Origin of the sequence: Sphingomonas sp. Root720, from assembly GCF_001428605.1 — a bacterium.
Classification (GTDB): domain Bacteria; phylum Pseudomonadota; class Alphaproteobacteria; order Sphingomonadales; family Sphingomonadaceae; genus Rhizorhabdus.
Window position 1 is genome coordinate 224,378 of the sequence record NZ_LMID01000014.1, and the last position, 56,286, is coordinate 280,663.

Consider the following 56,286-nt stretch of genomic DNA (forward strand, 5'->3'; position numbering starts at 1 on the left):
GCTTTGGCCAGTGCGGGGATCGCGGCACGCATTCCCAGGAATGCACCCGTCTGGTTGATCGCAACGACCCGGTTCCAGGCTTCGAGCGATGCATCGAGGGTACTGCCGGGTGCGACCACGCCGGCGGTGTTGGACAAGGTGGTCAAGGCGCCATAGCGCTCGACACTCGCTTCGATGGCCTGACTCCACTGCGCTTCGCTGGCTACATCCAGCGGACAAAAGAAGGCGTCTCCGCCCGACCTGCATATCCTGTCGGCAAGGGCCTCGCCGCCGCGCTGGTCGACATCCGCGATCACGACGCGCGCGCCTTCCGCCGCGAACAGCAGCGCCTGAGCCGCTCCGAGGCCGCTCGCGCCGCCGGTGATGAGGGCAATCTTGCCCTTTAGTCTGCTGCCCATGGATCACCTCTCGAAATGATTTTGATCCGTATGCTCCAGGCACTCCGGACATCACTTGCTAAGAATGATCTCGCAGGTCGAACAAGCCTTTTCGGTGTAATTCACTGCCCTGCGCCGCGCTTGCAAACCTTTCCATCCGTCTTCGCAAAGAATGTTCGTATCGGGTGGCGCATTGAATATTCGCTCGCTGTCCTAAAACATTGAGCAGCCATCGGCATGTGTTAGCAGCGATGAAATGCCGCCGCGAATAATTGTCGAAGTGTTTTCAAATAATTGTCCGTTCGGTCGAACGACGGCGTACCCACGGAGGGGGAACACGATGAATATCAGGCCAACCAGAAATCGATTCTTCTCGTTGCTTTGCTGCGGAGCCGCCATTGCGGGTCTTGCGGCTCCCGCTGCGGCAGAGCAGGCGGCTCCGCCGCTTTCCCCGGTCGCATCGAGTGGCGCCGAAACCATGGCGGCGGACAACGCCGAAATCGGCGAAATCGTGGTGACCGCCACCAAGCGTTCCGAATCGATCAACAAGGTCGGCGTCGCGATATCGGCTATCGACGGGCAGGCCATGCGTACGCAGGGTATTGCGAGCGTCGCCGATCTGACCCGCGTGGTACCCGGCCTGACCTTCGCCCGCTCGGCGTTCAACACGCCGGTGTTCACGCTGCGCGGCGTCGGCTATTTCGATTCCGCCCTGTCGGGCGCGCCGGCGGTCAGCGTCTACATGGATCAGGTGCCGTACAGCTTCACCGCGCTGACCTCGCTGGCGGTGGGCCTGGATGTCGAGCGCGTCGAGGTCCTCAAGGGACCGCAGGGCATCCTGTTCGGGCAGAATTCGACCGGCGGCGCGATCAACTATGTCGCCAACAAGCCCACCGACACCCTCAAGATGGGGCTCGACCTCGAATATGGCCGCTTCAATTCGATCGAGGCCGCCGGTTTCATCAGCGGCCCCGTCACCGACACGCTGCGCGGCCGCATCGCCGTAAAGATCAACCGCATGGACGGATGGCAGAAGAACTATTTTTCTCGTCCCGGCGATACGCTTGGCCGCCGCCGCGAATATGTCGGCCGTGCCATTCTCGATTGGCAGCCGACCGATCAGCTGAAGGTCGAACTCAACCTCAATGGCTGGCGCGATCGCGGCGAGCCGCAGGCCGGGCAATTTATCTTCTTCCGGCCCAACCTGCCGTGCGGACTGGCCTGCACCCCGCCCGAACTGGTCGCTACGCCGCTCGCCCCGAACAACGCGCGCGCCGCCGACTGGTCGACCACCATCAACGACGGCAGCAACCAGGATATCTCGCCGCGCAAGCATGAGGATATGTGGCAGGCATCGCTGCGAGCCGATTATGAATTGACCGACGATCTGACCGTCACCTCGATCAGCGCCTACGCGCATCTGAAGCGGAACAGCATCGCCGGCGACGATGGCGTGGCCATCAACAATTACGATATCGTCGCGAACATCGGCAAAATCGAAGACTATTCGCAGGAGCTGCGGCTCGCCAATGGCGCGTTCAATCGCCTGCGCTTCACCCTCGGTGCAAACTATCAATATGGCAAGGTCTTCGAACGCAACCTGCTCGCCTATACGCAGAGCACCGCCTCGTTGCTGCTGCATTTTTCGCGGGCAGGTGACTACAGTGATCAGCGGGTCGAGAATTATGCCTTCTTCGGCAATGTCGATTTCGATCTCCTCGACAAGCTCACGCTGAAGGCCGGCGCGCGCTATACCAACTCGGATCGCCACTTCGTCGGTTGCACCTACGACAATAATTACGACCCGCTGTGGGGCAACGACGCCCAGCGGGTGCTGTTCCAGGGCATCATCGCCGGCGCGCGAAGCAGCCTGGGGCTCACCGCACCCGTGCCGCCGCTCGTCCCCGGCCAGTGCACGCTGTTGAAGGCTCCCGAGATGGATGCGGCCGGCAACCCCATCCCCGCCCCCGACGCCTACACGCCGGGCGTCCTGAACACTCATCTGCGGGAGGACAATCTGTCGTGGCGCCTCGGCCTCGACTACAAGCCGACAGGCGACGGGCTGATCTACGGCAACGTCACCAAGGGCTACAAGTCGGGAGGCTTCCCCGCCATCTCTGCGTCGACCACCGCCCAGATCCAGCCGGTAACCCAGGAATCGGTGCTCGCCTATGAGGTGGGCTTCAAGCAGAAATTCCTCGATCGCAAATTGCTCGTGACCGGCGCGGCCTTCTACTACGACTATCGCAACAAGCAGCTGAAGAGCGGCTTTGCGGAGCCGGTCTTCGGTACGGTCTTCGCGCTGACCAACATCCCCAAATCGACGATCAAGGGCGCCGAGCTTACCGTTGCCGCCCAGCCCATCGAAGGCCTCAGCATCAACGGCTCGGTCACCTACCTCGATGGCAAGATCAAGCGCTTCACCGGCATCAACCTGTTCGGCGACACCGGCGATTTTTCCGGCGACAGGCTGCCTTACACGCCTAAGTGGAATGTCTCCGCCGGCGCCAATTATGCGGTGCCGATCAGCGCCGACCTGATGCTTAACCTCGGCGCGAACATGAACTACAACAGCCGGGCCCAGGCGGTAATCGGTCATGACCCCGTCTCGCTCGCGGTCGGGCGGATCAAGCCGTTCACCACGATGGACGCGCGTATCGGCATCGCCGCCGACGACGATCGCTGGTCGGTCCAGCTCTGGGTGAAGAACCTGACCAACGAATATTACTGGAACAACGTGGCGCTGCTTTACGACACCTCGGTCCGCTACGCCGCCATGCCGCGCACCTTCGGCATCCGTACGAGCGCTCGCTTCTAGGCGGCGCCAACCCTCTGGCCGGCTTCCTCAATCCTCTCCTGGCGAGGAAGCCGGTCAGACCGTTTCCGAGTAATTTTCACGCCGCCGCCGCAAAGACGCGTCCCCCGCCGCGGCGCACTATCTCCCCTCATTGCAGGCAGATAAGATGCTCGATCTCAAGGACAAGACAATCGCCGTAACCGGCAGCACATCGGGGATCGGCGCCGAAACCGCCCGCTATCTCCGGGGATTGGGGGCGCGCGTGATCGGCCTCGATATTCGCCCAGGCAGCAATGTCGACGCGTTCGTGCCGGTCGATCTCTCATCGCGCAAGTCGATTGGCGAGGCGGTTGCCGCGCTGCCCGAAAAGCTCTCCGGTCTGGCCAATGTCGCCGGCCTCCCCCCGACGCACCCCGCGACGCAGGTGATCAAGGTCAACCTGGTGGGGACGATGCATCTCACCAACAGCCTGCTTCCGCGACTGGCCGACAATGCCGCGATCGTGAACCTCTCGTCGATAGCCGCCTTCCACTGGCGACAGTCGGTGCCGCAGATCCGGGAGGCCCTCGATCTGAACTTCAAGGACGTCGAGGCCTTCGTCGGACGCCACAAGATCGAGGAGCAGCCGGGTCGTTCCTACTTCCTGACCAAGGAAGCGCTGCTGGTCTGGACCATCCGCCAGCGTCGCGCCTGGATTGATCGCGGCATCCGGATGAACTGCATATCGCCCGCCGCGGTTTCGACGCCGCTGCTCGATGCCTTCGAAACCGTGATGGGCGAACGCGCCCGGCGCGACGGCAATGTCGTCGAGCGCTCGGGTACGCCCGCCGACATCGCCCCCGTGATCGCCTTCCTGCTTTCAAGCGGCGCGGCCTGGTTCCGGGGCGCCAACCTGACAGCGGATGGCGGCGTCGCCGCCCACTATCTTGCACAGGAGAATGAGCTTTGACCGCAGCAGCCACCACCAATGTGACGAACCCGGGTACTCGGCTGGAGATCCAGATCGTCACCACGCGGGCCAGCAGCCTGCATACCAACCACGCCCTGATCAAGGGCGAGAAGTCGATGATCCTGGTCGATGCGCCCTTCTCCCGCGCCGATACGCATCGCCTGATCGGCGACCTTCTCGAAACCGGCAAGGAACTCGAGAAGATCATCATCACCCATGATCATCCCGATCACTTCTTCGGGCTCGATCTCCTGCTGGACACCTTTCCGAATGCGGTGGCGATCGCTCACGCCTCGGTGGTGGAGGACATCCTCATCGACGCGCCGCGCGGCCTCGATCGCTGGCGTGAGAAGATCGGCAAGCTCGCGCCGCGCTACATCGCCATTCCGCAGGTCTGGAACGACGACCATGTCATGCTCGAAGGTGAGCGCATCGAGCTGATCGGCCCCGTTCCCGGTGACGCCAACCGCATCGTCATGGTCTGGGTGCCCCAGCTCAAGACGCTGGTGGCGAGCGACGTACTCTTCAATGAAGTCCATCTCTGGGTCGGCGAGCATTTCGAGGAGCATCGCGCCGCCTGGCTGAAGGCGCTCGACCAGATCAAGACGCTCGATCCGGAAGTGATCGTGGCAGGGCATAAACGCCCGCACCTGCCCGACGATATCGGTTCCTGGGATTATACCCGCGACTATCTCCTCTCGTTCGAGAAACATCTGGCGCAGGCCAGCAATTCGGACGACCTCGCCCGCAGGATCGAACAGGATTATCCCGAGACCGTCGATGTCCTGGGTGGCTTCCTGCTCGGCAACTCCACCAAGGTGGCGATGCGCGAGATTCCGCCGGTCAACCAGCCGTGAGCAGCGACATGGTCCCTCCGGGCGCCTCGGTCCAGGACATCACCGGCATTCAGAAGGTCGTTGGCGACGTCTTCGAACGGAATTGGCACGAGACGCCGGTGGTCCATGTCGGCATCGGCGTCAACATGTCGGCCGCCGAACGCTTTCGGCAGGATTACGGCCGCCGGCATGCCATCCCGGTCTCGCTGATGAACGTCATCCAGAAGGCCTGCGCCGATGCCGCGCGCGACCATCCGTTGATGGCGGCGATGTTCCCCGGCGATGCGCGCGACCGCCTGATTGTGCCCCATGTCGATCGCATTGCGGTCCAGGGCCCGATCATGGTCGACGGCTCGGCATTCCCCCTGCTGATCCGCGATGCCAGTTCGAAGAGCCTCGCCGACATCGCCGGGGAAATGCGGGCGGAGGTCGCGCGCATCCGATCGGGTGCCGTGGGGCAGCAGGAATCGCTGGCCACCTTCAAGGCGATGTCCGAGACGCCCAATATCGGCATCTCCAACATCGGCATGATCGCACCGGTGAACATGTTCACCGCGATGAGCATCCTGCCGGCCGTCGCGCACTTCTTCGTCGCGGCCGCGATCGAGACGCCAATCGTCGATCGGAACGGCATCATCGTCGCGGCGCCGATGGCGAATTTCTCGCTGGCCTTTGACCATCGTGCGCTCTCGGCGGGTCCGGTCGCGGCCTATCTCGGACAGTTCAAGGACTTGATGGAACAGCCCGAACGGCTGGACCGGTAAACAGGCTGACAGACATGACCTATCGCAAACGAGTACTCATCAGCGGCGCCGGTCCGGTCGGGATGATCACCGCGCTGAGCCTCTGCCGGCGCGGCATCCCGGTGACCATCCTGGAGGCCGGCGCGACCGTCTGCCAGGATTTGCGCGCGACCTATTATCATGCGCCGTCGGTCGAAATGCTCGAAGGAATCGGTTATCTCGACAAGCTGCTCGAAGGCGGGACACGCGACGACAGCTTCCGCTTCACCGACAGCGGCCTTAACCGTTCGGTCACGATCGATCTCGGCATCCTGGCGAAGAAATATCGGACCGGCTTCTCTGTGTCGGCCGCGCAGAACTGGTTCACCCAGGTCGGCTATGAGCTGCTCGAGGATCAGGATTGCGACTTCCTGTTCAACCACAAGGTCGTCGATGTCCGGCAGGACGATGCGGGCGTCGACGTCACCGTCGATGTCGGCGGCGAGATCCGGCATTTCCAGGGCGACTGGCTGATCGGCTGCGACGGCGGCAACAGCCCCACCCGCATCCAACAGGACATCGGTTTCGGTGGCTACACCTTCCCCGACCGTTTTCTGCTGATCAACACCCGCCATGATTTCGAGCCCGAGCATGGCCGCCTCGATTACCGGGCCAACGGCCCCGACTGGCGGCTGGTCGTCCGCGTCCCTTATGGCCGCGGCAAGGACGACTGGCTGTACCGGATCGTCAGCCGCGTCGGCCCCGACGAAAGCCCGGAGGCTGTCCTCGCGCCCGCAATGCTGCAGGCGCGCCTCAACTCGGTCAAGCCGTCGGACCAGCCCTATGAGATCGCCAACGCGGCGATCTACAATGTCCATCAGCGCGTAGCGGACACCTATCGCAAGGGCAGGATCCTGCTCGCCGGCGACGCCGCCCATCTCAACAATCCGATCGGCGGCCAGGGGCTGAATTGCGGCGTCCACGACGCCTTCAACCTCGTCGAGAAGTTTGCCGCCGTCTGGCAGGACGGCGCGTCGTCCGACCTGCTCGACCTCTACGACCGCCAACGGCGCCAGACCAATTGGGAATGGGTGCAGCGGGTCTCGGTCGAGAACAAGGAGCGCAACGAGGAGACCGACCTCACCAAGCGCGCTGCCGCGATGGATCACCTCGAACGAGTGGCGGTAGACGACGAGGCGCGGCTCGCCTTCCTCTACCGCTGGAGCATGGGCGAGAGCCTCGATTACGCGGCCAACATCAGCTGACGGGCTGGCCGACCGCACATCATGATATTCGATAGGAGAAGGCTGGAATGGACAGGATGGAAGGCAAGATCGCGCTCATATCGGGTGCGGCGACCGGCCTGGGGGCGGCGCAGGCGCTGCGCTTCGCCCGCGAGGGCGCCAAAGTCATGATCGGCGACATCGACGAGGATCTGGCCCAGGAAACGCTCCGCGAGGTTGCCGCGGCCGGCGGCGACGCAAGCTTCGTCCTGCTCGACGCAACCGACCGCGACAGCTGGGGCCGCGCGGTCGCCGCGACCGTCGCCGCCTATGGCGGCCTGACGACGCTGTGCAACAATGTCGGCGTCACCCCGCTCGCGTCGATCGGCGACCAGACCATCGAAGGTTGGAACCGGGTGATCGCGATCAATCAGACGAGCGTCTTCCTCGGCCTGCAGGCCGCGCTCCCCGAGTTGGAGAAAGGCGTCAACGGTGCCGTCGTCAATATCGGATCGCTGACCGCGTTGCGTGGCATGCCCGGCACCCTGGGCTACACCGCGACCAAGGGGGCGATCGGCGCCATGACCCGCGTCGCCGCGCTCGAATGGGTCGACAAGGGTATCCGCGTCAACACGATCATCCCCGGCCCGATGCGCACCCGGACCCAGGCCGGCATCACCGAGGAGCAGGAACGCCTGCAGCGCGCCCGCATCCCGATGGGCGATCTCGGCAACCCGGTCGACGTCGCCAATGGCGCGCTGTTCCTGGCGTCAGACGAGGCCCGCTACATCACCGGCATCGAACTGGTCATCGACGGCGGCTGGGCCGCGTCGGCCTGAATGCTGCCCGGGGCGGCCGGCGCCGCCCTCTCAAGGAAGGATATGACGATGGCGATCGACCCCACCGAAGCCGCGATCCAGGCCCTGGCCGATATCGATCATGACGGCCCGATCTTCATGCTCAACCTGCTCCGCTTCCGCGAGGGCGGAATGGACGAGTTCGACGACTATGTCCGCCACTGCAAGGTGCACGGGCCACGCCACGGCGCCGAATTCGTCTATCTCGGCAAGGGCGGGCACGTCCTTGTCGGCGAGGAGGGGCAGATCTGGGATGCCGTCTGGCTGGTCCGCTACCCCAGCAAGGCGGGCTTCTTCGCGATCCTGCACGATCCCGAGTTCAAGGCCGGCTTCCACCTGCGCAGCGACACGCTCGTCGAAGCCGTCCTCCAGGTGACGACCCCCTGGAACATCTGACCGTTCCGCCCGCCAGAGACGAAATGATGTGCCTCCGGGAGACCGGAGATCGACGAGGAGATCGATCGTGGAAGTGAAACCGTTCAAAATCGACGTTCCCGACGCCGTGCTCGCGGATTTGCAGGATCGCCTCGATCGCTCCCGCCTGGCGGCGGACTTCGGCAACGATGACTGGCGCTACGGCTTCAACGGCGATTACCTGCGCGAACTGGTCGATCACTGGCGCACCGACTATGACTGGCGCGCGCACGAAAAGGCGATGAACGCCTTCCCCCATTTCCGCACCGAGATCGACGGCGTTCCGATCCACTTCATCCACGTCAAGGGCAAGGGCCCGAATCCCACGCCGCTGATCCTGACCCATGGCTGGCCTTGGACCTTCTGGGACTATCGCGAACTGATCGGCCCGCTGTCCGATCCTGCCGCATATGGCGGGGATCCGGCCGACGCGTTCGACATCGTCATCCCGTCGCTCCCTGGCTATGGCTTCTCCAGTCCGCTGGACAAGACCGGGATCAATTTCTGGCGCACCGCCGATCTCTGGGTGAAGCTGATGGAAGGTCTCGGCTATCCCCGCTTCGCCTCGCATGGCGAGGATTGGGGCGCCTTCATCACCGCGCAGCTCGGCCACAAATATGCCGATCGGCTGATCGGCGTACACCTCACCACGATGTTCCCGCTGGACATGTTCGCCGGCGGCGAGGTCGAGCCGCTGCATGGCGAGGGCGAGGAAAGCTGGGCCCAGAAGAATGCGGACTTCTTCACCCATGAGTCCGGCTATTTCCAGATCCAGGCGACCAAGCCCCAGACGCTTGCCTACGCGATGCAGGATTCGCCCGTGGGACTGTGCGCCTGGCTGGTCGAGAAGCGGCGCACCTGGGGCCATACGCGAGGGGAGATCGAAAGCCGCTTCTCCAAGGACGACATGCTGACGACGGTGATGCTCTATTGGGTCACCGACAGTTTCGGAACGTCCGCGCGCTATTATTACGAAGCGGTCCACAACCTCTGGGCGCCTTCGCACGATCGCCGGCCCGTCGTCGAGGCGCCCACCGGAATCGCCGTATTCCTCGAGGAGCTGGTGCTCCAACCCCGTCGGTGGGCCGAGCGCTATTATAATCTCAAGCAGTGGACCATCTATTCCGAAGGCGGCCATTTCGCCGCGTTCGAAGAGCCGGCGACGGTGGTCGAGGACATTCGGCGCTTCTTCCGGTCCCTGCCTCGCTGAACATCCGGCGCCGCGCGGGGCGACTCACCCCAGACGCCCGACCCGCGCCGCATTGACGAGCGCGTCCACCACGAACCGGATCTTCGGCATCAGGCTGCGCGTCGTCGGCCAGACCGCATAGAGCGATCCACGTGCCGGCGCGATATGATCGAGGATCGGTACCAGCTCGCCGGCCTCGATGCTCGGCCGGACCAGCGCCGCGGGCATGTGCAATATCCCGCAACCCGCCAGCGCAGCGGCCAGCATCGCATCGCCGTCGCCCATCTCGTGCGTGGCCGGCGGCAGGAACCGGATCTGCTCGCCCGCCTCGTTGAGGATGGCCCAGGTGTGCGGCGCCCCGGTCCGATGGCTGACGACACAGTCATGCGTCTTCAGTTCCTCGATCGTCCGTGGCGCCCCGCGACGGGCCAGATAGTCGGGAGACGCGCAGATGAAGAAGCGCTGCTCGATCAGCTTGCGCGATATCAGGCCCGTTGCGTCCTTCAGCTCGCCAAAGCGGATCACCAGGTCGACCCCTTCCTCGATGGGGTTGATGACCCAGTCGCGGAAGGTCGTCGACAGATGCAGGTCGGGGTGCGACTTGGCGATCTCGAGCAGCAGCGGCAGGATGATCTTGCGACCGTAGAGCGCAGGCATGTCGATGCGCAAACGCCCGCGCGGACTGACCGTCATCGCCGACAGCGCCATTTCGGCATCGGTGATCTCGTCCAGCGCCACCGCGCAACGCGCAAAGAAAGCCTCTCCGTCGGATGTGAGACTCAGCGAACGGGTGGTGCGATAGAACAGCTTCACGCCGAGCCGGTCCTCGAGGCGTGCGACGCTTTTTCCCACCGCCGACTTGGTCAGTCCGAGCCGGTTGGACGCTGTCGTGAAGCTCCCGCTCCGCGCGACTTCGACGAAAACGGCGACCCCGCCGAGCTGATCCCCCAACGACATTAGAGCCCCCAGTTCTACACAATTCGGAACAACGCGTGATTGGCGACCACAACACTACAATCTAGTTTGCAGGGCAACAAGACAGAGAAAACGCGGCGGGTCCGGATGATCATCTCAAACCTCTGGAGGGGTATTTAATGTCTAATCCTGAACTACTTGCCGCCTATTTCACGCTCGCGGGCGATATCTATCCCTACGGGCCCGAGCATGTCAGCCCGTTCGGCTTCAAGGCGCGGGTCGAGGCCGCCGCAAAGGCCGGCTACAAGGGCCTCGGTTTCTTCACCGACGATGTCTACGCGATCGCCGACTATATCGGCTTCACCGAGATGAAGCGGATCCTCGACGCCAACGACATTCGCCATGTCGAGCTGGAATTTCTGATCGACTGGTTCCTGGACGGCGAGCGCCGGGAGATGTCCGACAAGGTTCGCAGGCTGATGCTCGACGCCGCCGGCGCCCTCGGCGCCCGCGCGATCAAGATCGGCCCCGGCGTCGGCGCCGACATCAACAACCCGACCGAAGCCGAACTCACCCCGAACATCCCGCTGATGCAGGACGCGTTCGGCACCTTGTGCCGCGACGCCGCGGCGGTCGATACCTCCATCGCGATGGAATTGATGCCGTTCGGCAATGTCCGCACCGTCGATGTCGGCCTCGCCATCGTCGAAGGCGCGAACCAGCCCAATGGCGGGCTCGACATCGATGTCTGGCACGTCACCCGCGGCGGCAATGATTATGCGGATCTCGCCCGCATTCCGGCGCGCTACATGGTCTGCGTCGAGCTCAACGACGCGGCCGCCGAAGTCCAGGGCACCTTGTGGGAAGATACCGCGCATCATCGCCGCCTGTGCGGTGAGGGCGACTGGGACCTGCCGGGCTTCATCGCCAATGTGAAGAAGACCGGCTTCACCGGCCCCTGGGGGGTCGAGATCATTTCCCGCGTGCATCGCAAGCTGCCGCTCGCGGAAGCCGCCAACCGCTCGTTCAACACCGCATTTGCCCAATTCGCCGACTGATCCCCGTGGAACCACTCCGGCCGCCCCGGCCGGAGTGGTCAGGAGACCGAGATGCAATCCTTTATCTACAAGGGCATACCGACCCGGGTGGTCTTCGGATCCGGCACGTCGGCCGGCGTCGGCGACGAGATGGACCGGCTGTCGGTCGAGCGCGCCCTGCTGCTGTCCACACCGCAGCAACGCGGCGATGTCGAGCGGCTGGCATCCCGGCTGGGCGGGCGGGCGATCGCCATCTACGACAAGGCGACGATGCACACGCCAGTCAGCATCACCGACGAGGCGATGCAATATGTCGAGGGTGCCGGCATCGATGTGGTCGTGGCCCTGGGTGGCGGCTCGACGATCGGCCTGGCCAAGGCGATAGCCCTGCGGACCGACCTGCCGCAGATCGTCCTGCCCACCACCTACGCCGGCTCGGAAATGACGCCGATCCTGGGGCAGACCGAACATGGCCTCAAGACGACGATATCGACGCGGAAGGTGCAACCGGAAGTCGTCATCTACGACGTCGACCTGACGCTCTCGCTGCCGCCCGGCCTGTCGGGCACGTCGGGTATCAACGCCATCGCCCATGCGGTTGAGGCGCTCTATGCGCAAGACCGCAACCCGATCATCAGCCTGATCGCCGAGGAGGCCGTCCGGGCACTGGCGGGTGCCCTCCCCCGGATTGCCGCGGCCCCCGACGATCGCGAGGCGCGGTCCGATGCTCTCTATGGAGCGTGGCTGTGCGGTGTTTGCCTCGGTTCGACCGGCGTCGCGCTGCATCATAAGCTCTGCCACGTCCTCGGCGGCAGTTTCGATCTGCCCCATGCGGAAACCCACACCGCGATATTGCCGCATGTCGTGGCCTATAATGCCAGGGCCGCGCCCGACGCCATCGAGCGCCTTTCACGCGCGCTGGGCAGCGACGATCCCGCGCATGCGCTCTGGGTACTCGCTGGCCGCGTCGGCGCCAGCCGCGCGCTGCGCGACCTGGGCCTCGCTGAAACCGATGCTGCCCAGGCGGCCACGATGGCGCTCGAAAATGCCTACTGGAATCCCCGCTCCCTCGAAGCCGCCGCGATCCGACAGCTGATGCGGCGTGCCTGGGCCGGAGAGATGCCGGCAGGCGACCACAACCTCATCCTGGAGAAGGACGGCCAAGATGCTCAAGATTGACGAACAGACCATCACCGCCGCCGTCATCGAAGCGATGTCCGGCACGACCGACCCCCGGTTCAAGCAGATTATGACGTCGTTGATCACCCATCTGCACGGCTTCGTTCGCCAGATCGAGCCGACCGAGCAGGAATGGTTTCAGGCGATCGACTTCCTCACCGCGACGGGACAGATGTGCTCGGATATTCGACAGGAGTTCATCCTCCTGTCGGACACGCTGGGCGTCACCACATTGGTGGACGCGATCAACCATCGCTACCCCTCGGGCGCGACGCCCAATTCCGTGCTGGGGCCGTTCTTCTTCGAAGGGAGGGCGGAATTCCCGATGGGCGCCGACATCGCCGACGGCGTGGATGGCGCGCTGCTCTTCGTCGAAGGCCGCGTCCTGGACGTCAACGGCGCCCCCGTGGCGGATGCGACGATCGACGTGTGGCATTCGGACGCCGATGGCCATTACGACATGATGCTGCCCGACTTCCGGGACGGGCACACCACCATGCGGGGGCTGTTCCGGACCGGAACGGACGGCCACTTCCGGTTCCGCACGGTCATGCCGGCCTCCTACCCGATCCCCGATGACGGGCCTGTCGGAGCACTGATGCGGGGCACGGCGCGTTCCAATATGCGGCCCGGTCATATGCACTTCCTGATCGCGGCACCCGGCTTCGAGCGGCTGACCACGATGCTCTTCGTCGCGGGGGATCCGCATCTGGCGAGTGATCCGGTGTTCGGCGTCAAGCAGGAACTCATCGTCGATTACCGGCAGCAGGAATCGGGGCGGCTTCCCGATGCCTCACTGACCGACGCGCCGTTCCTGACCCTTTCGCATGATTTCACCCTCGCCACCGCACGCGAACATCGCGGCACGGCGGCCTGAACCAAACAAGTTGCGCTCCCGCGGCGATGCGGGTGACAGGAGTTGTGTTCATGACGACCCAGACGCTGGCGATCCCGGAGCAAACAGAGAAGGGCGGCGCAGTCGGAGCTGCTCCCTCCCTCGTCACCCAGCTGTCTGGCAGGGAACAGTCCATGCAGGTCCTGCGCATGCCGAGATTTACGCCGGGTCTGATGTCAGACATCTTCTATGAAGTCGAACAGGTCGGCGGAAAGGATTTCGGCGGCGTTTTCCTGAGGTCGGGCCTCGGCGACGCCGACATCGTCTATTCGTCGAGTTGGGGCAGTCCCGCACGGGTCGTCCGCACCGAACAAGCCATCCGCAAGTCCCGTGTCGATGTCGTCCTGATCGTGCTGGGTGTCGCCGGTGAAGCCGAATTGTCCCAGGATGGACGCTCCACCCTTCTGCGGCGCGGCTCGCTGGCGCTGATCGACAGCAACCGAACCTACGAGATCAAGGTCGCCAAGGCGTGGAAGGCGATCTGGCTGAAAATCCCGCGGCAGGCGCTGGAGGCGCGCCTCTTCACCTATCGCGACTGGCTGGGGCAGAGCCTGTCGACCAGCCACGGGCTTGGCTATATCGCGAGCCAGATGATCCACGCATGCTTGCGTGCCGCAAAGGTGCTCGAGGATGTCGAAGCCCGATTTCTTGCCAACAGCGTCCTTGACGTCATCGCCACAGCCTTCGCCAACGCGGCGAAGAGCGAATCGGAAGGCGCGCGCAGCCGGCACACTGAAACCATGCTTCAACGCGTGAACAAGTTCATCGAGACCAATATTCAGAACTCCGACCTCAGCCCCGCGCTGATCTCGAGATCCTGTGGCATCAGCGAACGCTATCTGCGGCAGCTTTTCGCAAGCAGGGGCACCACCATGACAACGGTGATCCGTTCGAAGCGCCTCGAAGAATGCCGTCGAAGACTCGGCGGCTTCGGAAACTGCTCACCATCGGTGACCGAGGTCGCGTTCAGCCTCGGTTTCGAGAATATCAGCAGCTTCAACCGAGCATTCAAGGCACGTTTCGGCGTCACACCACGACAAGTGAAGGGAACTTAACGGTAAGGGAATGTAGCCGTAGACGTTCCACATGATTGGTTTGGCGATGAAACAGTGCCACGGGCGCTGCGGATTATAGTAAATATGTTACGGAGACGGAACAAGCGCCAGCGGTAGTCGGCTCGGGGACTGAAAATGCTGGCCAGACTTGGCGGATCAGCTTCGGATCTATGCGCTCTATCTCACATGTTGCGCAACGCGACCGATCTCGGTTGGCTGACGACCGCCCGTCGCGCAGATTGACGCCTGCTTTCGCGACATTGAGGCACAGGCTACCTGAAAGAGGTATGCCGTCCGGCGCGACATCTTCGCGCGACATCTCTGCCGTTGACCGCATGGCATCATCACCTGGAGCGAACTTCCGCTCTTAGGCGCGACGAGCGAGAAGCCAGGCAGCCGACATTGAGCGCGAGGCTGTCGCGTGCAGGCAGCGTACAAACGGCAGCCTACCGGGGGTGGATTGCTAATTGCCGACAGTCCGGACTGTCCCCGATAGCCGACATTCTCCGCCGCCCGACCGTGGCGGCTCGTCCATTCAGCTTGTGTCTTTCCACACTCCGGATAATGCGGCGTCGATGAACCCCGACGACACCGCAGCCACGATCACCAAGGTCATCGAGAACGCCCCCGACTGGCTCCGCCAGGACCTGGCGTCGAAGGACGCCGGCCTGCGGACCCGAGCCGAGGAAACGCTGGCTGCGATGATCACTGCCGCGCTCCGGAAATAGCGCTAGCCCTTCACCCAAACCCAAGCATCTCGCGCTGCTGCTGCCATTCGATCGGCAGGCTCGTCATCCGCGCAAGCCGCTGCCGATTAAGCTGCGCCGGCTGTCGCCCCTCAAGGATCGCTGTGACGATGTCGGGCGCGAGGTAGGAGATGCGGAGCAGCACGCCGAAATAGTTCCTGCTCAGCCCTTGCTCGGCGGCGAGGTCGGCGATGCTCTTGTTGTCCGCGGCGGCGACCGCCTCACGGGCGATATGCGCCTTGGCGACCAGCTTGATCAGCGCCGGGTCCTTCGCTCCGACGGCGCGCTGCTCTGGCGGTAAAGCCAGTCGACTCTCATTGCCACGCCGGATGAGCGAGGCCGGCACCGACACCTGCATCGGCTGGCCCGCCGCCTCAATGAAGGCGATATCGATCCGGTCCGGATGAACCTCGATCCGCTCGATGGTCTCCGCAACCAGTTGGCGTTGCTCGGCGTGCGAAGCGAATGATGTCGAACCACCGCCCGCATCGAGCCGCTTGCGAAGCTGTGCGATGATGATCGCCTCCAGTTCGGCGGCTGGCACTCGGTGGCGACGCTCCTTCAATCGAGCATCGCGGTTGTCGCTGGCATAATAGCGATAGCGCTTGCCGGGCTTGGTGCTGTGAGAGGGCGGCATCCGTCGCCCGAAGCTGTCCCAGACCTTGCCTACCAGCAGGCTCGGTTCGCTGGCATGGACGCCATCGACATGGTTGTTCCGGTTCTGTGCGATCATAGCGCCGACCTGCGCGAACAGGTCGGCGTCGATGATCGCGTCATGCTCACCGGGATAGGCCTTGCCCTTGTGGACCATATCTCCGCGGTAGAGGCGGTTCTGCAGCATCAGGTGGAGGGCGCCGCGGCTGAAGGCGGCGTTGCCCCGCTCGACACCACTACGATCGATCCGTGGCCTGCTGCGGATTCCGCGCTCTTCGAGATCGATCGCCAGCGCCAGCACCGAACTCAGTTCCAGATAGCGCTCGAAGATCATGCGGACCGTGGCGGCATCTTCGGGGACGACCACCAGCTTGCGGTTCTCGACGGCATAGCCGAGTGGCGGAACGCCACCCATCCACATGCCGCGGGCCTTGGACGCCGCGATCTTGTCGCGGATGCGTTCGCTGGTGACCTCGCGTTCGAACTGGGCGAAGGAGAGCAGGACGTTGAGGGTAAGGCGCCCCATGCTGCTGGTGGTGTTGAAGGCCTGGGTGACGCTGACGAAAGAGGCTTGGCTCTGGTCGAGCACCTCGACGATCCGGGCGAAGTCGGCGAGGCTGCGGGTCAGCCGGTCGATCTTGTATACGACGATGCAGTCGACCTTGCCCGCCTTGATATCGGCGAGGAGCTGTTTGAGGGCAGGGCGGTCCATAGTGCCGCCCGACAGGCCGCCATCATCATAGGCGGTGGGCACGAGCTTCCAGCCCTCATGGCGCTGGCTGGCGATATAGGCCTCGCAGGCCTCGCGCTGAGCGTCGAGGCTGTTGAACTCCTGCTCCAAGCCCTTCTCGTCGGACTTGCGGGTGTAGACCGCGCAGCGGATCAGCTTGCCGTCACTGGGCCGCGGCATCAGGCTTCTCCTTCAGACCGAAGAAGCGCGGGCCTGACCAAGCTGCCCCGGTGATTTCACGGGCTATGGGGGTGAGCGAGCGATACTGGCGATCCTGGAACTGGAAGCCGTCCTCCAGCACCAGCACATGGTAGATGATGCCATGCCATTGCCGGACCAACTTCGTCCCCGGTTTCATCGAGCGATCCTTGCCCAGATCGATATCGCCGGTCTCGACGAGTTGCTTCGTCAGGCGCTTTAGCTCGCGGCGGGTGCCAGTGGTGAGGCCGCCGCGGACGCGCTCCTGCATCTGCCAGGCGATGGCCCGGCTGGCGAGATCGCGGCCGAGGCCGAGCGGCATGAGCTGGCCCTTATGATATTTGCGCCATTCGGTGCGGAGCTGGGCCTGCGACAACGTCGCAAGCCCGGCCAGTTGGTCGTCGATGCCGGCCATCAGCTGGCCAGCCGATAGCTGGTCTCGCCGGTGCGGCGGGTTTCCTTGAGAAGCTCCTGCTTCTTGCGAATCCCCGAGAGGAAGGAGCGGGTGCTATGCGGCTGCCAGTGGGTTGCCTCCATGATCTCCGTCAGCGTGGCGCCGCGGTTGCGCGAGAGCAGCTTGGTGACGGTCGCGGCTTTGGACGGTCGGGCAGGGATGGGGGCAGCGGGCGCGACTTCGGTGGGCTGCTGGGTATCGTCCATGGTGGTTCTCCTCGGGATCGCGTGATTGCGTCCCACCACCAAGAGCCCCGTCGGTCGGACCGATCAGGGCAGCGACCTTCATCAGGACCGCGATTCAGCAGCACTACCCATGCTCAGCTTTTGCTAGATGTCGAGTGCTTTCCCGACGACAAGCGAAACTACCTCTGAAATGGCGTGAGCATTCGCTAAGACCGCTTGTTGGATGCTCTCAGAATGCAAGTGCAATGGGCATCTGAACCGCGCCGGGTCTGCCGGAGGCGTTGGGTTGTGAGTCACGCTGCCATATCGAGATTGCTTGCGGCCGCATAATATAGATCTTCGGCTTCAGCAGGCGGGATGTTGCCAATGGGCTCCAGCAGCCGGCGATGGTTGAACCAGTCGACCCACTCGAGCGTGGCATACTCGACCGCTTCAAAGCTGCGCCACGGCCCGCGCCTGTGGATCACCTCGGCCTTGTAGAGACCGTTGATGGTCTCGGCCAAAGCGTTGTCGTAGCTATTGCCGACACTGCCGACCGATGGCTCGATACCGGCTTCGGCGAGGCGCTCGGTGTACTTGATGGACACGTACTGCGACCCGCGGTCGCTATGATGGATGAAGCCGTCCCGATGGGCCGGCCGGCGATCATGAAGCGCCTGTTCCAGGGCATCGAGGACGAAGCTGGCATGCGCCGTCCTGCTGGTCCGCCAGCCGACGATCCGCCTGGCGTAGGTGTCGATGATGAAGGCGACATAGACGAACCCGGGCCAGGTCGCGACGTAGGTGAAGTCCGACATCCACAGCATGTTCGGCGCTGGCGCGTAGAACCTGCTATTGACGTGATCGAGCGGGCACGGCGCGGCCTTGTCGCTGATGGTCGTGCGCACCGGCTTGCCTCGGATCACGCCTGCCAGGCCCATCTCACGCATCAGACGCGCGACTGTACAGCGAGCGACGGACACGCCCTCCCGCATCATCTGCCGCCACACCTTGCGCACGCCGTAGACCGCGAAGTTCTCGGCAAACACGCGCGCGACCTCGGGCTTCAGGGCGACATCCCGCTGCGCCCGCGCCGACAGGCGTGTCGGATCTTGTCGCTGCGCGACGCGCTCGTGATAGGTAGATGGGGCGATCGGCAGAACGCGGCAGATCGGCTCGACCCGATAGGCATCACGGTGATCGTCAATGAAGGCGATCATCGCCGGAACGGGCGGTCGAGCTCCGCCTGCGCAAAATATGCCGACGCCTTGCGCAGAATCTCGTTGGCCTGCCGCAACTCGCGGACTTCGCGCTCCAGCGCCTTCACCTTGTCAGCAACTTCGGTCGGGACACCAGCACGCTTGCCGCTATCCACCTCGGCCTTCTTCACCCACTCATGCAGCGTCTGCGGAACGCAGCCGACCTTCTCTGAGATCGAAACGATAGCAGCCCACGTGACGGATGATCCGCTTCGTGGTCCAGCGCCATCCGTACCGCGCGCCCGCGGACCTCAGGCGCAAATTTGTTCGTCGTCTTGCTCATACAGGCTCCACCTTCTCAGGAGTTGGAGCCTCCGGCAAACCCGGCGCGGTTCAATTGACGTAGAGGCGATCGGGTGCCTCCTTTTTGGTCAAAGTGCATCAGCCTTGCCCCCGATCGTTCGCTGACGACGCGCCGCAACCAGCGTATTCCGTAACAGGCAGGCGACCGTCATCGGCCCGACGCCGCCCGGCACCGGCGTAATCGCCGCCGCATGGCCGAGCTCTTCGAAGGCGGTGTCGCCGACCAGTCGGCTCTCCCTGCCCGGTTCGCCGACCCGGTTGATCCCGACGTCGATCACGACCGCCCCGGCCTTCACCCAGTGGCCGCGCACCAGACCGGGGCTGCCCGCCGCCACCACGACGATGTCGGCCGTGCGGACGATGTCGGGCAGGTTGCGGGTCAGGATATGCGTCACCGTGACCGTGCATTCGCGTTCGAGCAGCAGCATCGCCACCGGCTTGCCGACGATGTTCGACTTGCCGATCACCACCGCCTTCAAACCCCGGAAATCGTCGATCACCGTTCCGAGCAGCAGCATGCAGCCGAGCGGTGTGCAGGGCACCAGCCCTTCGGTACCGATCGACAGCCGCCCGACATTGACTGGATGGAAGCCGTCGACATCCTTCAGCGGGTCGATCGCATCGAGCACCAGATCGGCGCGGATATGTTTCGGGAGGGGCAGCTGTACGAGAATGCCGTGGACCTGCGAATCGCGGTTGAGCCGATCGATCAGCCCCAGCAGTTCATCCTCGCCGGTCTCCGCCGGAAGGCGGTGCTCGAAGGAGCGGATACCCGCCTTGCGCGTCTGGGCCAGCTTGCGGCCGACATAGACCATGCTGGCGGGATCCTCGCCGACCAGCACGACCGCCAGCCCCGGCACGACAGCTTGTGCGGCCAGCGCCTTCACGCCGACCGCGACTTCGGCCTGGATCGCCGCCGCAATGGCCTTTCCGTCGATGATGGCAGCCATCGGATCAGTCCGTGAAAACTACGGTCTTGGCGCCGTTGAGCAGCACCCGGTCGGCGAGGTGATGGCGCACGGCCCGGGCCAGGACCCGGCTTTCGATATCGCGGCCTTTGCGCACCAGCGCCTCGGGCGAATCCGCGTGGCTGATCTGCTCGACATCCTGCGCGATGATCGGTCCTTCATCGAGATCGGCGGTGACATAATGCGCGGTCGCACCGATCATCTTCACGCCCCGGGCATGCGCCTGGTGATAGGGCTTGGCGCCCTTGAAGCCTGGCAGGAAGCTGTGGTGGATGTTGATGCACCGTCCGGACAGGAAAGTGGCCAGATCGTCCGACAATATCTGCATGTAGCGGGCGAGGACGATCAGCTCGGCGCCGGTCTCGTCCACCACCGCCTTGATGCGGGCCTCCTGCTCGGCCTTGGTGTTGCGGGTAATCGGGAAATGGTGGAAGGGCACCCCGCCGAGATCGAGCCCTTCATAAGTCTCGCGCGGGTGGTTGGAGACGATGCCGACCACGTCCATCGGCATTTCGCCGATCCGCCAGCGATAGAGAAGATCGGCCAGGCAATGATCGAACTTGGAGACGAGCAGCAACACCTTGCGCGGCGCATCGGCGGGTCGGATCGACCAGGTCATGTCGTGCGCGTCGGCGAGCGTCCCGAAGCTTTCGATCAGCGCTGCGCCCCGATCCTCGGTCAGGGTGAACAGCACACGCATGAAGAAATTGCCGGTTTCCCCATCCTCGAACTGGGCGGCTTCGCGGATGTTGCCGCCGGCGTCGAACAGCAGGCCGGTCACCCGGCTGACAATACCCGGCTGATCGGGGCAGGACAAGGTAAGGACGTGCAGGATGTCGCTCATGGCAATCCCTCGAAGAAAATGACGGTGGGAACGGGAAAGGGTGCGGTCAGCCGAACTCGACGACCGCATCGCGGAACCAGCGATGGAGATAGTCGCGGATGCTGATGTCGAAGATCAGCCGATAGCCATCGAGGCCCGGCGGCCGATCGATGACGACGTTGACCTGCGCGAACAGGGTCATCGCCGTCTGTTCGGGGGTAGCCAGCACCCGATTCAGGTCGAGCGAACTCGCCTTGTTGATCAGGTCGGCGGCCCCAGGTCCGGTCACCTCGAAGACGCAGCGGCCGTCGCCCACCCCGACCGACAAGGCCGCCGCGGCATCGCGGGCCGCGGCTTCCAGGGCGGCATGGGGAGCGGTGTCGCCAAGGATCAGCCATTCGTCGAGGCCGATCCAGATCACCCGCACTGCGCCGTCGCTCGCACGATTGGGAACGGTCGTCAGCGGCGTTCCGATCAGCGTTCCGATCCGGGCGAGATCGTCTGCCGTGGGAAGCCGCAGCCGCAGGGTTGTGATCGGCCCGGGCGCGATTTCGCGAACCGTGACGGTTGATGCCGTCGCTTGAAAACCGTCAGCCATTGAGCCGCGCTCCTTCGGGATCATAGAGAGTCGGCTGGACGATGGTTGCGGACAGGCGCCGCCCCTGATGCTCCAAGGTCACGCTTTGGCCGATCCGGCCGGTGCCGCCATGAACCAGCGCCATGGCGACGCCCTTTCCGAAGGTCGGACTGAACACGCTGGAGGTGACGAAGCCGTCACTCTCCCGCTCCGCGCCGACGCCCTTCACGATATGGGCGCCGATCGGCAGCATGTCGCCGGCTTCGGTCCGCAGCCCCACCAGTTGCAGCCGTTTCGAATCCTTGTGGATATCGAGCATCAGTGATCGCTTGCCGGCGAAATCGCCCTTGCGTCGCAAGACATGGTCCCAGCCGATGTTGAGCGGCGTGGTGGTCCCGTCGGTGTCGGCACCGATGTGCAGATAGCCCTTTTCGAGGCGCAGCAGGTTCCAGGCATCGATGCCGATCGGGGCCACGCCATGGCGCTGACCGAGCCGCATCAGCATATCCCACAGCTCGATAGTACGCCCGGTGGGAACGTTAACCTCGTAGGAGGTCTCGCCGGTATAGCTGACCCGCATGACCCGCGCCTCAATGCCGCCGACCGTGCCGGTCTGGAAGCTCATATGCGGGAAGGCGTCGCCTGCCAGCGGGAAGCTCGTCCCTGCATCGGTCAGCAGGTCGCGGGCATTGGGGCCGGTCAGGGTGATCACCGACCAGCTCGTCGTCACCGGCGCGACGAGGACGTCATAGTCGACGAATTCGCACTGCAGCCATTCCTCCAGCCAGGCCGCGATACGATCGGCCCCCGCGCTCGATGCGCCGACCAGGAAATGATCTTCGCCCAGCCGCGCGCAGACGCCGTCGTCGATGACCACGCCAAGTTCGTTGAGCATCAGGCCGTAGCGAACCTTTCCGACCTTCAGGGTCGACATCGCGCTGGCATAGACAAAGTCGAGCAGCTTGCCGGCGTCGGGGCCGCGCACTTCGATCTTGCCGAGCGGCGACCCATCGAAGATGCCGACGCCGTCACGCACCCTCTTAGCCTCGCGCTGTTCCGCCTCGGAGCGGCTCTCGCCGGGTTGCGGATAGGCCGAAGGCCGGACCCAGCCATAATCCTCCATGATCGCGCCCAGCGCGACATGGCGATCGTGCAGCGCCAGGCGGCGCAGCGGCCGCAGCAGTTCGCCATGCGCGCGACCGGCGAAGGCGCCGAGCGCCATCGGCACGAAGGGGAAGCGGAAACGGGTCGTGCCGGTCTCGCCGATCCCTTGCCCGGTCAGCCCGGCCATGATCGCCAGCGCATTGACGTTCGATGTCTTGCCCTGGTCGGATGCCATGCCGAGCGTCGTGTAGCGCTTGAGATGCTCGACCGAGCGGAAGCTTTCCCGCGCGGCCAGCCCGATATCGTCGGCGCTGACGTCGTTCTGCATATCGACGAAAGCCTTGCCCGGCGCATCGACCTGCCAGCAGGCGGTGATGGCCGATGGCGCGTGGGCCTGGGTCGCTCTCGGCGCATTGCCGCCCTCCTGGCCCGCGGCATGTCCACTGATGAGGGCTTCCTGCAAAGTGCGCAGGCCGGCCGCCGCACCGACCGAACGCTCGTTCTGAACCGAGACATCGGGACGAAAGGCGGTCAGTTCCTCGTCGTAGGCGAGCCGGCCGCCCGATTGGGAGAAGAGATTCACATTCGGATTGCTCCCCCCGGACATCGCCAGCAGATCGCAGGCAAAGTGGACATGGCCGCCCTCCGCCGTGCGGATCGTCGCCCCCCGCAACGCCTTTGCCCCCTTAGTCGCCACGACCGCCGCCCCGCGCAAGAGGCATATGCCCAGAGTTTCGACCGACGCGGCAACCGTCGCGTCGACGGCGGCGCGGCTGTCGACGACCGCCGCGACCACGCCCCCCGCCTCATGGAAGGCGACAGCAGTGCGATAGGCTTCGTCATTGTTGGTGAAGATCAACGCACGGTCGCCGGCCCGCACGCCGTAGCGCGCGAGATAATGGCGGACCGAACCCGCCAGCATGACGCCCGGCCGGTCATTGCCGGGGAAGACCAGCGGCCGTTCGATCGCCCCAGTGGCGAGCACGACCCGGCCCGCGCGCACTTGCCACTGGCGATAGCGCGGCAAATGCGCGGGCGCCGCGGGATCGTCGCCCGACACCGTTTCCACCATCGTCAGCGCGTCATGATCGAAATAGCCGGTGACGGTGGTGTTGGGAAGGATGCGGACATGCGGCATCGCGCCGAGCGCCGCGGCCGTTTCCTCTGCCCAACGGTCGCCCGCCATGCCGTCGACTTCGCCGCCATCCCAGCGCAGACGGCCACCGAGCATATGATCCTGCTCGACAAGGATCACCCGTGCGCCACCGGCCGCCGCCGAACGCGCCGCGGCAAGCCCGGCCGGGCCGGAGCCGACCACCAGCACGTCGCAATGGGCGAAGCGTGTCTCGTACCGGTCGGGATCGGCGCTCTTCGGGGCCTTGCCCAGTCCTGCAGCCCGCCGGATGAAGCCTTCATAGACATGCCAGTGCGGCCACATGAAGGTCTTGTAGTAGAAGCCCGCCACCAGGAAGCGCGAGGCGAGATTGTTCACCCCCCCGATATCGAACCGGACACTGGGCCAGCAATTGACAGCCTTCGCTTTCAGCCCGTCGTGCAGCCGGATCTCCGTCGCGCGCAGATTGGGGGCGGTGCGGGCTCCGGTACCGAGCTGCATCAGCGCGTTGGGCTCCTCAGGCCCGAAACCGATGATCCCGCGCGGGCGGTGATATTTGAACGATCGGCCGACCAGTCGCACGCCGTTCGCCAGCAGGGCGGAGGCGAGCGTGTCGCCCGCATAACCGGCATAGTCGCGCCCTTCGAAGCGGAAGGACAGTGGCCGGCTGCGATCGATCCGTCCGCCGGTGGCGAGACGGAGGCGCTGGGCGCCGCCGCTCATCGTGCGCCTCCCTCGTCGGCGATGGCCGGCGGCTGTTCGACCATATGATAGACCGCGCGGATGCGGTGGGTCGCGGTATCGCGCGCGACGTTGAACCAGCGGCGACAGCCAGAGGCATGCAGCCAGCGTTCGAGATGTTCGCCACGCGGATTGATTTTCTCACTCAGATAGCGGCCCCAGGTCAGGTCATCGATCGCCTCGGGCGGTCCGGGGCGGATGACGTGGCTCTGGCCGCCGCAACGGAACTCGATCTCGTCACGCGGACCGCACCAGGGACAGGATATTTGCAGCATGATCGATCCTCAGTGTGCGATGCCAGAACCGGCGGCTTCGTCGATGAGCGCGCCGGTGGTGAAGCGCTCGAGTGAGAAAGGCTCGGCGAGCGGGTGGGGGCTCAGGGTGGCGAGCTGGTGCGCCAGCATCGTCCCGCCGACCGGGATCGCCTTGAATCCGCCAGTCCCCCAGCCACAGTCTAGAAAGAGCCCCGGCACCGGCGACGGGCCGATGATTGGGCTGCTGTCGGGTACAACGTCGACGATGCCCGCCCACTGGCGCAGCAGGCGCACCCGGCCCAGCGCCGGATATTGCGCGGCGACCGCGCCCAGCACATTGCGGATTATCGGCATGTTCCCGCGCTGTGCGTAGGAAGGATAGAGATCCAGCGCGCCGCCGATGACGAGGCCACCCTTGTCCGACTGGCTCATGTAGACGCCGGTCGCCGGCGACAGGATGACGGTGTCGAGCACCGGCTTCAGCGGTTCCGACACGAACGCCTGCAACGCATAGCTGGTGATCGGCAGGCGGAAGCCCACCATCTCGGCAAGCCGGCTCGAATGGCCTGCGACGGCGACCCCGATCCGCTTCGATGCGATCGGCCCGCGCGAGGTATCCACCCCAATCACCGCGCCGTCGGCGCCGCGCCGGAACCCGGTGACTTCGCAATTCTGGATGATGTCGACGCCCAGCGCATCCGCGGCCCGGGCATAGCCCCACACGACCGCGTCGTGCCGGGCAGTACCGGCGCGCTTCTGGATCAGTCCTCCGAACACCGGGAAGCGGGCGCTGGGCGATATGTCGAGAATCGGCACGCGGCGCGCGATCTCGGCTGGCGACAGGAATTCCGCATTGACCCCGTTAAGCCGCATCGCCCCGGCCTGGCGATGCGCCAGCTCGACATCGTGCAGACTGTGCGCCAGCGAGATCATGCCGCGCTGGCTGAACATCACATTATAGTTCAGCTCGCGCGAAAGCCCCTCGTAGAGCCTCAGCGAATGATCATACATCCGGGCGCTGGCGCGATAATAATAGTTGGACCGGATCGCGGTGGTGTTCCGACCGCTGTTGCCGCCGCCGATCCAGCCCTTCTCCAGCACCGCCACCCGATGGATGCCGAACGTCCGGGCCAGATAATAGGCGGTCGCGAGGCCGTGGCCGCCGCCGCCGATGATGATGACGTCATAGTCGGATTTCGGATCGGGCGAGCGCCAGGCGGGCTTCCAGCCGCGCTGCCCCTTCAATCCCTGCTTGAAAACATTCCACGCCGAATAGCGCATCTTAGTTCCACCTATAAATACAGAATTGTATTTCTCAGTCGAAAAGGTTCGATCCGGAAAACCACTCATAAGATTTTCTATTTCATCAGATTACTGAACAGGACCGCGGTGTAGCGATCGACAAGCGCCCACCGGTCCTCGGCGGTTTCCTGCATGCCGATCGCATAATAGCCGACCTGATGAAAATAAGTGATCCGCGCCCGGATCATCGCCTCGTCGGCGTCGAAGCCGACGTCGCGGAACAGTTCCTCCAGCGCCTGGAGACGAATACCGTCGACCGCCCTGACGATCTCGGCGATCGGCGGCGAGAGTGCCGCCCAGGCGCGGACCGCGCTGTCATAGGCCTCGCTGAAACCACGCCCTTCGATGTAGAGTTCGGCGAGGCCCCGCATCCGATCCTTCGGCGGTGCGTCGGACTGGAGTACCCGCAGCATCGGCGTCGTGTTCCATTCCCGCCAGTCCTCGATCAGCGCTTCGAGCAATTCGTCGCGGCTCTTGAAGCGCCAGTAGAAACCGCCCCGCGTCACGCCCGCCACCTTGGCGAGTCGGTCGATCTTCACGGCGACGATGCCTTCGCTGATCAGCATTTCCCGAGCGATACGGACCCAGTCTTCGGTCGACGGCGTATGCTCAGGCGGCGGCGTGCGCACCCAAGATCGCTTCCGCCTGATCCCATTTGCCTTTCCCGATTGCTCAATCATCGAGACCCGTTCGCGGATTCTGTCAACACCTGTGAACTGGACAATACAATGATGTATTCTAATGTCAACGGGTTCAGCTTGGTGGGAGCCGGTAGGATTACGAATCTGGACGTACCCACGCTGATCGACGTTCGGCTATGTTGTTGGATCGAACTTGGCGTGATGCGGTGCCGATGAATAGCAGTTGGCCGAACGCCCTTCTTGAGGCCTGCCTGTGGCGTGTCTTCCAACAGCGGCCTCGCCCGCTTGGTTATCGATCGCGGGCCACCCCCTAAAGGATGGGACGACGGGAGCGGCGGACGATCGCATGCAATCTCGATCTGCGGCAAATGGTCGTAGCGAAGCGAGGTGAAAGCTTATGGAATATGGGCCGACGCGCGCGATTGCGTGTGAAATGTATGAGCGGTTGTTCAATCAGGCCGATGCGTCGGTGCTAGAAAAATATGTGTCGGAGGACTTCGTTTATCGAAATCCGATGCAGGACACCCGCGGGAGACAGCAGATCATCGATCTAGTCGCGGCCCAGCGTGAGGCCTTCACCGACTTCCGTCAGAACGTCGACGAGGTCGTCATCGACAAGGAGGCACCGTCGATGGCGGTATCCTGGACGGTGACCGGGACCCACGACAAGCCATTCTTCGGTTTCCCGCCCTCGGGCAAGCCCATCCGGTTCAGCGGGATCACCCTGTTCCTGTGGAAGGACGGCCAGGCGGTTGCCGCCTGGGGATTCTCGAACATGCACGAGATACTCGGCGGAGGCTGAGTTCGCGTAGTCGGGGAGACCGCTTCGCAAGGCGCGGCCTCCCCGATTTGCGGGATTAGGCGTTCACCGCTTTCACTGCATCCATGACCCGCGCCGAATAGACCAGCGCGGCGCCGGTATTCATGGCGATCGCAACGCCGAGTGCCTCCGCGATCTCGCCCTCCGTCGCGCCCTCCTTGACGGCCTCCTTGGCATGGACGGAAATGCATCCGTCGCAGCGCGTCGTGACGGCAACCGCCAGCGAGATCAACTGCCGGATCTTGGCATCTAGCTGGCCGGTTTTGGCACCCGCGCCGCTCGCCAGCATGTAGCCGCCCACGCTGTCGGGGCTGAGTTTGGCGAGGTCGCCGATATTGGCCATCAGCTTGTCGCGATAGTCGTTCCAGTCCATCATTGTCATTGTCGGATCCTTTCCGGTCGCCCCACTCAATGCGGTTTCCGAGCGTGCCTGCGGTCTGCTGACCCGGCGGCTGGCACCGTTGCGAATGACCTTCGCGGAGCATGCCAAGTCATCTGTATCGACGAAAGCATGCGGCCCGGAGGGCCGCAGCCCCGCTTATTGGGGGTGGACCTTCGCTACCCCCATTAGGCGGGCTGGTTCGAGCCGCCACCGCCATTGAAGCGTGAACCATCTCGCAGTGATGGAGGATAGCGTGCAACGAACGAACGAAGACATTGCCCGGGAAATGTATGAGCGGCTGTTCCATGAAGGCGACGCCTCGGTGCTCGATCGCTATGTGGATCCGGCCTTCGTCTATCAGAACCCGATGAAGCCGGTCGAAGGGCGGCAGCAGATCGTCGATCTGGTGAATGCCCAGAAGGCCGCCTTCGAGGATTATAGCCTGACCATCGATCTGGTCGCGGGCAATGATTCGGCGGTCGCCGTCGCCTGGACGATCAATGGCGTGCACAAGCGGGCCTTCTTCGATTATCCGCCGTCCGGACGCCCCATCCGTTTCAGCGGCATTACCCTGCATCGGTTCGAGAATGGCCGCAGCATGGAAGCCTGGTCCTATTCAAACATGAGCGAAATGCTGATCGCGCCACTCGACCGATAACCGATCGGCCGGTAGCTCGCGCGACGCGGAACCCATCGCCGGCGCGGCGATGAACATGGTCAGATATGATTATGGACGATCTGTCCGCCGCGCATGATCACGGCTACGTTCGCGGCATCCCGGAAGAGCGCCAGATCCTGGAACGGATCGCCATCCAGGACGAGGATGTCGGCAAGGGCGTCCGGTGCGATGCAGCCTAATTTCCCCTCCATCTGAACGATCTCCGCGTTGATCGTGGTGGCGGACCGCAGAACGTCGATCGGCTTCTGGAACTCGCCGCGTAGGGCAAGCTCGCCGCCCTGATAGGGGTGGAATTCGTGCCCCAGCAGATCGGCGCCCAGACCCAGCCGTACGCCCGCGTTCAGACAGTTCTGGATCGATTGCGCGGTGGCCGCCGCCACGCCCTTGATCTTCTCGAGTCCCATCGGTGGAATGCCGATCCGGGCGCCATGTTCCCGCAGCACATTGCCGACCGAGAGGGTCGGGACGACGAAGGTTCCGGCCTTGGCGAGGAGGCGCGCGGTATCGGCATGGATCTCGGTGCCGTGCTCGACGGTCCGCACGCCCAGCTCCGCGCAGCGCCGTGCGGCATCGTCGGTGTGGACGTGGGCCATGACATAGCTGCGCCGCGTACCCGCCTCGTGGACGGCGGCGCGGACCTCGTCGTCGGTGAATTGTGGCATCCACATCGGATCGCTTGGCGAGACGACGCCGCCCGACAGCATCAGCTTGATGTGGGTGGCTCCCTTGCGGAATTCCTCCCGGACGGCGAGCCGGATCGTATCGGCACCGTCGGCGACCATCGAGATGGCGCCCATATAGCCCGAGCATCCGCAGATGCTGTGCTGGTCGCCGGGCCGGGAGTCGCCGTGGCCGCCGGTCTGTGACAGCGCCTTTCCGGGAAAGAAGAAGCGCGGCCCTTCGACCAGACCCTGGTCGATCGCCATGCGTAGCCCGATGTCGCCGCCGGCGGCATCCCGAACAGTCGTGAAGCCACGGCGGAGGGCGCCCCTCAGGATCTTGAAGGCGTGCGCCGCCATCAAGGCCTTGGGCATATGATCGTTCATCGGCAGGTTGAAGGTCGGCGTGTAGGCATGGAAATGCGCGTCGATCAGGCCGGGCATCAGGATCCTGCCGGCGCAGTCGATCGCTTCGGCATCGTCGAAACCGGTGATCCGGCTCGACACTTCCCGGATGAGGTCACCTTCGACGAGGACCTGCCCCTCCATGAGGTCGGCCGAATAGCCGTCGAAAATGCGCGCGTTGATGAACTTCTTGATCATGTTCTGTCTTTCGGGCGATGCACGCCGAACGAAAGCGGCGCGCGGATTATCATCATGCTTGCGTCGGGAGATCAGCGTCCGCCTTGGCCTGCTCGAAGGCGGCGCGCAGCGTCTCGACATAATGCGAGGAAGTGTAGCCGCCGATACTGCGGCCGTTCCTGAGCCGGTGGATGCTCAGCATGCGGATCTCGATGTCGCGTCCGCTCGCCGGCACGCCGAACAGTTCGCGCATGTGCCGCCCCCGGGTCACCGAGACGACACCGACCCCCTCCCGATTGGCGAAGATGAACTCCACCTCGTAGCGGAAGCCGTCGAACGCGGCTCGCTGGCTCTCGATGAGAGCGATGATCGCGTCGGTACCGACCACCATGCCGTTGGGGCCGAGAAAGGCGGCATCCGGTTCGCACATCTTCAGGGTCGGACCGAAATCACCATGATTGAGCGAGCGATCGTACATCGCGAGGAACGCGACTTTCAGAGCCTCATCTTCGTTCATTTTCAGCAGCCCTCCGCGCCGACGACATGTGTACGGGAAAGCTGGACCCGAAAGGTCGGCAGGCTCCAGCCCCCTCTTCGGGGGTAGGGGCGCGCCGGGATCGCTGCCCCCCTTTGGAGGCGTATCGGCCGCGGGCGGCGATATTCATCATGCCGCTCGTCGGGAGGTGGTTTCCCGGTGGAGCCCTGGTCGTCGCCGACCGACGTCACGGCCCGCCGACGATCGAGGCCTCCGGAAATCTCTCAAGGGACAGGCTGGCTAGAACATGACCAAATCTTCGTTGCGCTTTGCCATCGACACGGGTGGTACCTTCACCGACATCGTCGTGCTGGATGAGGCCACGGGTACCTTCTCGATCGACAAGGCCGCGACGACGCCCCACGACACGCTGGTCGGTGTCCTGGCGTCGATCGACAAGGTCGGGATCGACCTGAAGAGCGTCGACAACTTCTTCGTCCACGGATCGACGACGGCGCTCAACGCGATGCTTGAGCGCAAGGGCGTGAAGACCGCCTTCATCACGACGCGCGGCTTCCGCGATGTGCCCGAGATCATGCGGTACAACCGCACCGAGATGTACAATCCCAAATATACGAAGCCGCCCCAGATCGTTCCTCGCGACCTGCGCTTCGAAGTCACCGAGCGGGTCAATGTGAAGGGCGAGATCATGATCGATCTGGTCGAGGACGAGGTCCGCGATATCGCCCGTCGGGTTCGTGGGCTGGACGTCAAGGCCGTGGCGGTCTGCCTGTTGCACAGCTTCCGCAACACGGCGCATGAGCGGCGGATCAAGGAGATCCTGCTCGAAGAAAACCCCGACATTCCGGTCGCGATCTCGTCGGCGGTAGCCGCCGAGCATCGCGAGTTCGAACGCGGCATGACCACGATCCTGAACGCCTATCTGGCCCCGGTGGTCGAACGGTGGATCGGCAATCTGGAGCGCGAACTCTCCGACCGCGAGTTCCCCGGCGAAATCGTGCTCACCAAATCGGACGGCGGCGGCATGACGCCTGAAGCGACGAAGGTCAGCCCGATCAACATGCTGCTTTCGGGCCCGGCCGGCGGCGTCATCGGCGGTCTGCATCTTGCCGGTCTCACCGACTATTCGAACCTGATCACCATGGATGTTGGTGGCACCAGTTTCGACATCGCGATGATCAAGGACGGCAAAGCCACGATCAATCAGGAGACGCAGGTCAACGGCTATCCGATGCTGATCTCCAATCTTGACATCCGGACGATCGGGGCGGGGGGAGGTTCGATAGCCTGGATCGATGGCGCGGGTGCCCTGCACGTCGGCCCGCAGAGCGCCGGCGCGGTGCCCGGTCCTATCTGCTACCGTCGTGGCGGCACGGTGCCGACCGTCACAGACGCCTTCGTCGCCAACGGCTTCATCGATGCCAAGGCGTTCCTCGGCGGCGAGATGACCCTGAATGACGAGGGGGCGAAGTCCGCCATCGAAAAGCAGATCGGCGAACCGCTCAATCTGACCATGCTTCAGGCCTCGAGCGGCATCCTGCGGATCGCCATGAACAACATGGCCGAGGCGGTGAAGGACATGACCTCCGAGACGGGCGATGATCCGCGCGATTTCGGAATGCTCTGCTTCGGCGGCGGCGGCGCGATGTTCGGGGCCTATCTAATCGATGAGCTCAACATGCCGGCCGCGATCATACCGATGGTCCCGTCGACCTTCTCGGCCTTCGGCATGCTGATGATCGATGTGCGCCACGATGTGGCCGAAACGGTCTCGAGCACACTGGCCAAGCTCACTCCGGCGGATCTGGAGCGCCGCTTCCGCTCGCTCGAGGACCGCGGAATCGACCTGCTAGACCGCGAGGGCGTCGGCAAGGAACGTCAGTCGCTGCAGCGTATCGCCGAGTTGCGTTACAGCGGCCAGGAACACACTGTCACGGTCGCGATCGATTTTGCGATCGACAGCGATGCGGGTAGGGACGCGCTCTACGATGCGTTCGAGGCAGCCTATAAGGGCGTCTACGGTTACACGCTCGGCAACCCTGCGGACGTCGTCAACCTGCGCGTCAAGGCCGTCGGGGAGATTCCCAAACCCCAGATCCGTGAGATCGAAGAGGGCGGGGAGAACAGTGCCGGTGCTCGCCATGGCGAACGGCCGATCTACGACTTCATGGCTTTGGAGTGGCAGGATTTCGGGCTTTACCGCCGCGACGACCTCAAGGCGAAGAATGTCGTGCCGGGCCCGGCGCTGATCGAGGAGCGTACTACCACCACGATCGTGCGATCTAACCAGATCTGCACCGTCGACCGCCTCGGCAATCTGATCATCACGCGCAAGTGAGGGACAGGATATGAACATTTCCAATCAGCTCGATCCGATCACGGTCGAGGTCATCCGCAGCTATTTCCGTTCGACCGCCAACCAGATGAGCATGGCGCTGATGCGTGCATCGTTCAGCCCCATCATCTACGAGGTCATGGATTTCAGTCTCGGCGTCTACAACGAGGACGCTGAACTGATCGCCGAGGGCAAGGGCCTGCCCGTCTTCATGGGTACGCTCACCTTCAGCATCCGCGCGGTAATGGATTATGTCGGCAAGGAGAATGTCAGCGAAGGGGACGTTCTGCTGTGCACCTATCCCTATTGGACAGGCGCGCATTCGCAGGATGCCGTCACGATTCGGCCGATCTTCGTCGATGGCAAGATCTTCGGTTATACCGCGGCCAAGGCCCATTGGATGGATTTGGGTGCGAAGGACATTTATGGCACCGACACGACCGACATCTGGCAGGAAGGCCTGCAGCTCAAGGGCGTGAAGATCGTGAAGCAGGGGGTTCTCGACAGGGAACTGACGGAAATCCTGCGGGCCAATTCGCGGTTGCCCGATGCGGTGATCGGCGATCTCACGTCGCAGATCGCTGCGTGCGAACTGGGAGCCAAGCGTGTGATGGCGCTGGTCGAGAAATATGGCGCGACGATCGTCGCCCAAGCCGCCGCCCGCATCCTCGATCATGGCGAGCAGATCGCACGGCAGGCCATTGCCGCGATGCCCGACGGCGAGTGGTCGGCCGAGGTCGCTCTCGACAATGACGGCATCTCGGACGATCCGGTGCCGATCAAGCTCAAGGTTCGGATCGAGGGCGACCAGATGGTCGTCGATCTCGACGGCACCGCTCCCCAGACCAGGGGGCCGATGAATTGTCCTTATGCTTCTTCGATGTCCGCGCTGCGGTTGGCGATGAAGATGGTGGTCGCGCCGCATTATGACGCCAATGAAGGTTTTTTTCGACCGCTGACGGTGAAGATCCCCGAAGGAACGCTGCTCAATCCGACCGTTCCTGCACCCGTATTCCTATATGGCTGGGCGACGATGGCGGTGGGGGAGGCGTTGTTTGCGGCGCTCGCGCAGGGAGCTCCCGAACGCTCGATCTCTCGCACCGGCGGAGACATCGGCGCCGTGCTCTGGTCCGGCAACGATCCCGAGACGGGAGCTTATTTCGCCGGTGGCGGCGACGAGGCGTGCGGCGCCGGCGCGTCGATCAACCAGGATGGCGAGAATGCCCTCATCCATTTCGCGCTGGGCGAATGCCGCAACATTCCCATCGAGATCCTCGAAGAGCGTTATCCGATCGTCACCGAATCCTATGGCCTGCGCGCCAATTCGGGTGGTGCCGGCCGCTTCCGTGGCGGGCTCGGTGTCTACCGCGAATGGCGGGTGCTGGGCGATGTCAGCCTGATCACCGTGATCGAGCAGACCAAGGATGCTCCCATCGGCGTCGATGGCGGCAAGGCCGGGATGAGCAACGCCATCCTGCTCTATCCGGACACCGCCGACGAACGCCGCGAAGGCAAGCTGAGCGGCTTCATGCTGCGCGAGGGAAAGCATATGCGCGTCCTGACCGCCGGTGGCGCCGGCTGGGGCAATCCGCTTGATCGCGATCCGGCCAGCGTGCACGCCGACGTGATCGCAGGCTATGTCACCGTTGAGGCCGCCGACGCCGATTATGGCGTACGGCTGGTCGAACGCGATGGCGCTTTCGAGGTCGACGCGGCAGCCACCGAGCAGACCCGCAAGGCGCGCAAGGCCATCGCGGCCTGATCACCGGCCATCATAGTGTCTCCTACTGGCGAGCCCCCGGGGGCGGGGGCTCGTCTTTTTTCATGGTGTGACGATGAAGATTCTGGTGACACGCAAATGGCCGGCGTCGGTCGAGGCGAGCCTTGCCGAAAATTGGGATGTGACGTTCAACAGAAGCGATCGGCCCATGGACGTCAAAGCCTTGATGGCCGCCGCGCGCAACTATGACGTGATCTGTCCTACCGTGACCGATCGGATCGGGGCCGACATCCTCGAACAACCGAACCGGCGCGTCCGATTGCTGTGCAATTATGGCGCTGGCTTCGAACATATCGATCTCGATGCCTGCCAGCGCGCGGGTGTCTCCGTCAGCAACACCCCCGATGTCCTGACCGACGCAACTGCCGAACTGGCGATCCTGCTGATGCTGATGGTCGCGCGCCGGGCGGGGGAAGGCGAGCGCGAACTTCGCGCGGGGCAATGGAGCGGTTGGCGTCCGACCCATCTCCTGTCAAGCCAAATGACGGGCAAAACGCTGGGGCTGATCGGCTTCGGCAGGATCGCCCAACGGACCGCCGCGTTCGCGCGCGGTTTCGGCATGACCATCCTCTACCATTCGCGGTCGCAGGCACCTGCGGCGCTCGAGCAGCAGCTTTCCGCCATATACTGTGGCGATCTCGCCGACCTTCTCGAACGTTCGGATTTCGTATCGCTGCATTGTCCGGGTGGGCCGGCGACCGACGGACTGATGAACGGTCAGCGGCTCGGGCAGATGCGATCGACCGCATTTCTCGTCAATACGGCACGCGGAAGCATCATCGACGATATCGCGCTGGCAACCGCACTGCATGACGGCGCCATCGCCGGGGCGGCACTCGATGTCTTTCGAGGAGAACCGCAGATTTCGGACGCATTGCTCGATGCTCCCAATCTGGTCATGCTGCCGCATCTCGGGAGCGCCACGACGGAGACCAGAACCGCCATGGGCCTACGCGCGCTCGCAAATCTACAGCGTTGGGCTAACGGTCAGGATCTCCTCGACCGTGTCGCCTGACAGTGCGGCGGCCGGTTCGCCGCCAGATCTTTCGGCCCTGTTCGATCGGGAAGGAATAGCCTTTGGTCCGCGCGTCGAACTCGTCCGGCTATATGATCTGATCGCCGACAGCATCGCCGACCGACATGGGGCGACCGGTAAACCGCTCCTTGTTGGCTTGTGCGGATCCCAAGGGAGCGGCAAGTCGACCATGGCGCTGATGCTGCGCGCGGTGATGGCATGGCGGCATGGCCTGTCGATGGCTATCCTCTCGATCGACGATGTCTATCTCACCCGGGTCGAGCGTCAGCTGGTGGGCGAGCGGGTTCACCCCCTATTGCAGACCCGAGGCGTCCCGGGCACGCATGATATCCAGCTCGCGGGGCGCGTCATCGAGCAACTGTTGCAGGCCGGGCCGAAAGCACTTACGGCACTTCCCGCCTTCGACAAGGCGCGGGACGATCGGGCTCCGGCGGGGCAATGGCCGATGGTCCGGGGCCGCCCGGACATCATCCTGTTCGAAGGCTGGTGCGTAGGCGCCCGTCCGCAGGACGGGGCATCGCTCGCGAAACCGGTCAACGCGATGGAACGCGCGCAGGACGCGGACGGACGCTGGCGAGCGTTCGTCAACGAACAATTGAGTGGGCCATATCGGGAGTTGTTCGATCGCCTCGACATGCTGATCATGCTCAAGGCTCCCGCGTTCGAAAGCGTGTTCGGATGGCGGCGCGAACAGGAGCGGAAGCTGGCTGCCACCATCGGAGAGGACCGCGGTGAAGGCCGGGGACGTCATGTCATGGATGACGCCGAACTGCGGGCATTCATCAGCCATTATGAGCGTCTGACCCGCCACATCTTGGCCGAAATGCCCGACCGTGCGGATCTGGTCGTCGCACTGAACGACGACCGCTCTGTAGCCGGCCTAGCCGCTAGGCAGTCGGACCGATATGGGGCTTCCTCACGGTCATGATGAAACCTGCTGTCGCCGGGTCAGGACGTCGGCTGACAGCCGCTCAGGCGCGCGGGCTCGATCGTGTCCGCGCATGCGCAATGGCCTGCGAGCGACGGGATACGTCGAGCTTCTGGTACAGGACCTTGCGGTAGGACTTCACCGTGCCTTCCGCGAGATCGAGCCGGTTGGCGATCTCCTTGTTGGACAGCCCATCGGACAGAAGCGTGAGGATTTGGGCCTGCCGCGGGCTGAGCGCCTTTCCGCCGGCCGCGTCGGAAGGTTTCGCATGCGCCAGGCGTTCGATCAGCAGTCCCGCAAGACGGTGTACGTCATAGAGCAAGTCGGGCACCGTCAGGCAGAGTTTCAGCGTCTTTTCGAGCTGCGGAAACTCAAGGAGCGGGCTGATATATCCGCGCTTCTCGACATAGAAATGGATGGTGCGAATGGCGGTGGCGATCTCGTCGGCCGGGCGCTCCAGCCCCTGGAGGGCCATCAGCCTAAGGCAGATGATCCTGACATAACAGGGCACATTCTGCGTGCTTCCGAGATCGGCCAGATAATTGTCGAGCCTGCGCAAGCCAAGTTCGAGCTCGCCCTGGGCGATGTTGAAGGCGCAGGAGGCGAGGATCTGGGTGACCGTGAGATAGTCGCGCCATCGATCGGCCAACAACTCGTCGGCATCGGGGGGAAAGAAATCCCGGGCATGAAGGGCGACGGCTTCGTCGACGCGGTCGGTGCAGGACAGCAGATAGAGCGCACGGCATTGCGCGAGCTGCGAAAGGCGTTCGAAGCCAAGCTGCGTCCCAAGCTCCTCCGCCGCCATCATGATGTCGAGGGCTCGCTCATATTCTTGTCGCTGGATCGCTGTGTTCGCGGCCGTGAAAAAGCCCGCCAGCCCGACTTCGAGCCAGCCTTCGCTTTCGAGAACATGGGCCAGAGGGCGATCCAGCAGCGCCTCCGCGCTCGTCAGATCCCCTTCCTCATAGCGCATCACGGCGGAGATGATCGCGGCGACGTCGTGTACCGAGTCCCCGCCGGCAAAAAGCTTTGCCACATGGCCGGTCATTCGCTCGGTCAGTTGGATCGCGCTTTGCAGATTGCCGAGCCGATATTCCGCGAGCGCGGTGAGCGCAAAGATATAGGTGGCGACGTAAGGCGCCTTGTAATGATCGCACAGCACAAGGCCGCGCAGGCCGCTTTCCCGGCATTTCTGATATTGACCCAAGCGGTACAGGGCGTCGGATAGGACGCCTGCCGCGATCGCGTATAGAACGGGCGACGCGCTCAGATCCTGAAATTGCAGCGCCTCTAGCTCGGCCAGATCCTCGGCGGGAATGACCTCGTCCGCGAATATCGCGATGCGTACCTGGTTGATGCAAAGGTCAGCGCGCCAGAGCCTGTCATCTTTTGGTGTTGGTCCGGCAGCGATCTGGTTGATGAGCCAACGCGCATCCAGGGTTCGATTGGTGCGAGCAAGATGGACCGCCTTGGCTAGGTGAAGCTGCGGAAATCCCCCGAAATCTTCGTCGACCTGAAGTTCGAAATCCTCGAACAGATGCGGTCCGAAGCGCACGTCCAATATCCATCCGCCAAGGCCTTCAAGAACCGACCGTCGCATGTCGCGCGGCAGCCGCCGGATGAGACGTCGGCAGTCCTCCCAACGGTCGCCGTCGATCATCTGTTTCGCCGCGGCGCGCACCTCGCGGAGAAAGCCCTCTCCATCGCGCCGATGAAAACGTTCGAACAATATGTCGCGGAATGGCTGGCGTAGGCCAAGCCTGCCGCGCTCGTCGCTGTCCGAGTCAAGCATTCCCAGGTCGTTGAGGTAGCACACTTGGTCTACCATCTTCTCATCGGGCGCATCGATTTGGACGGGGCCGATCGCCATCAACTCGGCCAGTCGCCAGCCCGCCCGATCGAAGCCGGGGCCGAGCAACTGTTCGAGATGACGTTCGACCCTGGCCGCGACTTGAACGGCGAGTAGCGGGCCCGACAAATTAGGGGCGCGGGCGGCAACGGCGCAGATGATCGCGCAACCGGCCGGCCAGCCGTGCATCTGCGCAAAGAGTGTCTCCTGCGCAGCGAACATCGGGACCTGCCGGGACAGTTGGGCGACCTCATCGTCGGTCAGGCGAAGAAAGTCCTCAGAAAGCCTGATGACCGCAGGCGAGGTCGCGCCGGGCGAGGTAGGGTCCTTGCCGGTGCAACGGCCAGCGGCGATCAGCTTCGATCCCGGCAGAAGGCCGTCGGCGATCTCCCCGATGACGGCATCAACGGCCGGTGAGCGGACGCGGTGATAGTCGTCGAGCAGCAGATAGCACGGAAATGCTCCGGACCCGCTATTCAGGGTGGCGAGCCGTTTCTCGATGATCTTCCGGACATTGGCCTCGCCGATGTCGGCCGGCGTGAAGGTGATGAGGGCATGCGGTAGCCCTGTTTTGACGCACTGCTCCGCTATTTGGCGCAGAAGGATGGTTTTGCCGAAGCCCACGCCGGCGGAAAGGATGGAAACGGCCGGAGTCTCGGCCGCCATCAAGCGGTCGATCAGGCCCTGTCTGCGGATCTCATAGAGCAAGCCATCCCCTTCCTGATCGGCGAGAACCGGATGGCCGTCCGAACGTTTGGGTGATGAAAAATCCATGGCCGTGTCGCCGACTCCCTTGACGAAGCCAAGTCAAAAGGCTGTCATACAATTGCTCGTGGATCAACGATATAACTGGATATTTCATCTCAACTTGCCGCTGAGGCCAGTGTCCTGACGTGGCCATTGGAAAGTGGTTGCTGTTCCTGCAGAAAGCGTTGCGCATCCAGCGCCGCCATGCATCCGGTTCCCGCTGCGGTAATCGCCTGGCGATAGATTTTGTCCATCACGTCGCCGCAGGCGAAAATGCCGGGTATATCGGTGCGGGTGGAGCCGGGGGGGACGAGGATATAGCCGTCTTCGTCGAGCGCGATCTTGCCGCGCATGATATCGGTCGCGGGCTTGTGGCCGATGGCGACGAAGCATCCTTCGGCGTCGAAGCGACTCATCTCGCCGGTGCGGGTGTCGCGAAGCTGGAGCCCCTGGAGACCATCCTCCTCATGGCCAAGGAACTCGGCGACCTCCTTGTCCCATATCACCCTGATGGATGGATGGAGGAAGAGGCGTTCCTGAAGGATCTTCTCGGCGCGCAGCGTATCGCGACGGTGAATCAGGGTTACGTCGTTCGAATGATTGGTGAGATAGAGCGCTTCCTCGACCGCGGTGTTGCCCCCGCCGATGACGGCAACCTTGCGGCCGCGAAAGAAATAGCCGTCGCATGTCGCGCAGGCTGAGACCCCCAGTCCCTTGAGCGCCTCCTCGCTTTCCAGGCCGAGCCATCTCGCCTGGGCGCCGGTCGCGATGACAAGGGTGTCCGCCAGATAGAGCTCGCCGCTTTCCGATGTGAGGCGGAATGGGCGGGTGGCGACGTCGATGTCGACGATGCTGTCATATTGCAGCCGTGCTCCGACATGCACCGCCTGTGCCTGCATTTCCTGCATCAGCCACGGTCCTTGTATTGCTTCGCGGAAGCCGGGATAGTTTTCGACGTCGGTGGTGGTGGTCAGTTGCCCTCCGGGCTGTCGCCCCTGAACGACGATCGGAGACAGTCCGGCCCTCGCCGCATAGATGGCGCAGGACAAGCCGGCCGGACCGGAGCCCAGGACGAGAAGTGGTGTGGATTGGGTCATTCTGACTGATCCGATGAGCGTGCGGTCAGAAGCCGCGCATGTCGCAATAATCGTCGAACGGCACGCGCGGCATGTGCAATGTGGCCAGCGGATGCCCCTCTTGCTTGTAGCCTAGAGCGAGGCCCGAGAAGAGGATGTAATCGTCGGGATAGCCGATCACGGACCGCACCGTATCCGGAATGACCGCCCAGGCCTCCATGGCGCAGCTGTCGATGCCGCGCTCCTGCGCCAGCAGCATCAGCGTTTGCAGATACATGCCCGCATCGGCCCATTGCGGATAGCCCATGTCGCGGTGGAGGCACAGGAAGATACCGACTGGCGCGCCGAACAGGTTCATGTTGCCGGCCCACATGCGGCGGCGGCCCTCGACGTCCTCGCGAGCGATCCCGACCGAGCCGTAGATGAGCTCACCGCAGGAAAATACGCGCTGGCGATATTTGGTCAGTTCCTCCGGCGGCCACATCCGATATTCCTCTGGTTCCGCTCCTTCGCCCAACATGCGATCGACGCCCAGGCTTTTCAGCCGGGCCATTTCGGCTCCGGCGAGAGCGTAGAGTCGCCAGGGCTGGAGGTTACCGCCGGACGGGCTGCGCGCGGCCAGTTCGAGAATTTCGCGGATCGTGTCCGCCGGCAGGGGATCGGGACGAAAGGCGCGTACCGATCGCCGGGCAAGCACGGCCTCGGTGACGCTCAGGCGTGGCATATGGCCGGCCTGGGCAATAGGTTGCGGGGCGATCGATGGCATGTGTTAAGCCTTGTCTGGTGGGTGGCGTTTAGGCAGTGGCGGGCTTCTTGGCGCCCCACGCGCCCCAGGCGGCGGGCTCACCGGTCCCCCGCCACCAATAGGGTTTGTCGGGATCCAGTTCGGTCTCGTCGCTTTCGCGCAGACCGTCGTCTCGTAAGGGACAGTCGGCGCTGGGCCGCCCGGAGAATACCTCGAACCAGCGTTTCAGTTTCGGGAACTCGTCGGTCAGGAAATAGTCGGCGTAGTTGGCCGCGTTATGGTGCGGCAGCGGATACATCGCACAGTCGACCAGCGTGATCCGATCACCCATCAGAAACGGGCCGTCCTCGTCGGCCAGCATTTCGATATATTCGAGCGAGCGGTGAAAGCTCGGTCGGGTCCATTCGGACACCAGCGGTTCCTGCTTCAGCGCACGAGCCCATTGCGGCAGGATGTTGGCATAGACCGGCCCCGCGCGAAGATTGAGGTCGGCGATATGGTTCAGCAGGATTCGCATCCGCGCGCGCTGCTCGGGCGTCCGGCCGATGAAGCTCGGTTCCGGATAAAGCTCCTCGAGATATTCCATGATGGCGTAGGAGTCGGTCAGGCAACTGCCGCTATCGAGTTCCAGCACGGGCAAGGTTCCGGTCGGGTTCCTCGCCAGCATGTCCGACGCGCGATTCTGTCCGGTCGCATAATCGACCGGGACGATCTCGACGTCGTCGATCCCCTTTTCGCGCATGTAGATGGTAACCCGGCGGGGGAAGGGACCCCAGGAAAGATCGTAGAATTTCATGCCACGGCTTCCATGATGAAGGTGGATCCGACTGCTGGCGATGGCATCGGGAGGACTGAGCCTATGGTCGGTGGTATCCCGCTTCCACCCCTCCAATGGGGGGCAGCGGCCCTACTCCCACATCGTTAGGAGAAGCGGGAGAGATCGAACGGACGGAGGATCGCCATGTCGTCACCTTCGACCATGCCGCGGACATAGCGCGCGGTGATCGCCGCCTGGGTCAGGCCGAGGTGCTGGTGGCCGAAGCCATAGGTGATGGAGGGCCAGTGCGGCACTCTGCCAATGGCGGGCATGAAGTCGGGAAGGCTGGGGCGGGCGCCGATCCAGCGCGAGCCGGCTTCGGGTGGCAGGGGGCCGAAATAGCGTTCGGCCAGGGCGTGAAGGCGATCCGAGCGACGCCAGTTCGGTGCGCTGCTCACATCTGCGAACTCGACGGTGCCCGCCAGGCGCAGGCCGCCGTGCATCGGCGTGGCGACGAACGACTCCTGACGGAAGACGACCGGGCGGGTCAACAGGCCGCCGGCGGATGGCAGCATGCGATGATAGCCACGTTCGGCGATGATCGGAATCGCCAGGCCGAACGGTTCGAGCAGCGGACGCGACCCGATCCCCGCGCATATGACGACCCGCCGGGCATCGAAAGGCCCATGGTCGGTTTCCAGGATGTGGCGGTCGAGACCGGGGTGCAGTTTCTGGACGGCGGCACGCAGGATCGTTCCACCGAGGGCCCGGAAAGCCTCCACCATTGCCAGCGAGACAGCATAGGTATCCTGCATATGCGCCGTCGCCGGATGGAAAAGCGCTCCCGATACTCGTCCGGTCAATGCCGGCTCGAGATACTCGACGGCGGGCGCATCCAGGATTTCCGTGATGAAGCCGTGCCGCGCCATCTTCGCCTGATCGTCGCTTAGGCCGGCAGGGCGTTGCGGCGCTCGCACGACCTCGAGCATCCCTCTTTCGACCAGCAACTCCGGCGCCCCGGCAAGGTTCAGAAGATCGCGCCAGGCAGCCATGGCGTCCCTGTTCAGCAGGGCGATCGATCGCGCCACGGCTTCCTGCCGCGCCGGCGGCATGATGGCGAGCGATCGCCAGAACCAGGGCCATAGCCGCGGAAGATCGGCCACGCGGAATGCCACGGGACCCAAGGGATCTGCCAGCATGCGGGGAAGGGCCGCGAGCCGGGCAGCGTTGAGCAGGGGATAGACTTCGGACGTGGCGATGAGGCCGGCATTGCCCAGCGAGCAGCCCGTGCCGGGATCGGCCGGGTCGTACAGTGCTACCTGATAGCCGGCGCGGGCCAGGTTCAGCGCGCAGGCGAGCCCGATCACGCCGCCGCCGATCACGGCGATGTCGTTACCCGTGGTCGAAAATCTCATGCGCTGCCTCTCCGCGTGAAAGCCGCATTCTGGCGCGCGTCTGCCGGGCGATGGCAGCCATCCAAAAGGGGGTGTCGGCTTGCGCAGGGTGGGAGAGGGTGATCAGCCCCAAAAGGGGGGATGGTGGAACAGTCTCGGGTCGATAGCGTGGCCCGACCCAAGCGGTGATGTGGCGCGCGGCGCTCATGCTTCCGCGCTGGCATGCTTCTTCATCAACGAGGATTGTTCGATATGGTTGATCCCGAAACGACCCGCATGAATTTCCTGCACATGTATGATCGCGCGATGCACCATGGCGACTATGGTCCGACCATTGAGCATTGCAAACCGGCCTTCGCCTGCACCAATCCGGCTTATGAAATCGCGGGCATCGACGGCATCAAGCGCTCGATCGATATGCAGCGCGAAGCCTTCGAAGGCCTCCGCTTCGACATCAATCTCAGCTTCGCTACCGATGACGGCATCGCCATCGTCTGGACGATGTCGGGTCGGCACGTGAAGGAAATCTACGGTATTCCGGCAAGCGGCAAGGACTTCGTCGCAGAAGGCCTCAGCGTCCATGAACTGGCAGACGGCAAGAGCATCGGCGGCTGGTCCTGCGGTGCGGTGGTCGATCGGCTGCGGGCGAATTACGAGCAGGCCAAGGCGGACAACAGCCTGCCGGCCGAGGCGTGACGATGGCCTTGCAGGACATCGATGCCGCATCGTTCGAGGCGGAGGTGCTGCTCGCCGAAGAACCGGTGCTGGTCGATTTCTGGGCGCCCTGGTGCGCGCCATGTCGCGCGATCGCACCCGTGCTCGAAGCGCTTGCGGAGGAGCTTCCGCTGCGGATCGTCAAGGTCAACATCGAGGACCATCAGGAACTGGCTGAAAAATACCGCGTCAGCAGCATCCCGATGATGATCCTTTTCAAGCGAGGGTCGCAGGCCAAGAAAGTCGTCGGTGCACTTCCCAAGCAGCAGATCGTGGACAAGCTGAAGCCACTTCTCTGACGAACCGGACGGAGTGCCGACGCCCGGATGGCCGCCGGGGCGAGTCCTCCGTGGTTAGGGATCACCCCCCAAAGGAGGGCTCGAAACCCCTGCCGCATCCAATAGCTTCCATTGGCCGGGATCTCCGCAAGGCCACGCCGGCACAGGGTTCGGTGGCGGTCCGCGGGCCACCGGTCTCTATAGTTGGGGGCCGGGCAAACGGCGAAGACGACATATCGGAAATCAAACAGGTACGCCACGATTCTGACCGAAGATCAAAGACTTGCAGTAAAATCTGTCCAGTCCAGAGATATATCGATCTCGTCAGGCTCGGCGTCGTAGAAGGGGAAGTCGATGAACAAGATGTCCGCCTTGCTTCTGACCACCGCGATGTTCGCCGTGGCTCAGTCTATTCCCGCCTCCGCGCAAGCGGCCGATCCTGCAGAAGCGATGCCGAACGATGGGGAAATCCTCGTCACCGCGCGCCGGACTGCCGAGAACATCATGAAGGTTCCCGCAGCGGTGACCGTCGTCACCCGCGATGCTCTTGTCAGCAAACAGGTGTCGCAACTGTCGGATTTGAACCGGCTGGCCCCTAGTCTGACCGTGTTCGACAATGTCACCCAGGGACAGATCGGCATCACCATGCGCGGTATCCCCACGGTCCAGGGCGCGGAGCCTTCGGTCGCGATGGTGGTCGACGGTGTGCAGACCCCCGGCCTCAATTTCTTCAGCCAGGATCTGGAAAGCGCGCAGTCGATCGAAGTTCTGCGCGGGCCTCAGGGCGCTCTTTATGGTCGCGGCGCGATCGCCGGCGTGATCGTCGTGAACACGCGCAGGCCCACTAACGACTTCGAAGGCGATATGCGCGCGGCTGTCGGCAATGGCGGAACCTACAAGTTCTCGGCGAACGTATCTGGGCCGATCGTCGAGGACAAGATCCTGTTCAAAATGACCGGGACATTCGATCGATTTGGCGGGCTAGTCGACAATATCGGTTATGATGGCCGTGCCGATCGTCGTCGCACCGCCAGCGCCCGCGGCGAACTGCTCATCAAGCCGACCGAACGCACCGACATCACGCTGAAGGGCGACTATCAGAATTACAAGGGGGTCAGCCTCGACTGGGAAGTGGTTTCGCGCGCCCAATTGAACGATTATTCGGTTCTGCCCGACTATGACATCAAGCCATGGGAAAAGCGTTGGACCGCCAATGCGGTGGCGAAAATCGAGCATGAGTTCGACTTCGGCAGCTTCCGCTCGGTGAGCCAATATGCACGGGCGCGCGACCATTCCTATGGTGATGGTGATTTCACCGTCCAGCCGCTGTTTCAGTACGAGCAGGTCATTTCCACCAAGGCGTTCAACCAGGACGTTCGCTTTACCTCGGCGAAGGATGATGTGTTCAACTGGACCGTCGGCGGATTCTACCAATGGCGGGCCCAGAACCAGCCGCTGCTGGTCGACGGCAAGCCGGGTGGTCCCTTCGACGGTTTCCTTGCGCTCAACTCCGATCAATATGATCGCAGCTTGACCTACGCGGCCTATGGCCAGGTGAAGCTGGCGCTGGGCGGCTTCGATTTCGACGTCGCGATGCGCTACGATATCGAGAAGCGTCGACAGCTCGACCGCAATATTCCAGGTTCGCCCATCCGGGGGACGTTCAAGGCGCTCCAGCCGCAGGCCAGCGTGACCCGGCAATTCTCGTCCGAGGTCACCGCCTATATGTCCTATGGCCGAGGCTTCCGCAGCGGCGGCTTCAATGCCGCGGCGGACGTTGCGGTGCCGCGCCCAACGGCGCCCTATCCGATCGTGCGGCTCTTCCCCAAGGAGATCGCCGACACCTATGAGATCGGCTTCAAGTCACAGTTGCTCGACCGCCGCCTGCGGCTGAACGCGGCCGTGTTCCACACCGATTTCAAGAACCAGCAATATTTCTACACCTTCTTGAATCCGTCGCCGGCCCGCGTGATCGTGACGATCCCCAAGAGCCGGGTGAACGGCATCGAGGTCGAAAGCAGCTTGGCGATCACTCCGGATTTCCGGGTCGATCTCGGCGGATCGGTTATCGATGCCAAGGTGAAGAACGGCAGCTTCGACGGCAACAGGATCGCCAACGTCTATAAATACACCTTCTCGGCGGGCGGCGAATATGGCGTCGATCTCAGCCCGGATTATCGCGCCGCCCTGCGGCTGGATTATCAGCGCCTGGGACCGATCTTCTACGACATCCAAAACAGCTATCGTTACAGCGGGACCGATCTGCTGAGCTCGCGACTGTCTCTCAAGCATGATCGGTACGAGGTCGCGGTCTATGGCCGAAACCTGCTGAACGTGCATTTCCCGGCCTATTTCACGGCCGATGCGGTGACCGACGGGATTTCCCTGCGCCGCCGCATGACGCCCCGTACCTATGGGCTGGAAGTCCGGATGAACTTCTGACGCTGTGGGGAGGTCGCTCCGAGGGGCCTCCCCATGCCCCTTAACCGGCGCGGTCGATGGCGAGCGTCAGGCTTCGACCGAAGCCGTTCAGCGCGAGAGGATCTGGGCCTGTGGCGGCAAGTGCAGCGGCAGGCTGGCATCGGGATACAGGATCTGGGACCATGTGATGGTCGTCGCATGGTCGATCAGTTCGTCGTCGCCATCGACTTCATCGAGCAACGTGATCAGTTCTGGGTCGGGCTAGACGATGAGCTTGCGGACCATCTCGTCCATCGTTGCTCCCAGGATGATCGTGAACATGAGCACCTGTTCCGCACCCTGGCGATGGATACCAATCGCGCCTGGCCGGTCGATCCCTATCGTGCGCTCAACTTCTTCCCGATCAACCATGTCGGCTGCCTGGTCGATGTCAGCACGCCTGCTTCGTGTTCGGCGGGACGATGGTCTTCATGGAGCATCTCGACACCCGCGAAAGCCTTGAACTGATGGAGCGCGAACAGGTGATGTTGTGGGGCTCGATCCCGAGCACCTTCCAGATGAAACTTTCACTCGACGATTTCGAGCGGTTCGATCCGGCTGATCGTGCGCGGTGATGCCGGCAGAAATCATCGAGAAGCTCGGCGCCATATGCTCGCATCGGGCGACGAATTACGATCTTACCGAGACGACCACGGCGGTCAAGATCGTCGAGCCCACCGCGATCTGGATATCCTCACCAAGTCGGTCGGCCTTCCGTTGCCCGGTTTCGAGATACGGCCCGCCGACAAGCAGACTTCGATCCGATCCGGCACGATCACGCGCCCGATATCCTTGGCCGACAGCTCAATCGCTACGGTTGCACGATCGAGATCGAAGGTCAGGAGCGCCCTGCTTTGGTCGCCGATTGGCTGTCTATGTGGGTACCGCGCCTGGCCTATAGCAAGCGCCTCTGAACGCCGGACAGTGCCGCAACCATTCCGTGTGGCGGTACCGCAGCAGGGTTTCCCGGCCGCGCTATCTGTGACGGCGGGCGGCCGAAGGCGGCCGAGAAGCTGCGCGAGAAGTGGCTTGCGGTCTTGAAGCCGCAACTCAACGCGACGCCCGTAACGGACAGGCTCGTCGAGCGAAGCAACTGTTCTGCCTTGGCAAGTCGGATCGCTAGATAAGTGGTTGCGACCTTGTCGCTGAGATGAAGTTGGAACAGCCGTTCCAGTTGGCGGACCGAAACGCCGGCGATGCGTGCCAGATCGTCCCGGCTGGCGGGCTCTTCGACATGCGCCTCCATCCAGGCGAGTGCCTTGAGGACCCGATCATTCCCGACGCCGAAGCGCTCGCGCAGGCTCAGCCGCTGCGGCTGGTCGGCGGTACGCGCCTCATTGCGGATGAACCAGTCGGACACCTGCGTCGCCAGCGCGTGCCCCTGTTCGCGTTCGATCAGTTCGATGGCGAGATCCATGCCGGCCATGCCGCCGGCGCAGGTCAATCGCCGCCGATCGATCACGTAGAGCCCCGACTGGAGGCTGCTCGTCGGAAACTCCTCGAGGAAGGCGGCCCGATGCTCCCAGTGGATTGTGGCCTGATAGCCTTCGAGCAATCCCGCGCGCGCCAGAATAAAGGGGCCAGCCGATATCCCCGCGATCACCATGCCGCGCGACGCCATTCTGCGCAGCCAGGCAAAAGTCCGGCTCTCGCGGAAGCGGGTCGGATCCCCGCCCGCGAATACGAACAGCGTGTCACATTCGACGGGATCGCCGACGGTCTGGTCGGAAAGGATGACCGCGCCATTGGAAGCATGGCAGGGGCCGGGCGTCGTTGAAATATGCGTCCATCGATACAGAGTCTGTCCGGCGAGGACGTTTGCCGCGCGATAGGCTTCGACGACCGAAGCGTAGGACATCAACGCGAAGCCGTCGATCAGCAACAATCCGATGCTGCGGGGCTGGAAATCTGTCGAAGCGATGTCGCTCATGGACAGTTTAGCGTCGCATTTGGGTAAGCATGTCGCCTGAGTGAGCCTATTCTATCCGGAACGCAACATCTCGAAGACGGGTGTTCCTTGACGCGATTTTCTCTTCTCAGCCTCGCGCGCCACGCGCTTTCGGGCCATCGCCGCTGGACGCCGACCTGGCGGGACGCGGCGCCACGCGACGGCTACGACATCATCATCATCGGTGGTGGAGGCCATGGTCTCGCTACGGCCTATTATCTCGCCAGCGTCCATGGTGTTTCGCGTGTCGCGGTGCTCGAAAAGGGCTGGATCGGCGGCGGCAATGCAGGGCGCAACACCACCATCATCCGATCCAATTATCTGCTGCCCGGCAACGAACCCTTCTACGAATGGTCGATGAAGCTGTGGGAGGGGCTGGAGCAGGAGCTGAATTACAACGCGATGGTCAGCCAGCGCGGGGTGCTCAACCTCTTTCATAGCGATCCCCAGCGGGATGCATTCGCCCGGCGCGGCAATGCCATGCGGCTGCACGGCGTCGATGCCGAATTGCTGGACCAGGACGGCGTGCGCCGCCTCGCGCCGTTCCTCGATTTCGACCAAGCCCGCTTTCCGATCATGGGCGGTCTGCTGCAGCCGCGCGGCGGCACGGCGCGGCACGATGCGGTCGTCTGGGGCTATGCACGCGGTGCATCGGATCAGGGCGTCGATATCGTCCAGAATTGCGAGGTGAGGGGCTTCCTGCGCGACGCCGCAGGCGCGGTCGTGGGTGTGGACACGAGCCGCGGCCCTATCCGGGCGGGGAAGGTCGGCATGGCGGTAGCGGGCAACAGCTCGCAGGTTGCGGCCCTCGCCGACCTGCGGCTGCCGATCGAGAGCCATGTGCTGCAAGCCTTCGTGACCGAAGGGCTCAAGCCCGTCATTCCCGGCGTCATCACCTTCGGTGCCGGCCATTTCTATATCAGCCAGTCGGACAAGGGCGGGCTGGTCTTCGGCGGCGATATCGATGGCTACAACAGCTACGCCCAGCGGGGAAACCTGCCAGTCGTGGAGGATGTGTGCGAAGGCGGCATGGCGGTCATGCCGATGATCGGTCGTGTGCGCCTGCTGCGAAGCTGGGGCGGGCTCATGGACATGTCGATGGACGGCTCGCCGATCATCGATCATTCGGGAGTGCCCGGCCTTTATCTAAATGCCGGCTGGTGCTACGGCGGTTTCAAGGCGACCCCCGCTTCGGGCTGGTGCTTTGCGCATCTCCTCGCGACCGACCGCTCCCACGAGACTGCGGCCGCCTATCGTCTCGACCGTTTCCGCACCGGCCATCTCATCGACGAGAAGGGCCAGGGTGCCCAACCCAACCTCCACTGAGGCGCCAGGACCATGCGCATTTCTTGCCCCTATTGCGGCGAACGCGACGCCCAGGAATTCGTCTATCGCGGCGATGCCGCCCCCCGGCGACCGGATGGGGAGGCGGGGTTTCACGACTATGTCTACCTGCGCGACAATCGCGCGGGGATCATGGCGGAGCATTGGTATCACGCGCAGGGATGTCGGACCTGGATCGTCGTGACCCGGGACACGAGAACGCATGAGATGCTGGGATCGGCTCTGGCCTCCTCCTGGCTTCAGGACGGGGAGGGCATCCGATGAGCCGGCTGTCGCAGGGCGGGCTGATCGATCGCGGACGTCCGCTCGATTTCACCTTCGATGGGAAAGGCTATCGCGGGTTTGAGGGCGACACGTTGGCATCCGCCCTGATCGCCAACGATGTGCGACTGGTCGGAAGATCGTTCAAATATCATCGCCCGCGCGGGATATTGACGGCGGGCAGCGAGGAGCCGAACGCGCTGGTGACGCTCCGCAGCGGCGCTCATGCCGAACCGAATACACGGGCGACCACCGTATCACTCTACGATGGTCTCGAAGCGAGCAGCCAGAACCGCTGGCCGTCCCTTGCCTTCGACGTGATGTCGGTGAACCAGCTATTCTCGCCGCTGTTCGTGGCCGGCTTCTATTACAAGACCTTCATGTGGCCGGCGGCCTTCTGGGAAAAACTGTACGAGCCGCTCATTCGTCGAGCGGCCGGTCTCGGCAAGCTGTCGATGCTGCCGGATCCGGACATCTATGATCGCGAGCATGGTTTCTGCGACTTGCTAGTCATCGGCGGAGGCCCCGCAGGCCTCGCGGCGGCCTTGACGGCCGGGCGGGCCGGCGCACGCGTCATCCTGGCGGACGAGGATGCCTCGCCGGGCGGAAGGCTGCTCGCCGAACGGCACGAAGTGAATGGGGAGGGCGGAGCGGCCTGGGCGGCACGTGCGGTCGAAGAGCTGGACGCGTTGTCGAACGTCCGCATCCTGTCGCGGACCACCATTTTCGGCGTCTATGACGGTTGCGAATATGGGGCGGTCGAACGGGTTTCCGACCACCTTGCCGCTCCGCTCCCGGGACAGCCGCGCCAACGTCTCTGGAAGATCGTGGCGAAACGCGCCATCCTTGCCACGGGGGCGATCGAACGTCCGCTCGTCTTCGGCGGCAACGATCGGCCGGGCGTGATGATGGCCTCAGCCGTCTCCGCCTATGTCAACCGCTTCGCGGCCGCTCCGGGCAAGCGCGCCGTCGTCTTCACGACCACCGACAGCGGCTGGGCGACGGTGCGCGACCTCGTCGCGGCGGGCATATCGGTGGCAGCCGTCGTCGATGCCCGTCCCGCCGATGCGACGCTGGAGGCGGTTGCCCGCGGCCTCGGTGTCGAGGCGTTGCTCGGAGCGGTCGTCAGCCAGTGCCACGGCGGCCGGCTCGATGCGGTGACCGTTGGCACGCGCGACGGCGCATCGCGGCGCATCGGCTGCGACCTGCTGGCGATGGCAGGCGGCTGGAATCCGGCCATTGGCATCGGCAGCAACCTCGGGGCACGGCCGGTCTGGTCGGACGCTATCCACAGCTTCCTGCTCGACAAGGCGCCGCCCGGCCTCACGGCTGCTGGCGCGGCGCGGGGCGTCTTTTCGCTGGGGGCGGCACTTCGCGACGGCGCGATGGCGGCGGGCGGTGCGCTGGCAGCGCTTGGCCGAACCGGGGTTTTACCGGATTTCGACGCCAGCTACGATGCTGCCGCCGTCGCGCCGCTCTGGCACATCGCGTCGCGGGGCAAGGCGTTCGTGGATTTCCAGCATGACGTGACCGACGCCGACGTCGATCTGGCGGCGCGCGAAGGGTTCGTCTCGGTCGAACATCTCAAGCGTTACACCACGCTCGGCATGGCGACGGACCAGGGCAAGACCAGCCAGCTCAACGGCAATGCCAGGCTGGCGGCCGCCACCGGAAAATCCGTCGCAGAGGCCGGCACGATCCTGTCGCGTCCGCCCTATCTGCCCGTGGCGATCGGGCTGTTAGCCGGTCATCATCGCGGCCGCGACTTCCGTCCCATGCGAAAGACGGCCGCGCATCGCTGGGCCGCGGAGTGCAACGCCACCTTCACCGATGCTGGCCAGTGGAAGCGGGCCCAATGGTTCCAGCGGCCGGGTGAGGCGCATTGGCTGGAGACGGTGAACAGGGAAGTCACCGCGACGCGCACCGGCGTTGGCATCTGCGACGTGTCGACGCTCGGCAAGATCGACCTGGCCGGGCCCGACGCGGGCGTCCTGCTGGACCGGCTCTACATCAACATGTTCTCGACCCTTCCGGTGGGCAAGGCGCGCTATGGGGTGATGCTCCGCGAGGACGGGCTCGTGATGGACGACGGCACGACCACTCGGCTTGCCGAAGACCGATATTTCGTCACCACGACCACGGTGAATGCGGCCAAGGTGATGCAGCACATCGACTATGCCCGGCATGTGCTGTGGCCCGAGCTCGACGTGCAGGCGACCTCCGTCACCGAGCAATGGGCGACCTATGCGGTGGCCGGACCCCGGTCTCGTGCGCTTCTACAACGCCTGTTGCCCGATCTCGACCTTTCGAACGAGGGGCTGCCCTATATGGGCGCCGTCGAGTTCCCATGGAGCGGCAGGACGGCGCGGCTCTTCCGCCTCTCGTTCTCGGGTGAGCTTGCCTATGAGATCAGCGTCCCTGCGGGGCTGGGCGAAGCGATGATTCGCGCCCTGTTCGATGTCGGACAGACCTTCGGCGTCACGCCTTATGGCACCGAGGCGCTCGGGGTGATGCGGATCGAGAAGGGGCATCCCGCCGGCAACGAACTCAACGGCACAACCACGGCGGCGGACCTCGGCGTGGGCCGAATGATGTCCACGAAGAAGGACTTCATCGGGCGCGTCATGGCCGCCCGTCCGGGGCTGATCGATCCCGATCGGCCAGCACTGGTCGGCCTCAGGTCGGCCGACGGCACGAGCCCGATCCGGGCCGGAGCGCATCTGATCGCGCCGGGCGCCCGGCCGGTGGCCATCAATGACGAGGGCCATGTCAGCTCGGCCGCTTTCTCTCCGACGCTGAATATGCCCATCGCGCTCGGCCTGCTGGCACGGGGACGCGAGCGGCATGGCGAGCGGATCGTCGTTCATGATCCAGTCCGCGGTGCCGATGTGGAAGCCGAGATCTGCAACCCTGTCTTCGTCGATCCGGAAGGAGTGCGCGTTCGTGGCTGATATCTACGTTCGGACGTGCTCGGGCTTCGGCCTCGCTGCAGTCATGGCCCGCAAGGCCGTGCCGTGCATGGCGATCGGCGATGCCCTCAAGATTGACCCGCCTATTGGTCCCGCAATCAAGCACGGTGCCCCATGAGGTGGCGGCGGGCCGGCCGACCGCGATCACGCTCGCTTGTCAGGATGCCGCCGTCGGCCTGTCGCTCGCCGAACGGCTGCGGCGCCCCGCGTTCAGGCCCTATCTATCGAGCGACGTTATCGGCGCAGAGATCGGCGGCGCCGTCAAGAATGTGTTGGCGATCGCCTGTGGCGTTGTCGAGGGTGCGGGGCTCGGTCTGAATGCCCGTGCCTCGCTGATCAGCCGCGGCTTTGCCGAGATGAGCCGCTTCGGCACCGCGCGCGGGGCCCGTACCGAGACTCTCGGCGGCCTGTCGGGCCTCGGCGACCTGGTGCTGACCTGCTCGTCGACCAGTTCGCGTAATTTCTCGCTCGGCAAGGGGTTAGGCGAAGGCATCGCACCTGCGCGTTTGCTCGGCGATCGGCGGAGCGTGGCGGAAGGTGCCGCCACCGCCCCGGTGCTGGCGGAGGCGGCACGGGTGGCGGGGATCGACATGCCCATTGTCGATGCAGTCTGCGCGCTGCTCGACCGAAAGGCGATGGTCGACGAGGTGGTCGCGGCGCTGCTCAGCCGCCCGCTCAGGCGCGAAGACGGCTGAGTAGACCGCACCCTCGCTGTAACCCTGACGACGGCCTGTCCATTATCTGTCACCTGAGTGACTTGCTGGCCGGTCTGATGCGACAGCCGGTGGATTTCCACCGGGCCGTTCCCTTCGCTGCGAATGGCGGCCTTGGGGATGGACGCATGTCGCGCCGCCAGCGGAAGAAGGTCGAAATGCTGTTCGCCCACCTCAAGCGCATCTTGAAGCTGGATCGCCTGCGCCTGCGAGGCCCAAATGGCGCAAGAGACGAGTTCCACCCCGGCCGCCGCCGCTCAGAACCTGCGGAAAATGGCCAAGATCATACCCATGACGAGGCCGGCACCGGCCTGACCGGCGCAGAACGCCGCTCGCCCCCCGTCGTGGAGCACATCCCAAGCGCTCCCGCAGCCGAGTTTTTCAACGGAATAAAGCGCTTAGCAGCCAGCGGAATCAGGGCCGAGGCAAGCCTGCCGCATGCAGTTCCGCAACCAACGATGCGCTGGATCGCCATCGAGCCGCGGATGCCACAGCATTGAGATCGTGAAGTTGTTTACGGGAAAAGGCAGCGCGAAGCTGAACATGCTGTCGCGGAGCGCTGCCGTATGTTTTTCCGGCACCGTCGCGATGAGGTCTGACCCACGGGCTAGAGCCAGCGCCGCCGCATAGCCATCGACGGTGGTCATGATGTTCCGCCCAAACCCCGCGTCGCTAAGCTTCTCGTCGATCCGGCCCATATCCATGCCATGGCGCCAGACCACGACATGATCCCATGTGACATAGTCAGCCAGCGTTATAGCTGAGCGCGCCAGCGGATGATCGCTCCGAACCACGCCGATATAGCGATCGCTGAACAGCGCCTGGGTCTTCAACTCTGGCCCGACCGTCCTGGCGACCACACCGGTCTCCAGATCGATGGTGCCGTCGCGCAAGCCTTCGCTGAGCTTGTCCAGTTTGCGCACGAAGCGCAGTCGGACATTAGGAGCTTCCTGTCGGACCCGTTCGATCAACGCTGGCGCGAACGTCTCGGTCAGCCCGTCGGTGGTGCGCAGCGTAAAGCTCCGTGCTAGTGTCGCCAGTTCCAGCCGGTCGGCCGGACGCAGCAACACCAGCGCTTCCTCGACCAGTTCGTGGACGCGGACCTTCATCTCGGTCGCGCGCGGCGTCGGGACCAGCCCGCGCCCGGCGCGGACCAGCAATTGATCGCCGGTCACGGTGCGCAGGCGGGTGAGCGCGCGGCTCATCGCCGAGGGGCTGAGCTGGAGTCGCGCGGCGGCGCGCGCGACGCTGCCTTCGGTCAGCAGCACGTCCAGCGTGTGTAGCAGGTTGAAGTCGGGCGGCAGCATCGCGGTCCCCTGTTCGCGCCATTCGATATAGGGCGCCAAACGCAATGATACCATGCAAATGCTGCGCCTTCTGCATGTATCAGCGTTGCCGTAGGTCTGCGTCCATCGCTTCACCGTAGAAGGAACGAGCGCGTGACCGAGAACAGCCTAGACAGATTCGTCGCCGCGGTGCGGGCCGACTGGCGCCCGATCAGCACCGCCCTGGTCGCACAGTGCCGCGCGCATCTCGATGCGCTGACGCTCGGCCACGAAAATGAGGAATGGCTTGCCAGCCTGATCGCCGAGCGCCCGGCGACGCGCGAGCTGCATCGCGAGCCGGGCAGCTTCATGCTGCTCGCCCATGCCGAGCGGCAGGATCTGTATCGCCCGCCACACGATCATGGCCGCGCCTGGGTGGTCTATGCCGTCCAGTCGGGCGCGCTCGAGATCGGCACCTATGGGCGGGTGGGCGAGCGGCTGGTGCGGCGCGAGACCATCGTCCTGCGCCCCGGCGAGGCGCGCGCCTATCTACCCGGCGACATCCACGATACGCGCTGCCTGACCGAGGAGGCGCTGGTGTTCCGCTTTACCGAGCGCGATCTGCGCCGTGAGGACCAGGTCGAAGGCCGCGTCACCCGCTTCGTCGCGCGGGAGGGCGAATGGTTCGTGCCGGGCGCGTGATGGGCGAGCGAGTGAGCGGGATTGCCGTGCTTTCGGCGATGGCGCTGGTCGTGCTCGACGCCGGGCTGATCAACGTCGCGCTGCCGGTGATCGGCACGGCGCTGAAAGTCACGCCGGCGCGGGCGATCCTGGCGGTCAGCGCCTATCAGACCGCGCTGGTGATCGGGCTGCTGCCCTCGGCCCAGCTCGCCGACCGGTTCGGCTATCGCCGGCTGTTCGTTGGTGGGCTCGCGCTGTTCAGCGCCGCGTCGATCGCCTGTGCCTTTGCGACCGGCCTGGCGATGCTGGTGGCGGCGCGGGTGGCGCAGGGGCTGGGTGGCGCGGCAATCATGGCGCTGGGGATCGCGCTGCTGCGGTTCGCGCTGGGGACGGAGCAGCTGGGCAGAGCGATCGGCTGGAACGCGATGACCGTCGCACTATGCTCGGCGGCGGGTCCGATCGCCGGGGCCTTGATCCTAGCCGCCGCGCCTTGGCCTTGGCTGTTCCTCGCCAAGCTTCCGATCATCGCGGTTGCGCTGATCGCGTCGCGTGCGCTGCCTGACGTCGCGCCGAGCAGGGCGCGAGTCGATGCGATGGGCATCGCGATGCATGGCTCGGCCGCCGCGCTGATCCTCGTCGCGGCGGGCATGGCGATCGCCCACCCGCTGCGGGCGGCGCTGCTCGGCGGCGGCGCAGTGGTGCTCGCTGCGGCCTTGATCCAGCGGCAGAAGTCGCAGCCGGCCCCGCTCTGGCCGATCGACCTGCTGACGCGGCGGCCGTTCCGGATCGCGGTGATCGCGTCGATCTGCTGCTTCACCGGCCAGTCGGCGGGGCTGCTCGCGCTGCCCTTCTATCTCCAGTTGGGCCTGGGCCATGGCCCGGTCGGCGCGGGGCTGGTGATGACCTGCTGG

The 56,286-nt window shown here is 64.0% G+C and carries 54 protein-coding genes, 3 pseudogenes and 1 other annotated feature (2 of these 58 only partly in view); of the genes and pseudogenes, 31 read left to right on the forward strand and 26 right to left on the reverse strand.

Annotation, left to right across the window (positions count from 1 at the left end; all coding sequences use genetic code 11):
* Positions 1 to 398, reverse strand: the 5' portion of a protein-coding gene (locus tag ASE22_RS21830) for an SDR family NAD(P)-dependent oxidoreductase (protein ID WP_056364535.1). Its footprint begins 355 nt before the window's first position; only the first 398 of its 753 coding nucleotides appear in the window; the start codon lies at positions 396 to 398; the stop codon falls past the left edge of the window.
* A 192-nt stretch (positions 399 to 590) separates the two neighbouring features.
* A complete protein-coding gene (locus tag ASE22_RS27190) occupies positions 591 to 902 on the reverse strand; it encodes a hypothetical protein (protein WP_162248229.1) in 312 nt (103 codons plus the stop codon).
* Between ASE22_RS27190 and ASE22_RS21835 the strand changes: the two genes are divergently transcribed.
* The 8 genes from ASE22_RS21835 (at position 892) to ASE22_RS21870 (ending at position 9,385) form a co-directional block, all read left to right on the forward strand.
* Positions 892 to 3,195 (forward strand): TonB-dependent receptor, encoded by a 2,304-nt coding sequence (locus tag ASE22_RS21835; protein ID WP_162248228.1) that lies wholly within the window; start codon positions 892 to 894, stop codon positions 3,193 to 3,195. The two genes, ASE22_RS27190 and ASE22_RS21835, sit on opposite strands and share 11 nt — an antisense overlap.
* Positions 3,196 to 3,340: 145 nt before the next feature.
* Positions 3,341 to 4,123, forward strand: a complete 783-nt coding sequence (locus ASE22_RS21840) for a coniferyl-alcohol dehydrogenase (RefSeq protein ID WP_056364538.1) — start codon at positions 3,341 to 3,343, stop codon at positions 4,121 to 4,123.
* Positions 4,120 to 4,980, forward strand: coding sequence for an MBL fold metallo-hydrolase (locus ASE22_RS21845; RefSeq protein WP_056364541.1), 861 nt, complete (start codon positions 4,120 to 4,122; stop codon positions 4,978 to 4,980). Before ASE22_RS21840 ends, ASE22_RS21845 begins: the two co-directional genes overlap by 4 nt.
* Positions 4,977 to 5,723, forward strand: coding sequence for a 2-oxo acid dehydrogenase subunit E2 (locus ASE22_RS21850; RefSeq protein ID WP_056364543.1), 747 nt, complete (start codon positions 4,977 to 4,979; stop codon positions 5,721 to 5,723). The genes ASE22_RS21845 and ASE22_RS21850 overlap by 4 nt, the downstream gene beginning before the upstream one ends.
* Before the next feature lie 14 nt (positions 5,724 to 5,737).
* Complete coding sequence (locus ASE22_RS21855) at positions 5,738 to 6,946, forward strand: FAD-dependent oxidoreductase (protein WP_056364544.1); 1,209 nt, start codon at positions 5,738 to 5,740, stop codon at positions 6,944 to 6,946.
* Positions 6,947 to 6,993: 47 nt separating this feature from the next.
* A complete protein-coding gene (locus ASE22_RS21860; protein ID WP_082545528.1) occupies positions 6,994 to 7,743 on the forward strand; it encodes an SDR family NAD(P)-dependent oxidoreductase in 750 nt (249 codons plus the stop codon).
* Between the two features lie 48 nt (positions 7,744 to 7,791).
* Positions 7,792 to 8,157 (forward strand): hypothetical protein, encoded by a 366-nt coding sequence (locus tag ASE22_RS21865; protein ID WP_156397241.1) that lies wholly within the window; start codon positions 7,792 to 7,794, stop codon positions 8,155 to 8,157.
* A gap of 73 nt (positions 8,158 to 8,230) precedes the next feature.
* Complete coding sequence (locus ASE22_RS21870) at positions 8,231 to 9,385, forward strand: epoxide hydrolase family protein (RefSeq protein ID WP_235538190.1); 1,155 nt, start codon at positions 8,231 to 8,233, stop codon at positions 9,383 to 9,385.
* A gap of 24 nt (positions 9,386 to 9,409) precedes the next feature.
* On the opposite strand, the gene ASE22_RS21875 is transcribed toward ASE22_RS21870, so the two are convergent.
* A complete protein-coding gene (locus tag ASE22_RS21875) occupies positions 9,410 to 10,321 on the reverse strand; it encodes a LysR family transcriptional regulator (protein ID WP_056364549.1) in 912 nt (303 codons plus the stop codon).
* A 137-nt stretch (positions 10,322 to 10,458) separates the two neighbouring features.
* Between ASE22_RS21875 and ASE22_RS21880 the strand changes: the two genes are divergently transcribed.
* From ASE22_RS21880 to ASE22_RS27380, 5 genes are all read left to right on the forward strand, one after another.
* Positions 10,459 to 11,337, forward strand: coding sequence for a sugar phosphate isomerase/epimerase family protein (locus ASE22_RS21880; protein WP_056364550.1), 879 nt, complete (start codon positions 10,459 to 10,461; stop codon positions 11,335 to 11,337).
* A gap of 51 nt (positions 11,338 to 11,388) precedes the next feature.
* Positions 11,389 to 12,495, forward strand: a complete 1,107-nt coding sequence (locus ASE22_RS21885; RefSeq protein WP_056364552.1) for a maleylacetate reductase — start codon at positions 11,389 to 11,391, stop codon at positions 12,493 to 12,495.
* The gene (locus tag ASE22_RS21890) at positions 12,482 to 13,372 is read left to right on the forward strand and encodes a dioxygenase family protein (protein ID WP_056364554.1); all 891 of its coding nucleotides are present in this window, start codon (positions 12,482 to 12,484) and stop codon (positions 13,370 to 13,372) included. The genes ASE22_RS21885 and ASE22_RS21890 overlap by 14 nt, the downstream gene beginning before the upstream one ends.
* 50 nt (positions 13,373 to 13,422) lie before the next feature.
* Positions 13,423 to 14,445 (forward strand): helix-turn-helix domain-containing protein, encoded by a 1,023-nt coding sequence (locus tag ASE22_RS21895; protein WP_162248227.1) that lies wholly within the window; start codon positions 13,423 to 13,425, stop codon positions 14,443 to 14,445.
* A gap of 575 nt (positions 14,446 to 15,020) precedes the next feature.
* Entirely contained in the window at positions 15,021 to 15,173 is a 153-nt protein-coding gene (locus tag ASE22_RS27380; protein WP_200933188.1) for a DUF6771 family protein, read from the forward strand.
* 10 nt (positions 15,174 to 15,183) lie between these two features.
* Here the strand turns inward: ASE22_RS27380 and ASE22_RS21900 are convergent, their stop codons facing one another.
* The 11 genes and pseudogenes from ASE22_RS21900 to ASE22_RS21955 all read right to left on the reverse strand — a co-directional run bounded on the left by ASE22_RS21900 (position 15,184) and on the right by ASE22_RS21955 (position 26,402).
* A complete protein-coding gene (locus ASE22_RS21900) occupies positions 15,184 to 16,755 on the reverse strand; it encodes a recombinase family protein (protein WP_056364558.1) in 1,572 nt (523 codons plus the stop codon).
* Positions 16,739 to 17,188 (reverse strand): DUF2924 domain-containing protein, encoded by a 450-nt coding sequence (locus tag ASE22_RS21905; protein ID WP_056364560.1) that lies wholly within the window; start codon positions 17,186 to 17,188, stop codon positions 16,739 to 16,741. Before ASE22_RS21905 ends, ASE22_RS21900 begins: the two co-directional genes overlap by 17 nt.
* The gene (locus tag ASE22_RS21910; protein ID WP_056364562.1) at positions 17,188 to 17,433 is read right to left on the reverse strand and encodes a DUF3489 domain-containing protein; all 246 of its coding nucleotides are present in this window, start codon (positions 17,431 to 17,433) and stop codon (positions 17,188 to 17,190) included. Before ASE22_RS21910 ends, ASE22_RS21905 begins: the two co-directional genes overlap by 1 nt.
* 272 nt (positions 17,434 to 17,705) lie before the next feature.
* Positions 17,706 to 18,933 (reverse strand): annotated as a pseudogene (locus tag ASE22_RS21915) (IS3 family transposase).
* Positions 18,537 to 18,653, reverse strand: a sequence feature (AL1L pseudoknot). It overlaps the preceding pseudogene by 117 nt.
* 88 nt (positions 18,934 to 19,021) lie before the next feature.
* On the reverse strand, positions 19,022 to 19,903 hold the full coding sequence (locus ASE22_RS21925; protein WP_056364566.1) for a bifunctional 5,10-methylenetetrahydrofolate dehydrogenase/5,10-methenyltetrahydrofolate cyclohydrolase: 882 nt from the start codon (positions 19,901 to 19,903) through the stop codon (positions 19,022 to 19,024).
* 4 nt (positions 19,904 to 19,907) lie between these two features.
* Positions 19,908 to 20,765: a formyltetrahydrofolate deformylase gene (purU, locus tag ASE22_RS21930; RefSeq protein ID WP_056364567.1), complete on the reverse strand. Its 858-nt coding sequence runs from the start codon at positions 20,763 to 20,765 to the stop codon at positions 19,908 to 19,910.
* A gap of 46 nt (positions 20,766 to 20,811) precedes the next feature.
* Entirely contained in the window at positions 20,812 to 21,342 is a 531-nt protein-coding gene (locus ASE22_RS21935; RefSeq protein ID WP_056364568.1) for a sarcosine oxidase subunit gamma, read from the reverse strand.
* Complete coding sequence (locus ASE22_RS21940; protein ID WP_056364569.1) at positions 21,335 to 24,262, reverse strand: sarcosine oxidase subunit alpha family protein; 2,928 nt, start codon at positions 24,260 to 24,262, stop codon at positions 21,335 to 21,337. The genes ASE22_RS21935 and ASE22_RS21940 overlap by 8 nt, the downstream gene beginning before the upstream one ends.
* Positions 24,259 to 24,555 carry a sarcosine oxidase subunit delta gene (locus ASE22_RS21945; protein WP_056364571.1) on the reverse strand — a complete coding sequence of 99 codons (297 nt, stop codon included), beginning with the start codon at positions 24,553 to 24,555 and terminating at the stop codon, positions 24,259 to 24,261. Before ASE22_RS21945 ends, ASE22_RS21940 begins: the two co-directional genes overlap by 4 nt.
* Before the next feature lie 9 nt (positions 24,556 to 24,564).
* Complete coding sequence (locus ASE22_RS21950; RefSeq protein ID WP_056364573.1) at positions 24,565 to 25,815, reverse strand: sarcosine oxidase subunit beta family protein; 1,251 nt, start codon at positions 25,813 to 25,815, stop codon at positions 24,565 to 24,567.
* A gap of 77 nt (positions 25,816 to 25,892) precedes the next feature.
* A complete protein-coding gene (locus ASE22_RS21955; protein WP_235536396.1) occupies positions 25,893 to 26,402 on the reverse strand; it encodes a TetR/AcrR family transcriptional regulator in 510 nt (169 codons plus the stop codon).
* Between the two features lie 508 nt (positions 26,403 to 26,910).
* On the opposite strand from ASE22_RS21955, the gene ASE22_RS21960 reads away from it, so the two are divergent.
* The gene (locus tag ASE22_RS21960; RefSeq protein WP_056364577.1) at positions 26,911 to 27,279 is read left to right on the forward strand and encodes an ester cyclase; all 369 of its coding nucleotides are present in this window, start codon (positions 26,911 to 26,913) and stop codon (positions 27,277 to 27,279) included.
* 55 nt (positions 27,280 to 27,334) lie between these two features.
* Here ASE22_RS21960 and ASE22_RS21965 read toward each other — a convergent pair whose 3' ends face one another.
* Entirely contained in the window at positions 27,335 to 27,673 is a 339-nt protein-coding gene (locus ASE22_RS21965) for a carboxymuconolactone decarboxylase family protein (RefSeq protein ID WP_235536397.1), read from the reverse strand.
* A 259-nt stretch (positions 27,674 to 27,932) separates the two neighbouring features.
* Between ASE22_RS21965 and ASE22_RS21970 the strand changes: the two genes are divergently transcribed.
* Positions 27,933 to 28,337 carry an ester cyclase gene (locus ASE22_RS21970; RefSeq protein WP_162248226.1) on the forward strand — a complete coding sequence of 135 codons (405 nt, stop codon included), beginning with the start codon at positions 27,933 to 27,935 and terminating at the stop codon, positions 28,335 to 28,337.
* A gap of 59 nt (positions 28,338 to 28,396) precedes the next feature.
* Here ASE22_RS21970 and ASE22_RS21975 read toward each other — a convergent pair whose 3' ends face one another.
* Both ASE22_RS21975 and ASE22_RS21980 read right to left on the reverse strand, forming a co-directional pair.
* Complete coding sequence (locus ASE22_RS21975; RefSeq protein WP_056364583.1) at positions 28,397 to 29,620, reverse strand: metal-dependent hydrolase family protein; 1,224 nt, start codon at positions 29,618 to 29,620, stop codon at positions 28,397 to 28,399.
* Between the two features lie 52 nt (positions 29,621 to 29,672).
* Positions 29,673 to 30,116, reverse strand: coding sequence for an ester cyclase (locus tag ASE22_RS21980; protein ID WP_056364585.1), 444 nt, complete (start codon positions 30,114 to 30,116; stop codon positions 29,673 to 29,675).
* 265 nt (positions 30,117 to 30,381) lie between these two features.
* Here ASE22_RS21980 and ASE22_RS21985 point away from each other — a divergent pair, with 265 nt between their 5' ends.
* The 4 genes from ASE22_RS21985 to ASE22_RS22000 all read left to right on the forward strand — a co-directional run bounded on the left by ASE22_RS21985 (position 30,382) and on the right by ASE22_RS22000 (position 36,174).
* Positions 30,382 to 32,433 (forward strand): hydantoinase/oxoprolinase family protein, encoded by a 2,052-nt coding sequence (locus ASE22_RS21985; protein ID WP_056364587.1) that lies wholly within the window; start codon positions 30,382 to 30,384, stop codon positions 32,431 to 32,433.
* A 10-nt stretch (positions 32,434 to 32,443) separates the two neighbouring features.
* On the forward strand, positions 32,444 to 34,192 hold the full coding sequence (locus tag ASE22_RS21990; RefSeq protein ID WP_056364603.1) for a hydantoinase B/oxoprolinase family protein: 1,749 nt from the start codon (positions 32,444 to 32,446) through the stop codon (positions 34,190 to 34,192).
* 73 nt (positions 34,193 to 34,265) lie between these two features.
* Entirely contained in the window at positions 34,266 to 35,225 is a 960-nt protein-coding gene (locus ASE22_RS21995; protein WP_056364607.1) for a 2-hydroxyacid dehydrogenase, read from the forward strand.
* A gap of 190 nt (positions 35,226 to 35,415) precedes the next feature.
* On the forward strand, positions 35,416 to 36,174 hold the full coding sequence (locus tag ASE22_RS22000; protein ID WP_156397239.1) for a hypothetical protein: 759 nt from the start codon (positions 35,416 to 35,418) through the stop codon (positions 36,172 to 36,174).
* A 43-nt stretch (positions 36,175 to 36,217) separates the two neighbouring features.
* On the opposite strand, the gene ASE22_RS22005 is transcribed toward ASE22_RS22000, so the two are convergent.
* The 5 genes from ASE22_RS22005 to ASE22_RS22025 all read right to left on the reverse strand — a co-directional run bounded on the left by ASE22_RS22005 (position 36,218) and on the right by ASE22_RS22025 (position 42,763).
* A complete protein-coding gene (locus tag ASE22_RS22005) occupies positions 36,218 to 38,797 on the reverse strand; it encodes a helix-turn-helix transcriptional regulator (RefSeq protein ID WP_056364609.1) in 2,580 nt (859 codons plus the stop codon).
* Between the two features lie 89 nt (positions 38,798 to 38,886).
* On the reverse strand, positions 38,887 to 39,867 hold the full coding sequence (trxB, locus tag ASE22_RS22010) for a thioredoxin-disulfide reductase (protein ID WP_056364611.1): 981 nt from the start codon (positions 39,865 to 39,867) through the stop codon (positions 38,887 to 38,889).
* A 25-nt stretch (positions 39,868 to 39,892) separates the two neighbouring features.
* Positions 39,893 to 40,570 carry a nitroreductase gene (locus ASE22_RS22015; RefSeq protein WP_056364614.1) on the reverse strand — a complete coding sequence of 226 codons (678 nt, stop codon included), beginning with the start codon at positions 40,568 to 40,570 and terminating at the stop codon, positions 39,893 to 39,895.
* 70 nt (positions 40,571 to 40,640) lie between these two features.
* The gene (locus ASE22_RS22020; RefSeq protein ID WP_056364616.1) at positions 40,641 to 41,387 is read right to left on the reverse strand and encodes a glutathione S-transferase family protein; all 747 of its coding nucleotides are present in this window, start codon (positions 41,385 to 41,387) and stop codon (positions 40,641 to 40,643) included.
* A gap of 125 nt (positions 41,388 to 41,512) precedes the next feature.
* Positions 41,513 to 42,763: an NAD(P)/FAD-dependent oxidoreductase gene (locus ASE22_RS22025; RefSeq protein WP_056364618.1), complete on the reverse strand. Its 1,251-nt coding sequence runs from the start codon at positions 42,761 to 42,763 to the stop codon at positions 41,513 to 41,515.
* Between the two features lie 231 nt (positions 42,764 to 42,994).
* On the opposite strand from ASE22_RS22025, the gene ASE22_RS22030 reads away from it, so the two are divergent.
* The 3 genes from ASE22_RS22030 (at position 42,995) to ASE22_RS22040 (ending at position 46,176) form a co-directional block, all read left to right on the forward strand.
* Positions 42,995 to 43,438, forward strand: a complete 444-nt coding sequence (locus tag ASE22_RS22030; protein WP_056601571.1) for an ester cyclase — start codon at positions 42,995 to 42,997, stop codon at positions 43,436 to 43,438.
* 2 nt (positions 43,439 to 43,440) lie between these two features.
* Complete coding sequence (gene trxA / locus ASE22_RS22035) at positions 43,441 to 43,755, forward strand: thioredoxin (protein WP_056364622.1); 315 nt, start codon at positions 43,441 to 43,443, stop codon at positions 43,753 to 43,755.
* Positions 43,756 to 44,088: 333 nt separating this feature from the next.
* Positions 44,089 to 46,176, forward strand: a complete 2,088-nt coding sequence (locus ASE22_RS22040) for a TonB-dependent receptor (RefSeq protein WP_056364624.1) — start codon at positions 44,089 to 44,091, stop codon at positions 46,174 to 46,176.
* A gap of 87 nt (positions 46,177 to 46,263) precedes the next feature.
* Here the strand turns inward: ASE22_RS22040 and ASE22_RS27885 are convergent, their stop codons facing one another.
* Together ASE22_RS27885 and ASE22_RS27780 are read right to left on the reverse strand one after the other, a co-directional pair.
* Positions 46,264 to 46,395 (reverse strand): hypothetical protein, encoded by a 132-nt coding sequence (locus tag ASE22_RS27885; RefSeq protein WP_268801328.1) that lies wholly within the window; start codon positions 46,393 to 46,395, stop codon positions 46,264 to 46,266.
* Between the two features lie 21 nt (positions 46,396 to 46,416).
* Positions 46,417 to 46,566, reverse strand: a complete 150-nt coding sequence (locus tag ASE22_RS27780) for a hypothetical protein (RefSeq protein ID WP_156397760.1) — start codon at positions 46,564 to 46,566, stop codon at positions 46,417 to 46,419.
* A 59-nt stretch (positions 46,567 to 46,625) separates the two neighbouring features.
* On the opposite strand from ASE22_RS27780, the gene ASE22_RS27785 reads away from it, so the two are divergent.
* Entirely contained in the window at positions 46,626 to 46,769 is a 144-nt protein-coding gene (locus ASE22_RS27785; protein WP_156397237.1) for a hypothetical protein, read from the forward strand.
* Between the two features lie 320 nt (positions 46,770 to 47,089).
* On the opposite strand, the gene ASE22_RS22045 is transcribed toward ASE22_RS27785, so the two are convergent.
* A complete protein-coding gene (locus ASE22_RS22045) occupies positions 47,090 to 48,076 on the reverse strand; it encodes a GlxA family transcriptional regulator (RefSeq protein WP_235536398.1) in 987 nt (328 codons plus the stop codon).
* A 135-nt stretch (positions 48,077 to 48,211) separates the two neighbouring features.
* Between ASE22_RS22045 and ASE22_RS22050 the strand changes: the two genes are divergently transcribed.
* The 6 genes and pseudogenes from ASE22_RS22050 to ASE22_RS26360 all read left to right on the forward strand — a co-directional run.
* Complete coding sequence (locus tag ASE22_RS22050; protein ID WP_056364626.1) at positions 48,212 to 49,468, forward strand: sarcosine oxidase subunit beta family protein; 1,257 nt, start codon at positions 48,212 to 48,214, stop codon at positions 49,466 to 49,468.
* A 12-nt stretch (positions 49,469 to 49,480) separates the two neighbouring features.
* Complete coding sequence (locus ASE22_RS22055; RefSeq protein WP_056364628.1) at positions 49,481 to 49,750, forward strand: sarcosine oxidase subunit delta; 270 nt, start codon at positions 49,481 to 49,483, stop codon at positions 49,748 to 49,750.
* Positions 49,747 to 52,698: a sarcosine oxidase subunit alpha family protein gene (locus ASE22_RS22060; RefSeq protein WP_056364630.1), complete on the forward strand. Its 2,952-nt coding sequence runs from the start codon at positions 49,747 to 49,749 to the stop codon at positions 52,696 to 52,698. Before ASE22_RS22055 ends, ASE22_RS22060 begins: the two co-directional genes overlap by 4 nt.
* Positions 52,691 to 52,834 carry a hypothetical protein gene (locus ASE22_RS26975; protein WP_156397236.1) on the forward strand — a complete coding sequence of 48 codons (144 nt, stop codon included), beginning with the start codon at positions 52,691 to 52,693 and terminating at the stop codon, positions 52,832 to 52,834. The genes ASE22_RS22060 and ASE22_RS26975 overlap by 8 nt, the downstream gene beginning before the upstream one ends.
* Positions 52,821 to 53,411 (forward strand): annotated as a pseudogene (locus ASE22_RS22065) (NAD(P)H-dependent glycerol-3-phosphate dehydrogenase); the annotation flags it as partial. The gene ASE22_RS26975 and the pseudogene ASE22_RS22065, both read left to right, overlap by 14 nt.
* A 146-nt stretch (positions 53,412 to 53,557) precedes the next feature.
* Positions 53,558 to 53,744, forward strand: a pseudogene (locus ASE22_RS26360) (transposase); the annotation flags it as partial.
* A gap of 83 nt (positions 53,745 to 53,827) precedes the next feature.
* Here ASE22_RS26360 and ASE22_RS22070 read toward each other — a convergent pair.
* Positions 53,828 to 54,790, reverse strand: a complete 963-nt coding sequence (locus ASE22_RS22070) for a LysR family transcriptional regulator (protein ID WP_200933187.1) — start codon at positions 54,788 to 54,790, stop codon at positions 53,828 to 53,830.
* A gap of 78 nt (positions 54,791 to 54,868) precedes the next feature.
* Here ASE22_RS22070 and ASE22_RS22075 point away from each other — a divergent pair, with 78 nt between their 5' ends.
* Both ASE22_RS22075 and ASE22_RS22080 read left to right on the forward strand, forming a co-directional pair.
* Positions 54,869 to 55,396: a hypothetical protein gene (locus ASE22_RS22075; RefSeq protein WP_056364632.1), complete on the forward strand. Its 528-nt coding sequence runs from the start codon at positions 54,869 to 54,871 to the stop codon at positions 55,394 to 55,396.
* On the forward strand, positions 55,375 to 56,286 hold the 5' portion of the coding sequence (locus ASE22_RS22080; protein ID WP_200933186.1) for an MFS transporter. 450 nt of this gene lie beyond the right edge of the window; only the first 912 of its 1,362 coding nucleotides appear in the window; its start codon is at positions 55,375 to 55,377; its stop codon lies off the right edge, out of view. The genes ASE22_RS22075 and ASE22_RS22080 overlap by 22 nt, the downstream gene beginning before the upstream one ends.

What these genes read in the sequence shown, in the direction of transcription:
- ASE22_RS21840 (WP_056364538.1), top strand. Translation starts at nt 3,341, where the DNA reads ATGCTCGATCTCAAGGACAAGACAATCGCCGTAACCGGCAGCACATCG.
- ASE22_RS21855 (WP_056364544.1), top strand. Translation starts at nt 5,738, where the DNA reads ATGACCTATCGCAAACGAGTACTCATCAGCGGCGCCGGTCCGGTCGGG.
- ASE22_RS21860 (WP_082545528.1), top strand. Translation starts at nt 6,994, where the DNA reads ATGGACAGGATGGAAGGCAAGATCGCGCTCATATCGGGTGCGGCGACC.
- ASE22_RS21865 (WP_156397241.1), top strand. Translation starts at nt 7,792, where the DNA reads ATGGCGATCGACCCCACCGAAGCCGCGATCCAGGCCCTGGCCGATATC.
- ASE22_RS21875 (WP_056364549.1), bottom strand. Translation starts at nt 10,321, where the DNA reads ATGTCGTTGGGGGATCAGCTCGGCGGGGTCGCCGTTTTCGTCGAAGTC.
- ASE22_RS21880 (WP_056364550.1), top strand. Translation starts at nt 10,459, where the DNA reads ATGTCTAATCCTGAACTACTTGCCGCCTATTTCACGCTCGCGGGCGAT.
- ASE22_RS21885 (WP_056364552.1), top strand. Translation starts at nt 11,389, where the DNA reads ATGCAATCCTTTATCTACAAGGGCATACCGACCCGGGTGGTCTTCGGA.
- ASE22_RS21890 (WP_056364554.1), top strand. Translation starts at nt 12,482, where the DNA reads ATGCTCAAGATTGACGAACAGACCATCACCGCCGCCGTCATCGAAGCG.
- ASE22_RS21895 (WP_162248227.1), top strand. Translation starts at nt 13,423, where the DNA reads ATGACGACCCAGACGCTGGCGATCCCGGAGCAAACAGAGAAGGGCGGC.
- ASE22_RS27380 (WP_200933188.1), top strand. Translation starts at nt 15,021, where the DNA reads ATGAACCCCGACGACACCGCAGCCACGATCACCAAGGTCATCGAGAAC.
- ASE22_RS21900 (WP_056364558.1), bottom strand. Translation starts at nt 16,755, where the DNA reads ATGCCGCGGCCCAGTGACGGCAAGCTGATCCGCTGCGCGGTCTACACC.
- ASE22_RS21905 (WP_056364560.1), bottom strand. Translation starts at nt 17,188, where the DNA reads ATGGCCGGCATCGACGACCAACTGGCCGGGCTTGCGACGTTGTCGCAG.
- ASE22_RS21910 (WP_056364562.1), bottom strand. Translation starts at nt 17,433, where the DNA reads ATGGACGATACCCAGCAGCCCACCGAAGTCGCGCCCGCTGCCCCCATC.
- ASE22_RS21925 (WP_056364566.1), bottom strand. Translation starts at nt 19,903, where the DNA reads ATGGCTGCCATCATCGACGGAAAGGCCATTGCGGCGGCGATCCAGGCC.
- purU (WP_056364567.1), bottom strand. Translation starts at nt 20,765, where the DNA reads ATGAGCGACATCCTGCACGTCCTTACCTTGTCCTGCCCCGATCAGCCG.
- ASE22_RS21935 (WP_056364568.1), bottom strand. Translation starts at nt 21,342, where the DNA reads ATGGCTGACGGTTTTCAAGCGACGGCATCAACCGTCACGGTTCGCGAA.
- ASE22_RS21940 (WP_056364569.1), bottom strand. Translation starts at nt 24,262, where the DNA reads ATGAGCGGCGGCGCCCAGCGCCTCCGTCTCGCCACCGGCGGACGGATC.
- ASE22_RS21945 (WP_056364571.1), bottom strand. Translation starts at nt 24,555, where the DNA reads ATGCTGCAAATATCCTGTCCCTGGTGCGGTCCGCGTGACGAGATCGAG.
- ASE22_RS21950 (WP_056364573.1), bottom strand. Translation starts at nt 25,815, where the DNA reads ATGCGCTATTCGGCGTGGAATGTTTTCAAGCAGGGATTGAAGGGGCAG.
- ASE22_RS21955 (WP_235536396.1), bottom strand. Translation starts at nt 26,402, where the DNA reads ATGCTGATCAGCGAAGGCATCGTCGCCGTGAAGATCGACCGACTCGCC.
- ASE22_RS21960 (WP_056364577.1), top strand. Translation starts at nt 26,911, where the DNA reads ATGTATGAGCGGTTGTTCAATCAGGCCGATGCGTCGGTGCTAGAAAAA.
- ASE22_RS21965 (WP_235536397.1), bottom strand. Translation starts at nt 27,673, where the DNA reads ATGATGGACTGGAACGACTATCGCGACAAGCTGATGGCCAATATCGGC.
- ASE22_RS21975 (WP_056364583.1), bottom strand. Translation starts at nt 29,620, where the DNA reads ATGATCAAGAAGTTCATCAACGCGCGCATTTTCGACGGCTATTCGGCC.
- ASE22_RS21980 (WP_056364585.1), bottom strand. Translation starts at nt 30,116, where the DNA reads ATGAACGAAGATGAGGCTCTGAAAGTCGCGTTCCTCGCGATGTACGAT.
- ASE22_RS21985 (WP_056364587.1), top strand. Translation starts at nt 30,382, where the DNA reads ATGACCAAATCTTCGTTGCGCTTTGCCATCGACACGGGTGGTACCTTC.
- ASE22_RS21990 (WP_056364603.1), top strand. Translation starts at nt 32,444, where the DNA reads ATGAACATTTCCAATCAGCTCGATCCGATCACGGTCGAGGTCATCCGC.
- ASE22_RS21995 (WP_056364607.1), top strand. Translation starts at nt 34,266, where the DNA reads ATGAAGATTCTGGTGACACGCAAATGGCCGGCGTCGGTCGAGGCGAGC.
- ASE22_RS22000 (WP_156397239.1), top strand. Translation starts at nt 35,416, where the DNA reads ATGGCGCTGATGCTGCGCGCGGTGATGGCATGGCGGCATGGCCTGTCG.
- ASE22_RS22005 (WP_056364609.1), bottom strand. Translation starts at nt 38,797, where the DNA reads ATGGATTTTTCATCACCCAAACGTTCGGACGGCCATCCGGTTCTCGCC.
- trxB (WP_056364611.1), bottom strand. Translation starts at nt 39,867, where the DNA reads ATGACCCAATCCACACCACTTCTCGTCCTGGGCTCCGGTCCGGCCGGC.
- ASE22_RS22015 (WP_056364614.1), bottom strand. Translation starts at nt 40,570, where the DNA reads ATGCCACGCCTGAGCGTCACCGAGGCCGTGCTTGCCCGGCGATCGGTA.
- ASE22_RS22020 (WP_056364616.1), bottom strand. Translation starts at nt 41,387, where the DNA reads ATGAAATTCTACGATCTTTCCTGGGGTCCCTTCCCCCGCCGGGTTACC.
- ASE22_RS22025 (WP_056364618.1), bottom strand. Translation starts at nt 42,763, where the DNA reads ATGAGATTTTCGACCACGGGTAACGACATCGCCGTGATCGGCGGCGGC.
- ASE22_RS22030 (WP_056601571.1), top strand. Translation starts at nt 42,995, where the DNA reads ATGGTTGATCCCGAAACGACCCGCATGAATTTCCTGCACATGTATGAT.
- trxA (WP_056364622.1), top strand. Translation starts at nt 43,441, where the DNA reads ATGGCCTTGCAGGACATCGATGCCGCATCGTTCGAGGCGGAGGTGCTG.
- ASE22_RS22040 (WP_056364624.1), top strand. Translation starts at nt 44,089, where the DNA reads ATGAACAAGATGTCCGCCTTGCTTCTGACCACCGCGATGTTCGCCGTG.
- ASE22_RS27780 (WP_156397760.1), bottom strand. Translation starts at nt 46,566, where the DNA reads ATGGTTGATCGGGAAGAAGTTGAGCGCACGATAGGGATCGACCGGCCA.
- ASE22_RS27785 (WP_156397237.1), top strand. Translation starts at nt 46,626, where the DNA reads ATGGAGCATCTCGACACCCGCGAAAGCCTTGAACTGATGGAGCGCGAA.
- ASE22_RS22055 (WP_056364628.1), top strand. Translation starts at nt 49,481, where the DNA reads ATGCGCATTTCTTGCCCCTATTGCGGCGAACGCGACGCCCAGGAATTC.
- ASE22_RS22060 (WP_056364630.1), top strand. Translation starts at nt 49,747, where the DNA reads ATGAGCCGGCTGTCGCAGGGCGGGCTGATCGATCGCGGACGTCCGCTC.
- ASE22_RS22070 (WP_200933187.1), bottom strand. Translation starts at nt 54,790, where the DNA reads ATGGTATCATTGCGTTTGGCGCCCTATATCGAATGGCGCGAACAGGGG.